General features: G+C 65.5%; 47 protein-coding genes, 1 tRNA gene and 2 riboswitches. Of the genes, 12 read left to right on the forward strand and 36 right to left on the reverse strand.

Translation table 11 applies throughout. The annotated features are described in order from the left end of the window. Window positions 1–53 precede the first annotated feature (53 nt). A complete protein-coding gene (locus AC3FKG_RS10570; protein WP_488743022.1) occupies window positions 54–287 on the reverse strand; it encodes a hypothetical protein in 234 nt (77 codons plus the stop codon). A gap of 430 nt (window positions 288–717) precedes the next feature. Further along, window positions 718–793: transfer RNA gene (locus AC3FKG_RS10575), tRNA-Arg, on the reverse strand. A gap of 348 nt (window positions 794–1141) precedes the next feature. Between AC3FKG_RS10575 and AC3FKG_RS10580 the strand changes: the two genes are divergently transcribed. Next, window positions 1142–2032, forward strand: a complete 891-nt coding sequence (locus tag AC3FKG_RS10580; protein WP_483709805.1) for a c-type cytochrome — start codon at window positions 1142–1144, stop codon at window positions 2030–2032. Window positions 2033–2120: 88 nt separating this feature from the next. On the opposite strand, the gene hemN is transcribed toward AC3FKG_RS10580, so the two are convergent. Then, the gene (gene hemN / locus AC3FKG_RS10585) at window positions 2121–3590 is read right to left on the reverse strand and encodes an oxygen-independent coproporphyrinogen III oxidase (RefSeq protein ID WP_488743023.1); all 1470 of its coding nucleotides are present in this window, start codon (window positions 3588–3590) and stop codon (window positions 2121–2123) included. Between the two features lie 209 nt (window positions 3591–3799). Here hemN and AC3FKG_RS10590 point away from each other — a divergent pair, with 209 nt between their 5' ends. After that, a complete protein-coding gene (locus AC3FKG_RS10590) occupies window positions 3800–4942 on the forward strand; it encodes an ABC transporter substrate-binding protein (protein WP_488743024.1) in 1143 nt (380 codons plus the stop codon). A 68-nt stretch (window positions 4943–5010) separates the two neighbouring features. Here AC3FKG_RS10590 and AC3FKG_RS10595 read toward each other — a convergent pair whose 3' ends face one another. Then, window positions 5011–7107 carry a UvrD-helicase domain-containing protein gene (locus AC3FKG_RS10595; RefSeq protein WP_488743025.1) on the reverse strand — a complete coding sequence of 699 codons (2097 nt, stop codon included), beginning with the start codon at window positions 7105–7107 and terminating at the stop codon, window positions 5011–5013. A gap of 277 nt (window positions 7108–7384) precedes the next feature. On the opposite strand from AC3FKG_RS10595, the gene AC3FKG_RS10600 reads away from it, so the two are divergent. The 8 genes from AC3FKG_RS10600 to AC3FKG_RS10635 all read left to right on the forward strand — a co-directional run bounded on the left by AC3FKG_RS10600 (window position 7385) and on the right by AC3FKG_RS10635 (window position 16225). Then, complete coding sequence (locus AC3FKG_RS10600; RefSeq protein ID WP_488743026.1) at window positions 7385–7621, forward strand: YMGG-like glycine zipper-containing protein; 237 nt, start codon at window positions 7385–7387, stop codon at window positions 7619–7621. 80 nt (window positions 7622–7701) lie between these two features. Further along, window positions 7702–7789: riboswitch (glycine riboswitch) on the forward strand. A gap of 21 nt (window positions 7790–7810) precedes the next feature. Beyond that, window positions 7811–7939, forward strand: a riboswitch (glycine riboswitch). Window positions 7940–8035: 96 nt separating this feature from the next. After that, window positions 8036–9163 (forward strand): glycine cleavage system aminomethyltransferase GcvT, encoded by a 1128-nt coding sequence (gene gcvT / locus AC3FKG_RS10605; protein ID WP_483709810.1) that lies wholly within the window; start codon window positions 8036–8038, stop codon window positions 9161–9163. 104 nt (window positions 9164–9267) lie between these two features. Further along, window positions 9268–9648, forward strand: coding sequence for a glycine cleavage system protein GcvH (gene gcvH / locus AC3FKG_RS10610; RefSeq protein WP_483709811.1), 381 nt, complete (start codon window positions 9268–9270; stop codon window positions 9646–9648). A gap of 95 nt (window positions 9649–9743) precedes the next feature. Next, window positions 9744–12674 carry an aminomethyl-transferring glycine dehydrogenase gene (gene gcvP, locus AC3FKG_RS10615; protein WP_488743027.1) on the forward strand — a complete coding sequence of 977 codons (2931 nt, stop codon included), beginning with the start codon at window positions 9744–9746 and terminating at the stop codon, window positions 12672–12674. Between the two features lie 115 nt (window positions 12675–12789). Next, window positions 12790–13326, forward strand: coding sequence for a DUF421 domain-containing protein (locus tag AC3FKG_RS10620; RefSeq protein WP_488743028.1), 537 nt, complete (start codon window positions 12790–12792; stop codon window positions 13324–13326). A gap of 81 nt (window positions 13327–13407) precedes the next feature. After that, window positions 13408–14784 carry an L-serine ammonia-lyase gene (locus AC3FKG_RS10625; protein ID WP_483709815.1) on the forward strand — a complete coding sequence of 459 codons (1377 nt, stop codon included), beginning with the start codon at window positions 13408–13410 and terminating at the stop codon, window positions 14782–14784. 85 nt (window positions 14785–14869) lie between these two features. Next, complete coding sequence (locus tag AC3FKG_RS10630; protein ID WP_483709816.1) at window positions 14870–15607, forward strand: MBL fold metallo-hydrolase; 738 nt, start codon at window positions 14870–14872, stop codon at window positions 15605–15607. A gap of 153 nt (window positions 15608–15760) precedes the next feature. Beyond that, entirely contained in the window at window positions 15761–16225 is a 465-nt protein-coding gene (locus AC3FKG_RS10635) for a hypothetical protein (RefSeq protein ID WP_483709817.1), read from the forward strand. 15 nt (window positions 16226–16240) lie between these two features. Here the strand turns inward: AC3FKG_RS10635 and AC3FKG_RS10640 are convergent, their stop codons facing one another. From AC3FKG_RS10640 to AC3FKG_RS10650, 3 genes are all read right to left on the reverse strand, one after another. Continuing rightward, on the reverse strand, window positions 16241–17356 hold the full coding sequence (locus AC3FKG_RS10640; RefSeq protein ID WP_488743029.1) for a YbdK family carboxylate-amine ligase: 1116 nt from the start codon (window positions 17354–17356) through the stop codon (window positions 16241–16243). Next, window positions 17356–18591 carry a cation:proton antiporter gene (locus AC3FKG_RS10645; protein WP_488743030.1) on the reverse strand — a complete coding sequence of 412 codons (1236 nt, stop codon included), beginning with the start codon at window positions 18589–18591 and terminating at the stop codon, window positions 17356–17358. The genes AC3FKG_RS10640 and AC3FKG_RS10645 overlap by 1 nt, the downstream gene beginning before the upstream one ends. Before the next feature lie 153 nt (window positions 18592–18744). Further along, window positions 18745–20712 carry a tetratricopeptide repeat protein gene (locus tag AC3FKG_RS10650; RefSeq protein ID WP_488743031.1) on the reverse strand — a complete coding sequence of 656 codons (1968 nt, stop codon included), beginning with the start codon at window positions 20710–20712 and terminating at the stop codon, window positions 18745–18747. Window positions 20713–21020: 308 nt separating this feature from the next. Between AC3FKG_RS10650 and AC3FKG_RS10655 the strand changes: the two genes are divergently transcribed. Continuing rightward, window positions 21021–21221 (forward strand): hypothetical protein, encoded by a 201-nt coding sequence (locus tag AC3FKG_RS10655; protein ID WP_488743032.1) that lies wholly within the window; start codon window positions 21021–21023, stop codon window positions 21219–21221. 264 nt (window positions 21222–21485) lie between these two features. Here AC3FKG_RS10655 and AC3FKG_RS10660 read toward each other — a convergent pair whose 3' ends face one another. The 21 genes from AC3FKG_RS10660 to AC3FKG_RS10760 all read right to left on the reverse strand — a co-directional run bounded on the left by AC3FKG_RS10660 (window position 21486) and on the right by AC3FKG_RS10760 (window position 47458). Beyond that, window positions 21486–22637: a branched-chain amino acid ABC transporter substrate-binding protein gene (locus tag AC3FKG_RS10660; protein WP_488743033.1), complete on the reverse strand. Its 1152-nt coding sequence runs from the start codon at window positions 22635–22637 to the stop codon at window positions 21486–21488. Window positions 22638–22782: 145 nt separating this feature from the next. After that, on the reverse strand, window positions 22783–26751 hold the full coding sequence (gene putA / locus AC3FKG_RS10665) for a trifunctional transcriptional regulator/proline dehydrogenase/L-glutamate gamma-semialdehyde dehydrogenase (protein WP_488743034.1): 3969 nt from the start codon (window positions 26749–26751) through the stop codon (window positions 22783–22785). 197 nt (window positions 26752–26948) lie between these two features. Next, complete coding sequence (locus tag AC3FKG_RS10670; RefSeq protein ID WP_488743035.1) at window positions 26949–29237, reverse strand: primosomal protein N'; 2289 nt, start codon at window positions 29235–29237, stop codon at window positions 26949–26951. Between the two features lie 531 nt (window positions 29238–29768). After that, on the reverse strand, window positions 29769–30866 hold the full coding sequence (gene hemE / locus AC3FKG_RS10675) for a uroporphyrinogen decarboxylase (RefSeq protein WP_488743036.1): 1098 nt from the start codon (window positions 30864–30866) through the stop codon (window positions 29769–29771). A gap of 75 nt (window positions 30867–30941) precedes the next feature. Continuing rightward, complete coding sequence (locus AC3FKG_RS10680; RefSeq protein WP_483709829.1) at window positions 30942–31898, reverse strand: alpha/beta hydrolase; 957 nt, start codon at window positions 31896–31898, stop codon at window positions 30942–30944. A gap of 37 nt (window positions 31899–31935) precedes the next feature. After that, a complete protein-coding gene (locus AC3FKG_RS10685; RefSeq protein ID WP_488743037.1) occupies window positions 31936–32376 on the reverse strand; it encodes a CoA-binding protein in 441 nt (146 codons plus the stop codon). Between the two features lie 673 nt (window positions 32377–33049). Further along, window positions 33050–33466, reverse strand: a complete 417-nt coding sequence (locus AC3FKG_RS10690; RefSeq protein WP_483709831.1) for a F0F1 ATP synthase subunit epsilon — start codon at window positions 33464–33466, stop codon at window positions 33050–33052. A gap of 99 nt (window positions 33467–33565) precedes the next feature. After that, the gene (atpD, locus tag AC3FKG_RS10695; RefSeq protein ID WP_483709832.1) at window positions 33566–34969 is read right to left on the reverse strand and encodes a F0F1 ATP synthase subunit beta; all 1404 of its coding nucleotides are present in this window, start codon (window positions 34967–34969) and stop codon (window positions 33566–33568) included. 33 nt (window positions 34970–35002) lie between these two features. After that, entirely contained in the window at window positions 35003–35878 is an 876-nt protein-coding gene (atpG, locus tag AC3FKG_RS10700; protein WP_483709834.1) for a F0F1 ATP synthase subunit gamma, read from the reverse strand. 74 nt (window positions 35879–35952) lie between these two features. Further along, the gene (gene atpA, locus AC3FKG_RS10705; RefSeq protein ID WP_483709835.1) at window positions 35953–37494 is read right to left on the reverse strand and encodes a F0F1 ATP synthase subunit alpha; all 1542 of its coding nucleotides are present in this window, start codon (window positions 37492–37494) and stop codon (window positions 35953–35955) included. A 38-nt stretch (window positions 37495–37532) separates the two neighbouring features. Next, window positions 37533–38072, reverse strand: a complete 540-nt coding sequence (locus tag AC3FKG_RS10710; RefSeq protein ID WP_483730728.1) for a F0F1 ATP synthase subunit delta — start codon at window positions 38070–38072, stop codon at window positions 37533–37535. A gap of 2 nt (window positions 38073–38074) precedes the next feature. Continuing rightward, window positions 38075–38545 (reverse strand): F0F1 ATP synthase subunit B, encoded by a 471-nt coding sequence (locus AC3FKG_RS10715; RefSeq protein ID WP_483709837.1) that lies wholly within the window; start codon window positions 38543–38545, stop codon window positions 38075–38077. Between the two features lie 100 nt (window positions 38546–38645). Next, on the reverse strand, window positions 38646–38912 hold the full coding sequence (gene atpE, locus AC3FKG_RS10720; protein WP_011299478.1) for a F0F1 ATP synthase subunit C: 267 nt from the start codon (window positions 38910–38912) through the stop codon (window positions 38646–38648). 71 nt (window positions 38913–38983) lie between these two features. Then, window positions 38984–39850, reverse strand: a complete 867-nt coding sequence (atpB, locus tag AC3FKG_RS10725) for a F0F1 ATP synthase subunit A (protein ID WP_483709838.1) — start codon at window positions 39848–39850, stop codon at window positions 38984–38986. Window positions 39851–40087: 237 nt separating this feature from the next. Next, the gene (locus AC3FKG_RS10730; RefSeq protein WP_483709839.1) at window positions 40088–40591 is read right to left on the reverse strand and encodes an ATP synthase subunit I; all 504 of its coding nucleotides are present in this window, start codon (window positions 40589–40591) and stop codon (window positions 40088–40090) included. A 321-nt stretch (window positions 40592–40912) separates the two neighbouring features. Continuing rightward, a complete protein-coding gene (locus AC3FKG_RS10735; RefSeq protein WP_488743038.1) occupies window positions 40913–41815 on the reverse strand; it encodes a ParB/RepB/Spo0J family partition protein in 903 nt (300 codons plus the stop codon). 2 nt (window positions 41816–41817) lie between these two features. Beyond that, complete coding sequence (locus AC3FKG_RS10740) at window positions 41818–42624, reverse strand: ParA family protein (protein WP_483709843.1); 807 nt, start codon at window positions 42622–42624, stop codon at window positions 41818–41820. A gap of 84 nt (window positions 42625–42708) precedes the next feature. Continuing rightward, window positions 42709–43395, reverse strand: coding sequence for a 16S rRNA (guanine(527)-N(7))-methyltransferase RsmG (gene rsmG / locus AC3FKG_RS10745; protein WP_483709844.1), 687 nt, complete (start codon window positions 43393–43395; stop codon window positions 42709–42711). Window positions 43396–43416: 21 nt separating this feature from the next. Further along, window positions 43417–45357 (reverse strand): tRNA uridine-5-carboxymethylaminomethyl(34) synthesis enzyme MnmG, encoded by a 1941-nt coding sequence (gene mnmG / locus AC3FKG_RS10750; RefSeq protein WP_488743039.1) that lies wholly within the window; start codon window positions 45355–45357, stop codon window positions 43417–43419. A gap of 232 nt (window positions 45358–45589) precedes the next feature. Next, the gene (locus AC3FKG_RS10755) at window positions 45590–46459 is read right to left on the reverse strand and encodes an N-formylglutamate amidohydrolase (RefSeq protein WP_488743040.1); all 870 of its coding nucleotides are present in this window, start codon (window positions 46457–46459) and stop codon (window positions 45590–45592) included. Window positions 46460–46462: 3 nt separating this feature from the next. Next, on the reverse strand, window positions 46463–47458 hold the full coding sequence (locus AC3FKG_RS10760; RefSeq protein WP_483709850.1) for a Bug family tripartite tricarboxylate transporter substrate binding protein: 996 nt from the start codon (window positions 47456–47458) through the stop codon (window positions 46463–46465). Between the two features lie 121 nt (window positions 47459–47579). Here AC3FKG_RS10760 and AC3FKG_RS10765 point away from each other — a divergent pair, with 121 nt between their 5' ends. Continuing rightward, entirely contained in the window at window positions 47580–48521 is a 942-nt protein-coding gene (locus tag AC3FKG_RS10765; RefSeq protein ID WP_483711568.1) for a LysR substrate-binding domain-containing protein, read from the forward strand. Window positions 48522–48747: 226 nt separating this feature from the next. Here the strand turns inward: AC3FKG_RS10765 and AC3FKG_RS10770 are convergent, their stop codons facing one another. The 8 genes from AC3FKG_RS10770 to AC3FKG_RS10805 form a co-directional block, all read right to left on the reverse strand. Then, on the reverse strand, window positions 48748–49491 hold the full coding sequence (locus tag AC3FKG_RS10770) for an ABC transporter ATP-binding protein (RefSeq protein ID WP_488743101.1): 744 nt from the start codon (window positions 49489–49491) through the stop codon (window positions 48748–48750). 33 nt (window positions 49492–49524) lie between these two features. After that, window positions 49525–51366, reverse strand: a complete 1842-nt coding sequence (locus AC3FKG_RS10775; protein ID WP_483709854.1) for a branched-chain amino acid ABC transporter ATP-binding protein/permease — start codon at window positions 51364–51366, stop codon at window positions 49525–49527. Window positions 51367–51369: 3 nt separating this feature from the next. Further along, window positions 51370–52422, reverse strand: coding sequence for a branched-chain amino acid ABC transporter permease (locus AC3FKG_RS10780; RefSeq protein WP_488743041.1), 1053 nt, complete (start codon window positions 52420–52422; stop codon window positions 51370–51372). 223 nt (window positions 52423–52645) lie between these two features. Beyond that, complete coding sequence (locus AC3FKG_RS10785) at window positions 52646–53797, reverse strand: ABC transporter substrate-binding protein (RefSeq protein ID WP_488743042.1); 1152 nt, start codon at window positions 53795–53797, stop codon at window positions 52646–52648. Window positions 53798–54098: 301 nt separating this feature from the next. Beyond that, a complete protein-coding gene (locus AC3FKG_RS10790; RefSeq protein ID WP_483709858.1) occupies window positions 54099–54857 on the reverse strand; it encodes a sulfite exporter TauE/SafE family protein in 759 nt (252 codons plus the stop codon). Window positions 54858–54922: 65 nt separating this feature from the next. Continuing rightward, window positions 54923–55414, reverse strand: coding sequence for a hypothetical protein (locus tag AC3FKG_RS10795; protein ID WP_483709859.1), 492 nt, complete (start codon window positions 55412–55414; stop codon window positions 54923–54925). Window positions 55415–55722: 308 nt separating this feature from the next. Continuing rightward, window positions 55723–56751, reverse strand: a complete 1029-nt coding sequence (locus AC3FKG_RS10800; RefSeq protein ID WP_483709860.1) for a branched-chain amino acid ABC transporter permease — start codon at window positions 56749–56751, stop codon at window positions 55723–55725. Then, complete coding sequence (locus AC3FKG_RS10805; RefSeq protein ID WP_483709862.1) at window positions 56751–57635, reverse strand: branched-chain amino acid ABC transporter permease; 885 nt, start codon at window positions 57633–57635, stop codon at window positions 56751–56753. Before AC3FKG_RS10805 ends, AC3FKG_RS10800 begins: the two co-directional genes overlap by 1 nt. Window positions 57636–57671: the final 36 nt, after the last annotated feature.

The following is a 57671-nucleotide window of genomic DNA, read 5'->3' on the forward strand; positions in this document are numbered from 1 at the left end:
GCTGCGGCGATTCTTCCTGTCCGCGCGCGGCGCGTCGGGCCCCTTGTCGCTGCTCAGCGGTAACCGATCCGTGCCAGCAGCCGGATGCTCTCGGTCACCAACTGCTCGCTGCGCTCGACCACGCGGCGGTTGGAGGCGCACATCCACTGCATCCGCTCCAGCAGATCGTCGTTCTCGATCCACGCCGTCCTGCCTTGCGGCTCGGCCGGCCCTTGATCGTCACCGGCTTCCGAACCGGCCGGCATCCGCTCGTGCGCGGCAACGACGGGGGAAATCTTGCTCGCCATGGTGGTCTCCGCCCCTGGGACAACTGGAAGTCTTGGCGCATTGACGGCCGCCTGGGTATCCGGCGCCGTCCTACACGCAAGCCCGCATCGAGCCAGCCACGAGAATCGCCGCGCCGCACGCCAACCGGCATATTCCTGCACAGGGGGCGGCGGCGACACCCCTCCGCAGAGGCAAGAGACAAAAAAGAAGCGCGGACATGCCGCGCTTTCCAAATGTCCTGTCAGAAACGGGGAGCGTTCTGCAGGGAGAGGCCTCAGTGGCACTCTAAGTCCGCCCCCTTGTGAAGACAATTGAAACATCCTTAGGACGGAATTAAGCACCTTGCGGAAAGTGTCATAAACGGGAGCGCTTCGATTCGGTGCTTGCCAAGGCGCTGTCGGCCTGGAGGCGGAATGCCAGCCGGAACGCAGCGAGTCATTTCGGGAAATTTGGCGCGCCCGGCTGGGATCGAACCAGCAACCCCTGCCTTCGGAGGGCAGTACTCTATCCATTGAGCTACGGGCGCGCGGAAAGTGGTCTGGCACTGGCGGCAGGGTCTGCCACGGGTGCAACCGGTGCGGCGGGCGAATGCCGCCGCTGGGAAGTCGCATAGGATACCGCGTTTGCGCTGAGGCGTCCATGCGCGCGAATCCGGGGACATCGCCCAACGTCTCGGAACCGTCTCTTTCGGCCCAGCCATGAGGCCTTTGGGGCTATAATCGCGAGCTATTTCCGTCAAGACGCAGCGGCACCGCGTTGGCAAACGGGGGACAGTACTGAACCACGCAATCAGAAGGACCCAGACGTTCAAGGGCCCGATAAATCAAGCCGAGCGTGAGCGGCTGAAGGTTTCCTGCAAAACTGAGAGTTCTGTATGAGCGACGTCCAACACCAACACGACGAACACGAGTCTCCCATCAAGACGCCGAAGCAGCTGATCGCAGTGGTGATCGCTGCGTTCCTGGTCCCGATCATCGTGATCATCCTGCTGGTCAATTTTGTCGGCCACGGCTCCAAGGAAGGTGCCGGTTCGGTCACCACGGCGGAAGCCATCAATGACCGCATCAAGCCGGTCGCTTCGCTCGAGATCAAGGACGCCAACGCACCGCGCGTCTTCAAGACCGGCGAGCAGGTCTACAAGGAAGTCTGCGCAGCGTGCCACGCCACGGGCGCTGCGGGCGCGCCGAAGTACAGCAACGCGGGCGACTGGGCCAGCCGCATCGGCCAGGGCTTCGATGGCCTGCTGAGCTCGGTGCTGCACGGCAAGGGTGCCATGCAGCCGCGCGCCGGCACCACGCCGGACGACTACTCCGACTACGAACTGGGCCGCGCCGTGGTCTACATGGCTGACGCCGGTGGCGCCAAGTTCCCCGAGCCTCCGGCCCCTGCCGCCGCTGCTCCGGCCACCGCCGCGGCATCGGATGCCGGTGCCGCTCCGGCTGCCGCCGCCGCTCCGGCTCCTGCAGCGGCGCCCGCGCCCGCTGCCGCTGCGCCGGCTCCGGCCGCAGCACCTGCCGCGGCTTCCGCCGAAGTGGGCAAGAAGGTCTATGACCAGGTTTGCGCCGCTTGCCACGCCGCCGGCGTTGCCGGGGCTCCCAAGTTCGGCGACAAGGCCGCCTGGGCGCCGCGCCTGAAGGAAGGCATGGACGCCGTCCACAACTACGCGCTGAAGGGCAAGGGCGTGATGCCGCCGAAGGGCGGCTATGCCGGCCCCGACGCCGATGTGCTCGCCGCCGCCGACTACATGGCCAGCGCCGCCAAGTAACACCGGCCGCACAGACATAAAAAGCCCGCGACTGGATCGCGGGCTTTTTTTCGCCTGTTGGTTGCGCGCCGGGACCGGCGCCTCCGGATCAGACCACGCGGGAATATCGCGGCACGAACCGCACCGGCTGGGCGCCGTCATTGGCTGACGGCGGGGCAACGGGCGGCCTGGCAGCGTCTTCGCGCAGGTAACGGTCGAACACCATGGCAACGCGGCGCACGAGCAGGCGGCCCAGCATGGTGACCTCGATGCGGCCCGGCTCGCGACGAACCAGGCCGTCGGCGCCGAGCCGGTCGAGATCGGCAAGTTCGGCGGCAAACCTGCCTGCGAAATCGATGCCATGGCGTGCCTCGATCTGCGCGATGTCGAGCACGCCATTGCACATCAGCGCCCCGATGATCTCGCGGCGCAGGTGATCGTCGTCTTCCATCGTGAAGCCCCGCATGACCGGCAGCCGGCCGGCGTCGATTGCGGCGTAGTAATCGTCGAGCGTGCGCGCGCTCTGCACGTAGCGCCCCGCCACGGCACCGATCGCGGAAATGCCGAAGCCGAGCTGGTCATAGCCGGCATGTGTCGAATAGCCCTGGAAATTGCGCTGCAGCCGGCCCTCGCGCTGGGCCACGGCGAGGTCGTCGTCGGGCAGCGCGAAGTGGTCCATGCCGATGTAGACGTAGCCGGCGGCAGTCAGGCGTTCGATCGTGGAGACCAGGATATCGAGCTTCTCGCCCGCGCTCGGCAATGCGTTTTCGTCGATGCGCCGCTGTGGCTTGAAGACATGCGGCAGGTGCGCGTAGCTATAGACGGAGAGCCGGTCTGGCCGCAGTGTCAACACCCGCTCCACGGTAGCGTTGAAGCGCGCCGTGGTCTGGTGCGGCAGCCCGTAGATCAGGTCCAGGCTGACCGACCGGAACCCCAGTTTGCGCGAGGCGTCGACCACCGCGCGGGTTTCCTCGAACGGCTGGATGCGGTGGATGGCCTGCTGGACTTCCGGGTCGAAATCCTGCACCCCCAGGCTGACGCGGTTGAAGCCGAGTTCGGCGAGCAACGCCATGCGTTCGTAGTCGACACGGCGCGGATCGATCTCGATCGAGTGCTCGCCGTCGGCCGGCAGGTCGAAATGCTCGTGCAGCGATGCCATCACGCGTCGCATCTCGGCCGGGTTCAGGAAGGTCGGCGTGCCGCCACCCCAGTGCGATTGGAGCACCTGCCTGCGGCCGCCCAGGTGCGCAGCCGTCAGCGCCATTTCCCGGCCAAGGTAGCTCACGTACTTGGCGCTTCGCCCGTGATCGCGCGTGATGACCTTGTTGCAGCCGCAGTAGTAGCAGATGTTCTCGCAGAACGGGATGTGCAGATACAGCGACAATGGTGCCGGCGCGGCGGCGCGGCAGTCCGCCAGCGCGGCGTGGTAGGCCGATTCATCAAGGCCGCCATGGAAGCGGTCGGCCGTCGGGTAGGACGTGTAGCGCGGGCCGTTGCCGTCGATGCGGCCGGCCAGCGCGCGGAAATCGGAGAGGGCGCGGCGATCGATGGCCGCGGATGGCGTGGTGAGCGTGTGCATGGGGGCGGACTGACCGGCGAGTTTGACGACTCATGCTAGTTCCCCGACGCCGGTAAGGAATTGACGCGCGTCAAGCTCGACGGTCGCATGGCACGGCCCGCCCCCCTCGTCGGCGGGGGTATTTCGTCACAGTTCTGTCACACGTGCCGGATACGCTGCGCCCCGCATCTCCGGCAGCCACCGCCCGGACAGCCAGCCATCCCCTTTCCATGCCCTCGATCCTGCCTTGTTTGTCGTACCCATCGCTGCGCGGCGAAACGCCGCCCCCCTCCCCGCGCCGCCGCCAGCTGATGACCGCACTTGGCGGACTGGCCGCCGCGCCGCTGGCCCTGGCCCAGGCGCCGACGCGGCGCACCGTCGTGGTCGGCCATCTGCTCGACCGAAGCGGCGCCCAGGCCGACCTGGCGCGTGACTACCTGGCCGGCGCCAAGGTCATGTTCAACGCGGCCAACGCCGCCGGTGGTCCGGTGCGGATTGCGCATGTCGTGCGCGACGCAGATGCCGATCCGCGCGCGGCGCTCACGCAGGCACTATTGCTTGCCGATAGCGAGCATGCCGAACTGCTGTTCGGCCCCGGCGACCGGCTGTTGCCGGCCCTTGCGGCCTCGCCCGAACTGCACCGGCGCGGCGTGCAGATCGTGGCGCCGCTCTCGGGCCTGGCCCTGAACGCGGACAACGTCTGGTTCACGCGCGCCGACTACCAGGCCGAACTCGACACCGCCGTGAAGCAACTGCGCGACTACGGGCTGACACGGGTGGCGCTGGCGGTCTCGGCGGAGTTCGCCGCCTCCGCTACCGGCAACGGCGCCGCGTGGCTGGGGGCGCTCGAATCCACGATGGGCACCCGCGCGGTGCCGCTGGGCGGCAACGCGGACGCCGCCGCGCGCACCATCGCGGCGCAACGGCCCGGTGCCGTGATCGTGGCGGGTGACACGCTGGCCTATGCGAGCCTGGGCCGGGCCCTGGCCGCTCAAGGCTGGTACGGATTCCTGGTCGGCTTGTCCGCGGTCAGCCCAACTGTGGCGCGCGAAGTGCTCGGCGCGGGCTATCCGGGCGGCATGGTGCTGACGCAGGTTGCGCCCGGACCGCAGGCCGCCACGCTGCGCGTGGTCAAGGAGCACGTGGCCCGCATGAAGCAATACCTTGACGAGCCGCCCTCGCCCGCGACCATTGCCGGCTATATCGGCGCCGCCTGGCTGGTGCGCGCACTGGGTGCGTGGCGCGGCAATGGCGCTGTGGAATTGCGGCGCGCGCTGCAAGCTCGCGTCGATGTGGGCGACTTCACGCTCGATTTCACGCAGGGGCAGCGCGGCTCGCGCTACGTGCAGCTTGCTGCTTCAGGCACGCGGTAGGTCCAGGCGCGCGCGCAGGCCGCCGGCTTCACGCCGCGGCGTGCATCGTCCACGGCCTCACGCAGCACTCAACCGGGCGCCGTCTTGCCGCCATTGCCAAGCAAGGCCTTCAGCGCGCCAAGCCGGTCCTTGGGACTCATCGCCGGCATCTCGTCCTTCGGCGGGGGCGCTTCTTCCAGCTTCATCTCGCCGATAAAGCGCGACGGTTCGCAGGAATAGGTCTCCCGCGCGCGCTTGCGCTTCTTGCACCAGCTGATATGCAGGCTGCGCTGGGCGCGCGTGATGCCCACGTACATCAGGCGGCGCTCCTCTTCGATTTTCTCGTCGGCCATGTCCTCGTCTTCGCGGCAGTGGGGCAGGATGCCCTCTTCCACGCCGACCAGGAACACGTGCGGATACTCCAGGCCTTTCGAGGCATGCAGCGTCGAAAGCCGCACTGCGTCGGGGTCTTCCTCGCGCCCCTCCAGCATGCTCATCAGCGCCACGGTCTGCGTCAGTTCAAGCAGGTTCTTGCCTTCACTGCCGAAGCCATCCGCATTGTCGAAGCCGGTGGCTTTGCCCTCGCCCTCCGGCTCGGGCCGCGTGCCCTTGCGCTTGAGCCATTCGAGGAACTCGAGCGTATTGGTCCAGCGCGACTGGGCCTGGCGCTCATCGAACGAGTCATACAGGTAGGCCTCGTAGTGGATGCCTTCCATCATGTCGTCCAGCACCACGCTGGCCGGATCCTTGGTCGCGCGATCGGCCAGGCGCACCATCGATTCGCAGAACACGCGCAGCGGCTCGAGTTGGCGCGGCTGCAGCCTGGCTTCGATGCCCCCCATCATGGCGGCCTCGAACAGCGACACCTTGGCCTGCCCCGCGAACGTGCCCAGCACTTCCAGCGTGGTGTTGCCGATGCCGCGGCGCGGCGTGGTGATGGCGCGGATGAAGGCGGGATCATCGTCGGGGTTGGCGATCAGCCGCAGGTACGCGCAGATGTCCTTGATCTCGGCCTTGTCGAAGAAGCTCTGGCCGCCGGACAGCACATACGGAATGCGCTCGCGCCGCAGGATCTGCTCGAAGAGCCGCGCCTGGTGGTTGCCGCGGTACAGGATGGCGTAGTCGCGGAACTGCGCGCGGCGCTCGAACTTGTGGGCGGACAGGCGGAACACGACGGACTCGGCCTCGTGCTCCTCGTCGTTCATCGGATGGATGGCGATCGGGTCGCCCATGCCGTGCTCGCTCCACAGCTTCTTGTCGAACAGCTTCGGGTTGTTGGCGATGACCGCGTTGGCCGCCTCCAGGATGCGCACCGTGGAGCGGTAGTTTTGCTCCAGCTTGACGACCTTGAGGTCAGGGAAATCGGTCTGCAACAGGCGCAGGTTGTCCAGCGTGGCGCCGCGCCACCCGTAGATGGCCTGGTCGTCGTCGCCCACCGCCGTGAACGCCGGCGCGCGCAGGTGCGAGCCACCCGCGAGCAGCTTGAGCAGCTGGTACTGGCACGCGTTGGTGTCCTGGTATTCGTCGACCAGGAAATAGCGCAGGCGGTTCTGCCACTTGAGCTGCACCGTTTCATTGCGCGCGAAGAGTTCGGCGGGCAGGCGGATCAGGTCGTCGAAATCCACGGCCTGGTAAGCATGCAGGGTGGCCACGTAGTTGCGATAGACCAGCGCCGCCTGGTGTTCGTCGGCGTTGGCGGCCTGCGCGATGGCGGCTTCCGGGTCGACCATGCCGTTCTTCCACAGCGAGATGGTGCCCTGCACGCTGCGGATCAGCTTCTTGTCGGTGGTGCCGAGCTGCTCCTGGATCAGGCCGAAGCAATCGTCCGAATCCATGATCGAGAACTGCGGCTTCAGGCCCACATGCTCGGCTTCCAGGCGCAGGATCTGCACGCCTAGCGAGTGGAACGTGCACACCGTGAGCTGCTTGAGCGGCAGGCGCTTGCCCTCGCGCGAGGTCTTGCCCTCCATCAGCTTGCCGATGCGCTCCTGCATCTCCTTGGCCGCCTTGTTCGTAAACGTGACGGCGGCGATATGGCGCGGCTCGAAGCCCTTGTCTTCGATCAGGTGCGCGATCTTCTGCGTGATCACGCGGGTCTTGCCCGAACCCGCGCCGGCAAGGACGAGGCAGGGCCCGTCCAGGTAGCGGACGGCTTCGGATTGGGCAGCGTTCAGGCCGTGGGTCATGCGTGGGATGTCTGGCGTGGAAGGTGCGTCGGAGGGCGGCGGAGGCGCCTGGTACGCAACATGCCGCAGCATGCCGGCGGCCGGCGCGAAGCCGGCCATGTTAACACGCCCGGCAGGGCCGTTCTGTCAGCGGAAATCGCTATTTTCTTGCTGCGGATATTACTGAAGTAACACTTGGTAAGAGCCAAAACCTGCGGCATATCGCGGCTTCTAATCGGTATGGCGGGGTGGATTCCGATCTGCCCCGGGCCCATTGAAGTCACTTCCGGAGCCAATCATGAGAACTCTACGAGCCCTTGGCAAGGCGACACTGGTAGGCGTTGCGGTAGCTGCCCTGGTGGGCGGCTGTTCCGATATGACGCCCAAGCAACGCAATACCGCAATCGGCGCCGCGGCCGGTGGCGTCGGCGGTGCCGTGCTCACCAACGGTAGTGCGGTCGGTACGCTCGGCGGCGCCGCGCTTGGCGGCGTGGTCGGTAACGTCGTGACGGACGATAATCACCACCACCGCTGATCGGCGCTGAGGCAATCGCTTACGGCAATAACGGGCGGGCCTGCCGCGTTGACAAAGGCAGGACCCTCCCGTACATTGCGCGCATCCGACCGGGAGAGCGCGCACCCGTTGCGCCGCCGAAGGGGTATCACCCGAAAACTCTCAGGCACCATGGACCGTTCGGATCGGCATGCAACATGCACACGATGCATGCCGCACTCTGGAGAGCGGCACCCGCCAGCCATGGCGAGCGTGCCCACCGAAGGGGCGCGCGAGGATCGGACCTGCTAGGCGGGGCGACCTCGTAATCTCTCAGGTATCGAGGACAGAGGGGTCATCCGCGGCAGCGGATTGCGACGCTATTCGAGCGAAGCAAGCGCTGCGGCGGATGACCCTTTTTCGTTTTCGAAACCGAGATTGCCCCCGAGGATTCCCATGACGCTCCAGGCCACGCCCCTCAACGCTATCCACCGCGCCCTCGGCGCCCGCATGGTCGATTTCGGCGGCTGGGACATGCCGGTCAACTATGGCTCCCAGATCGAGGAACACCACGCCGTGCGCACCGACGCGGGCATGTTCGACGTGTCGCATATGTGCGTCGTCGACCTCGCCGGTCCGAACACCCGCACCTTCCTGCGCGGCCTGCTGGCCAACAACGTCGACAAGCTGCAGACGCCCGGCAAGGCGCTGTACTCCTGCATGCTCGACGAGAAAGGTGGCGTGATCGATGACCTGATCGTCTATTTCTTCGCCGAGGACCGCTTCCGCCTGGTGGTCAACGCCAGTACCGCGCTGGGCGATATCGAATGGATCCGCGCGCGCAATGACGCCACCGGCAGCGGCGTGACGATCACCCCGCGCCGTGACGACGTAGCGCCAGCCGGCACGCTGCCGCTCGCCATCGTCGCCGTGCAGGGCCCGAACGCCCGCACCAAGGTATGGAGCGCCTTCCCGTCCACCCAGCCATCCGACGCCCTCAAGCCCTTCAACGCCATCGTGGTCCAGGATCCTGCCATCGGCGAGATCATGGTCGCGCGCACCGGCTACACCGGTGAGGACGGCTTCGAACTCGTGGTGCCGGCCGAGAACGTTGCCGCGGTGTGGGAGAAGCTCGACGCCGCAGGCGTGCGCCCCGCCGGTCTCGGCGCACGCGACACGCTGCGCCTGGAAGCCGGCATGAACCTGTACGGCCAGGACATGGATATCAATACCTCGCCGCTGGACGCGGGCCTGGCCTGGACCGTGGACCTGCTGAGCGAGCGCGATTTCACCGGCAAGGCGGCGCTCGCCGCCGCCGGCCAGCGCCAGCAGTTCGCCGGCCTGATCCTGCGCGACAAAGGCGGCGTGCTGCGCGCGCACCAGAAGGTCCTCACCGCTGCCGGTGATGGCGAAATCACCAGCGGCACCTTCAGCCCGTCCCTGTCGCAGTCGATCGCTTTCGCGCGCCTGCCGATGGGCGTGGCGGTGGGCGACACCGTGCAGGTGGAGATCCGCGACCGCAAACTCGCGGCGACTGTGGTTAAACTGCCGTTTGTGCGTAATGGCAAGGCACTCGTGAGCTGAGGCGGTAACGCCCCGGCCCACCTCAACGGTCGCCCATCGCGCCTGGCCCATCGACCGATGGCAGGCGCCTGAACCAAGAACAAATCTGAATCCGGAGAACCCTCATGAATTTCCCCGCTGACCTGAAATACACCGAGTCGCACGAGTGGGTGCGCGTCGAAGCCGACGGCACCCTGACCATCGGCATCACCGACCACGCGCAGGACGCGCTGGGCGATATCGTCTTCCTGGAACTGCCCGAAGTGGGCAAGTCGGTCGGCGCCGGCGACGCGCTCGCCGTGGTGGAATCGGTGAAGGCCGCTTCCGACATCTACGCCCCGGTGGCCGGCGAAATCATCGCCGTCAACGAGGCCGCCACGGCCGCGCCGGAAAGCGTGAACGCCAACGCCTTCGACGCGTGGCTGTTCAAGATCAAGCCGGCCAACAGCGACGACGTCAACGGCCTGATGTCGGCCGACGCCTACAAGGCCAGCGTCGGCGCCTGACGCCAGCCAGCCGGCCCCGCGCGGGCCGGCCACTGTATTGATGCGCGGCGGCATGGCTGACCACCTGCCACCGCGCCCCCAACGAGGTTCTTGCCATGAACGCCCCGCTTCCCATGACCGCCGCCCAAGGTAACCGGCCCACGCTGGCCGCACTGGAGGCGCGCGACGCCTTCGCCTCCCGCCATATCGGCCCCGATACGCCCGAACAGCAGCACATGCTCAAGGTGCTCGGCTACAACAGCCGCGCCGCGCTGATCGACGCCGTGATTCCCGAAGCCATCCGCCGCCGCGACGGCATGCCGATGGGCGAATTCACCGAGCCGCTGGCCGAGGAAGCCGCGCTGGCGAAGCTGCGCAAGCTGGCAGGCAAGAACAAGGTCCTGAAGAGCTTTATCGGCCAGGGCTACTACAACACGCTGACCCCGGCCGTGGTCCTGCGCAATATCTTCGAGAACCCGGCCTGGTACACCGCGTATACGCCCTACCAGCCCGAGATCTCGCAAGGCCGCCTGGAAGCCATGCTGAACTTCCAGCAGATGGTCACGGACCTGACCGGCCTGGACATCGCCAACGCGTCGATGCTGGACGAAGGCACCGCCGCGGCCGAAGCCATGACGCTGCTGCAGCGCGTGAACAAGCACGCGTCGAACACCTTCTACGTGGCCGACGACGTCCTGCCGCAGACGCTGGAAGTGGTACGCACGCGCGCCAAGCCGCTGGGCATCGAAGTAAAGGTCGGCCCGGCTGCCGACGCCGCTTCGGCCCACGCGTTCGGCGTGCTGCTGCAGTACCCGGGCGTCAACGGTGACGTGACCGACTACCGCGCCATTGCTGACGCCGTGCACGCCGCGGGCGGCCTGGTGGTGGCTGCCGCCGACCTGCTGGCGCTGACGCTAATTGCCGCGCCTGGCGAATGGGGCGCCGACGTGGCCGTGGGCAACTCGCAGCGCTTTGGCGTGCCGCTCGGCTTCGGCGGCCCGCACGCCGGCTACATGGCGGTGAAGGAGGCGTTCAAGCGCTCGATGCCGGGCCGCCTGGTCGGCGTGACCATCGACGCGCAGGGCAACAAGGCCTACCGCCTGGCCCTGCAGACGCGCGAGCAGCATATCCGCCGCGAGAAGGCGACCTCCAATATCTGCACCGCGCAGGTGCTGCTGGCCGTGATGGCGTCGATGTACGCCGTGTACCACGGTCCGCAAGGCCTCAAGCGCATCGCGCAGCGCGTGCATCGCCTGACGGCCACGCTGGCCGCCGGCCTGCAGACGCTCGGATTTACGCGCACCAACGCGACGTTCTTCGACACGCTGACGTTCGAAACCGGCTTCAACACTGAGGCGATCCACGCCGCCGCGACCGCGCGCGGCATCAACCTGCGCCATGCCGGCGCGACGCGCATCGGCGTGTCGCTCGACGAGACCGCCACGCGCGACGACGTCGTGGCGCTGTGGGAGATCTTCTCGTTCGGCAAGCCGCTGCCGGCATCGCTGACGTTCGACGCGATCGAAGCCGCGGCCGACGACGCTTTCCCGGCCGGCCTTGCGCGCACCAGCGAATACCTGACACACCCGGTGTTCAACACGCACCACGCCGAGCATGAGATGCTGCGCTACCTGCGCATGCTGGCCGACAAGGACCTGGCGCTGGACCGCACCATGATCCCGCTGGGCTCGTGCACGATGAAGCTGAACGCCACCAGCGAGATGATTCCGGTGACCTGGCCCGAATTCAGCCAGATCCACCCGTTCGCGCCGCTGGACCAGACGGTCGGCTACCGCGAGATGATCGACCAGCTCGAGGCCATGCTGTGCGCGGCCACCGGCTACGCCGCCGTGAGCCTGCAGCCGAACGCCGGCTCGCAAGGCGAATACGCGGGCCTGCTGATCATCCACGCCTACCACGCCAGCCGCGGCGAAAGCCATCGCGACATCTGCCTGATCCCGTCGTCGGCGCATGGCACCAACCCGGCGTCGGCGCAGATGGCCGGCATGAAGGTGGTGGTAGTGGCCTGTGACGAGAACGGCAACGTCGACCTGGGGGACCTGGCGAAGAAGGCCGAGCAGCACAGCAAGAACCTGGCGGCCATCATGATCACCTACCCGTCCACGCACGGCGTGTTCGAGCAGGGCGTGCAGCAGATCTGCGAGATCGTGCACCAGCACGGCGGCCAGGTCTATGTCGACGGCGCCAACATGAACGCGATGGTCGGCACCGCCGCGCCGGGCCAGTTCGGCGGCGACGTTTCGCACCTGAACCTGCACAAGACCTTCTGCATCCCGCACGGCGGCGGCGGCCCCGGCGTGGGCCCCGTGGCGGTCGGCGCGCACCTGGCCGACTTCCTGCCGAACCAGGACAGCGTGGGCTATCGCCGCGACGACAACGGCATCGGCGGCGTATCGGCCGCGCCGTTCGGCTCGGCCAGCATCCTGCCGATCTCGTGGATGTACATCGCCATGATGGGCTCGGCCGGCCTCACCGCCGCCACCGAGAACGCCATCCTGACCGCCAACTATGTCGCCAAGCGGCTGTCGCCGTACTACCCGGTGCTGTACACGGGCCAGCACGACCTGGTGGCGCACGAATGCATCCTGGACCTGCGCCCGCTGCAGAAGGACACCGGCATCAGCAACGAAGACGTGGCCAAGCGCCTTATGGACTACGGCTTCCACGCCCCGACCATGAGCTTCCCGGTGCCGGGCACGCTGATGATCGAGCCGACCGAGAGCGAGGCCCTGCACGAGCTGGACCGCTTTATCGACGCGATGATCGCCATCCGCCAGGAAATCGGCCGCGTCGCCGACGGCACCTTCGACCGCGACGACAACCCGCTCAAGCACGCCCCGCACACCGCGGCGGTGGTCACGGCCAACGAGTGGACGCACCAGTACACGCGCGAAGAGGCGGCCTATCCGGTGGCATCGCTGCGCACGCAGAAGTACTGGCCGCCCGTCGGCCGCGCCGACAACGTCTACGGCGACCGCAACTTGTTCTGCAGCTGCGTGCCGATGAGCGAGTACGCCGAGGACTGAGCCGTGGATTGAGGCCGTCCAGCGCCTGGCGCCCGGTTCCGGTCGGCCGGCAGGCGCGCTATGCTGAACTTGGAGGCGCCGCGCGTCGGGGCGCCATCAGCACAGCGGAGGCTTCATGTGGAATCTCAGTGCGCCCTGGTGGGAGTTCGTACTGCGCGGGTTGATCGTGTATGGCTCGGTGCTGGCTTTGCTGCGGATGTCCGGCAAGCGCCAGATCGGCCAGCTCACGCCATTCGACCTGGTGTTGCTGCTGGTGCTGTCCAACGCCGTGCAGAACGCCATGAACGCCGGGGACAACTCGGTGACCGCCGGGCTGATCCTGGCCGTCACGCTTGTGGGCGCCAATGCCGGGCTCGCCTATCTGACCTGGCGCAGCCGCAAGCTTGAGAACCTCGTGGAAGGCCGCCCGCAGTTCCTGATCCATGACGGCAAACTGCTGCAAGACGTGATGCGCAACCAGCGCATCAGCGTGGACGACCTCAACAAGGTGTTGCGCCACGCCGGCAGCACCAGCATGGCCGACGTGCATTTCGCCATCCTGGAAACGGACGGCACGGTTTCGGTCAAGCTGCGCCAGCAGCCGGCCGACGGCCCGCCGCCCAGGACGGCGGCGTCGGTCTGGAGCCAGGTCGGCAAGGACGACGACGTTTGAACCCGTCGTTTGATCCCCGTCGTTTGATCCCATAACGGCCGCTTGCCATGCGCAGGCGGCAAGTGACTTCAGGAGTGCTCTGTGGCAGTCAGCGTCTTCGATCTGTTCAAGGTGGGTATCGGCCCGTCGAGTTCGCACACCGTGGGCCCGATGCGCGCCGCCCTGATGTTCGCGCAGGGCCTGGAGCGTGACGGCGTGCTGCCGCAGGTCGCCAGCGTGCGCGTGGAGCTGTATGGCTCGCTCGGCGCGACCGGCAAGGGCCACGGCACCGACAAGGGCGTGATGCTGGGCCTGATGGGCGAGGCGCCCGATACCATCGATCCCGACACCATCGACAGCCGGCTCAAAGCGCTGCGCGCGAGCCGCACGCTGTCGCTGCTGGGCCGCCACCCGATCCCGTTCGTCGAGAAGGAACACATCGCGTTCTACCGCCGCGAGGCCATGGCCGAGCACCCGAACGGCATGAAATTCCACGCCCTGGACGCGCAGGGCGAGTCGCTGCGCGAGGCACGTTACCTGTCGGTGGGCGGCGGCTTCGTCGTTACCGCAGGCGCGCCCAATACACAGGTGCTCAACGCTGCGCAGCAGCTGCCGCATCCGTTCCGCAGCGGCAAGGACATGCTCGAAATGGCGAGCAATAGCGGCAAGAGCATCGCGCGCCTGATGATGGAGAACGAACTTACCTGGCGCAGCGAGGAAGACGTCACCGCCGGGCTGCTTCATATCTGGGACGTGATGCAGGCCTGCGTCGCACGCGGCTGCCGCACCGACGGCGAGCTGCCCGGCCCGTTCAAGGTCCGCCGCCGTGCGCCGGAGCTGTTCCGCAGCCTGACCGAGCGCGCCGAACGCACGCTGTCCGACCCGCTCTCCGTGATGGACTGGGTCAACCTCTACGCCATGGCCGTCAACGAGGAAAACGCCGCTGGCGGCCGCGTGGTGACGGCGCCGACCAACGGCGCGGCCGGCATCATCCCGGCCGTGCTGCATTACTACGACCGCTTCGTTCCCGGCGCCAACGCGCAGGGCGTGGTGGATTTCCTGCTCACCGCCGGCGCGATCGGCCTGCTCTACAAGCTCAACGCGTCGATCTCGGGCGCCGAAGTCGGCTGCCAGGGCGAAGTCGGCGTGGCCTGCTCGATGGCGGCCGGCGCGCTCGCGGCGGTGCTGGGCGGCACGCCCGAGCAGGTCGAGAACGCCGCCGAGATCGGCATGGAGCACAACCTGGGCCTCACATGCGATCCGGTCGGCGGGCTGGTGCAGATCCCGTGCATCGAGCGCAATGCCATGGCCTCCGTCAAGGCGGTGAACGCCGCGCGCATGGCCTTGCGGGGGGACGGCACGCACTACGTATCGCTCGACTCGGTGATCAAGACCATGCGCGAAACCGGCGCCGACATGAAGACCAAATACAAGGAAACGGCGCGCGGCGGACTAGCGGTGAATATCGTGGAATGCTGAGGCCGCCGCGGCGTATCATGGCGCCAGTCTCCCCATGGCGCCACCGCAGGCGCCTGCCAGAACCAGAGCAAAAAGCGAGGCGGCCATGCAAACCTTCTTCCAGTTGTTCGACGAAACCTCGTCGACCTTCACCTACCTGCTGATCGACGCCGCCACGCGCGACGCCGTGCTGATCGATCCGGTCGACCACCAGCTCGACCGCGACATGGCAGTGCTGCGCGAGGCCGGCGCCAGCCTGGCATGGGTGGTTGAAACGCATGCCCATGCCGACCACATCACCTCGGCCGGCCACGTCGCCATGCAGACCGGTGCGCATACCGCCGCGCCATCCGGATGCGACATCCGTTCCGCGCAGAAGCAGCTGATCGACGGCGATACCCTCGCCTTCGGCACGCAAATGCTGCGCGCCATCCACACGCCGGGCCATACCGCCGGCAGCATGAGCTACCTGTGGGAAGAGCCCACGCCGAACGGCCCGGTGCGCCGCGTCTTCACCGGCGACGCGCTGCTAATCGATGGCTGCGGGCGCACCGATTTCCAGTCGGGCGATGCCGGCACGCTGTACGACAGCCTGACGCGCAAGCTGTTCGCGCTGCCCGACGACACGCTGGTCTACCCCGCGCATGACTACAAGGGCCGCACCTCGTCGACGATCGCGCAGGAGCGCGCGAACAACAGCCGCGTGGCCGGACGCACGCGCGACGAGTTCATCGAGATGATGCGCAACCTTAACCTGCCGCGTCCCAAGCTGATCGACGTGGCGGTGCCGGCCAACAAGCGGCTCGGGCTGCGCGATGGCGAAAGCGTGCCCCACGGCGCCTGACGCATGAACCGGTCTGCGCGGCCCGCCAAAAACTCTGAATTGACTTCTCGCCACCCGCTGCAATACTGAGTTCTCCACCGCTATCGGCGCCCGGCGCGCTGCGGTGCGGTGCGGCACATGTAGCGCGCCGGCCGACTCACAGGGGATTTCGCCATGAAGCCTGACAAGAATGCACGTCGTGGATGGGGAGTGCTGGCGGCGATGCTGTCTGCGCTGGCCATAGCACCGGTCCAGGCGCAGCAAAAGCCGATGGCGTATCCCGCCAAGGGACAGAGCCAGCAGCAGCAATCCAGCGACGATGGCGCTTGTTACAGCTGGGCCAAGCAGCAGACCGGCGTCGACCCGGCGCAGGCCGCTGCCGCGCCACCGCCGGCTCAGGCGCAAAGTGGCCAGCGCGTGCGCGGTGCTGCGGCAGGCGCCGCAGTGGGAGCGATCGCCGGCGATGCCGGCAAGGGTGCGGCGGTTGGCACGGTGGCGGGCGGCGTCGCCCATCGGCAATCGCGCCGGCAGGCGAATGCCGCCAACGAGCAGGCGGCAGCCAATACCGGCCAGGCTATGTCGAGCTACTACCAGGCCTGGGGCGCGTGCATGCAAGGGCGCGGCTACTCAGTGAAATAGGCGCCTCGGGCGGCGTCAGGCCGCCCAGCGTTCGCAGGCCTGGCGCACGGTTTCGCGCTGGCTGCGGGCGTCGGCGTCGACCTGGCGCAGCCATTCGGCGTCTCCGTCGCGGCGCTCGGCCAGCGCACGGATATTGGCCAGCGCCTGCAGCGAACCCAAGGCCTCGGCATGGGGCACCAGCGCGTCGCAGATCGACAGGATATGCTCGGCGATCGGCTGGCGCGTCAGTTCGTTGGGATGCACGTATTCGCCCTCCAGGCCGAAGCGGCAGGCCTGGAAGCGGTTGAAGGTGTAGACCAGGTAGTCGTCTTCCTGTGGCATGAACGGGCGCGACAGCAGCAGGTAGCGCGCCAGCATCTGGATATACGCGGCGATATCGCAGGCACGCCCCACGGTCAGCGGCGTATCCATGACGCGCACTTCGATCGTGCCGAATTCCGGCTTCGGACGGATATCCCAGTAGAAATCCTTCATGCTCTCGATCACGCCCGTATTGCGCATCTTCTCGAAATAGGCGGTGAAGGCGTCCCACGTGAGCAGGAACGGCGCGCGCCCGCTCATCGGGAAGGCCGCGACCGAGTTCAGGCGCGCCGAAGCAAAGCCGGTATCAACGCCCTGCACATAGGGGGACGATGCAGCGAGCGCGACAAAGTGCGGCACGTAGCGGCCGATAGCGTGCAGCAGGAACAGCGATTCATCGGCAGTCGGGCAGCCGATATGGACATGCTGGCCGAATACCGTGAACTGCTTGGCCAGGTAGCCATACAGTTCCGAGATGTACTGGTAGCGCGGCGAATCGGAAATGATGCGGTCGGCCCACTGCTGGAACGGGTGCGTGCCGCCGCCGCTGATGCCGATGTTGAGCGCACGCGAGGCCGCCGACATCAGGTCTCGCATGGTGGTCAGTTCTTCCACCGCCTGGTCATACGTGTGGCAGATGCCCGTGCTGATCTCGATCATCGACGGGCTGATCTCCGGCTTGATGTCGCCGGCATGCTGGGCACCCTTCAACGCACGCAGCAGGTCGGGCGCGAACGGCGCCAGGTCGTAGTCGTGCCGGTTGACGAGCTGCAGCTCCAGCTCGACGCCGAAGGTCAGCGCCTCGGAATGCTTGAAAGGTTCGAGCGACATCAGCGCCCTCCTCCATTGCTGCGCAGGTCGGCACGGACTTCGCCGGCAAACCGCAGTGCCCAGGCCGCCAGCACCGGGCCCAGCAGTTGCTCGATGGCCAGCGCGCACAGGATGATGGCGGCCAACGGTTCACCGGTACCCGGATACAGGCGCGCGACATCGTTCATCAACAGGTATGCCAGGCCCGACATGGGCGCCAGCGCGAGCCCGAGCGCCACGCATTGGCGCAGGCTCAGGCCAGAGAACGATCCCAGCGACACCACTCCCGCCAACTTGGCAAGGTGGCGGAGCAACACCAGCACTACAGCATAGACGCCGCCGACCACCCAGTCATGCCCCGTGAGCGGCAGGCCCAGCGACACCACCATGACGATGATCAGCAGGCTGCCGGCACTGCCGAAATGCGTCGGCCACACGTGCGGCTGGCTGTCCTCGTGCTTGAACACCACGCCGGCCAGCAACAGCGTGATCGGCATCGACAATTTTAGTACCCGGGTCAGCGCCAGCGTGAACAGCACCAGGCCCACCAGCACCAGGAAGCTGTAGTGATCGTCCACCGACATCCGGCCATAGATGGCGTGGCCAACCTTGCCCACCACCCAGGCCAGCAGGCAGGAACCGATCAGCAAGTAGAGCGGATGCAGCAGCGCCGCGCCCAGGTTGCCGTACTCCGAATGCAGCCAGCCGGTGGCCACCTGCACGATCACGGCGGCATAGATGCTGTTGAGCGCGGCCATGGCAAGCAGACGCTCGGTCACCTGGCCCTCGGCGCGCAATTCGTTCTTGAGCTGCAGCACGATCGTCGGCGAAGTGCTGACCGCGATGCCCCCTGCCAGGATCGCAATGCCCGGCGAGGCCCCCATCCATTGCAGCACGGCGGCGACAAGGCCCCAGGTCAGCACGCTTTCGAACGCGCTCGTCAGCAGCAGCCAACGGTTGGCGCGCAGCCAGGTTAACGACAGACGGTGTCCAAGTTCGAACAGGGCCAGTGCCAGCGCCATATCGATCAGGATACGGGTCTGAGCGATCATGTTGTCGTCGACGATGCTGCGCCCGAGCATGCCGGCGCACAGGCCCGCGGCGGCATAGCCGACAATGCGCGGGCAGCGCAGCCAGCGGCGGCTTACCTCGCCGGCCAGGCCCGCGCCGATCAGCGCCAGGCCCACCCAGAACAGGCCGCCAGGCGCGAGCGGAAGTGACGGGAAAAGTTGGCTCAGTCCATTCATGCGTGACATGGTAATGGAAGCACATGACATTCCTTGTCGGTGATTGTCTGACACCGCACTGAATGCGCCAACTTCTGACTCTAACTTTCAAGAAAAAACGCCATCTTGTTCTATGGCGTTTCTCGATGCGGGATTTTCCGCAATTTGGGGAGGTCTGTCGGGTCAGACGCCCCAGAGCTTCCACTTGGGGCGCGTGGTCCGCAGGGCCGCCTCGACCTTCGCGTTCAGGCCGCGTGTGCGACCTTCGCCGGCCCCGGCGGCACGGGCCTTGTCGAAATAGCCCAGCGCGGTCTCGCGCTGCCCGAGGCCGACCGCCGATTCCACGGCATGCAGCCAGGTTTCGGCATCCCAGTCGTCACGGACCGCAAACGCGGCGACGAAGTCCACCAGCGCGGCGTCGTGGCGTGCGGCGGCGTTGTGGATCAACGCGCGCTGGACCCGCGGCGCGGCCTGGTCCCAGGCATCGCCCTCGGTCATTTCGATGGCCTGTTCGAACAGTGGCAGCGCGCGCTCGTGGTCGCCCACGTCGCGCCAGATCAAGCCAAAGCGGTTGAAAAGCCACGCATCCTCCACGAGCAGCGCACGGCGCTGCAGGGCGTCGATCTCGGCGATTGCGTCGGTGCGGTCGTGCTGGTCCATGCCATCCATGCGGGCTTGCACCAGAGCGGCGTAGTGGGCACGAGCATGCGCCATCGGGTGCGCGGCTTCGCTGCGCGCCTCGACCGGCAGCGCGTCGAGCCGGGCGTCCATATGCGACATGGCCGCGCCGGCCGCCTCGCCTGCCTCGGCGCCGCCAATGGCCTTCCAGGCGGCGATCAGGCGGCTGAACGCCCAGGTCACGTCGGCAGGATTGCGCTCCAGCGGATAGCGGTTCAGTACCTCGCCCGCCAGTTCCACCACCTTCTGGTGCTGGTTCGCGCCGGCGTGGCAGTCGAGCAGGTCGATCCAGTGGTCGATGAACTCGCTCGCCGCCATGCCCTTGTGGTGCAGGGCAATGCGCGTCTCCAGGTTGCCCGCTTCAGCCGGCAGGCTGCGCGCAAGCAGGCGGCACAGCAGCGAATACACGTGCGGATCGGCATTGCCGCCGTGGCCGTCGGCGTCGCCTTCCCCGGTCGCAAAGTATGCTTCGAAGCGCGCCACGCCAAGCTGGCAGGCCTCCACCAGGCGCGGGCGCAGCGCGGCTTCGGACTGCGGCACCTGGTCGATGAACTCGCCCAGCGCGGTGGCGGCGCGGTAGTAGCCGGCGCCGTCGTCGGATTGCGTGGTCAGGCTGAATTTGAGCCAGGGCTGGGCATCGGCTCCTTGCGTAGCGGAGTGCGGGGCCCGCGCGGCCTGGTGGCGCCACGCCATGGCGCGTACCTGGGTCTGCGGATCCGGGCACTGGCGCAGGTACACGGCCAAGTCATCCTGGGCGCCTTCCGTGTCGCCCGTGCCGAAGCGCAACGGTGCGCGCAGGCGGCGAGCCTGCGGATGTTCGGGCGCCTGCGCCAGCACCATGCCGGCCTGCTCGGCCGCAAGCGCGTCGGCGGCGTCCGGCTCGAGCTCCAGCAAGTCGGGGTTGTCGAGCGCGATGCGGCCAAGGCAGACACGCATCATGGGCTCGACCGGCTGGCCGGCGGCTTCGGCCCGTGCGATCGCGTCGTGTACGAGCGCAAGAATGTCTTCGGCGCCGAGGTCCGGGGCCCGGTACAGCAGGTCATGCCAGAAACGGCCAGCGCCAGCCAGGTCGCCAAGCCGGTAGCACGCCAGTCCCGCGTGGAAATGGGCCGCCCATTCGCCTGACAGCAGGCCGTTGCGCCGCGCGGCCTCATGCAGCCACGGCAACGCCTCGCCGTCGCGGCCCAGGCTCATCAGCATGGCGCCGTAGCGATGCGCGATCACCCCGCGCGAGGCCCAGCGGTGCGGCGCCGCCAGCCCCAGAGAGTCCAGCCGCGCCAGGGCGTCGTCGAGCACGGCGAAGGCCGCTTGCGCGTCGCCTTTGTCGAAGTGCAGCCGTGCGCGCAGCGTAATGAAATCGACCACTTCGGGCCGGGCCTCCGACAACTGGCCGGCGATGTCCAGCGCCTCGTCGAACCGGCCGACACCGGCCAGTTCGATTGCGCGGTCGTAGCTGACTTCCTGCACGGACACGTACTGCTCCTTCTGGAATGGATAGGCGAGAGATGCGAAAGCGGGATTATGCGCCAATGACGGGGTTCCTACCCGGCAAGGAAGCGCACATCGCCCACTTCCTTGCGCGGCTCGCCAGCGCGCCAGAACTCCGTTAACGGGTCCACACGCTGAATCTTCACTCGCACGTGCGGAATTTCCTGCCACGACGTGCGGATATCGCCGCCACTCCGGGGCCTTTCCCGCGGCTATTGTCGAAGTGCTCGTTTGCGGTCTCGCCCCGTTCCAACGCACCGCAAATCTTGTGAGAACGCCAATGAAAGCTGCGCATGTCTCGCCTGGAAGCCGCGCCACCGCAATTCTCCAAAAACCTCGGCAGTCTCGATGTACTGGCGCAGGTGCACTACAACATCTGGGCCGAGGCCCACAGCATGATTACAAGCTTGCTCGACGGCAAACCGGTACCCGGATTGCTGGTAGACCTTGCGATGGCGCCTGACGCGGATCCCCACGCCGGGTTGCGGTCGTGACCTCGTCAAGGTCGGAGGCCGTCCTCGATATCCTGGCCGAACGCGGGCTCGCCGATGATGTCCGATCAAAACTCGAAAAGTTTCGGCTCGCCCATCCGAACCACGCCGAAGCCAGTGGCGTGGCGTCGGGGATCCAGGCTCTTCTGGCGCAGCGGGCCCATGCAAATACTCGCCGGACACGTGGCAACTGAACTGCGCGGCCCGCAAACAAAAACGCCATCCGAAGCGGATGGCGTTCTTCAGTCAGGCAAACGGCATGGCCGATTACTTCCCGCCAACCGTCTCCAGCACCGTCCACTTGCCTCCCACCACCTTGTAGACGGTAATGCCGCCGTCCTTCAGGTCGCCGCGGGCGTCGTACGCCAGCGTCTTGGTGGTGACGCCCTGCATATTGGTGGCAGCCAGCACCGGCAGGTAACGCGCCGGATCGGCCGAGCCGGCCTTGATCATGGCGGTCATCATCGCGGTGGCGCCGTCATAGGCGTACGGCGAGTAAGTCTGCACCTTGCTGCCGAAGCGCTTCTCGTACTTCTTCTCGTACGCGGCGCCGCCCGGCATCTGGTCCAGCGGCAGGCCGGCCAGCGACACCACGGTGCCGTCGGCAGCCGGGCCGGCCAGCTTCAGGAAGTTGTCGGTCTTGGACATTTCGCCCGACACCAGCGGGGCCTTCATGCCCAGTTCCTTGACCTGCTTGGCCATAGGGGCCGACTGGGTCTCGGCGCCGCCGTAGAAGATCACGTCCGGGTTGCTGCGCTTGATGTTGGTCAGCACGGCCTTGAAGTCCACCGCCTTGTCGTTGGTGAACTCGCGGCGCACGATCTTGCCGCCGGCTGCCTTGGCAGCCTTCTCGAACTCGTCGGCCAGGCCCTGGCCGTAGGCGGTGCGGTCATCGACGATGGCGATGTTCTTCGCGCCCAGCTTCTTCACCACGAAGGCGCCGATCACCGAACCCTGCTGGGTGTCGGAAGTCATCATGCGGAAGGTGGTCTTGAAGCCCTGGCGCGTGTATTCCGGCGCGGTCGCCATGGCGATCTGCGGGATGCCGGCGCGGTTGTAGACCATCGACGCCGGGATGCTGGTGCCCGAGTTGAAGTGGCCGAGCATGCCCTGGATGCCGTTGTCCACCAGCTTTTGCGCCACCACGGAGCCGGTCTTCGGGTCGGCCTGGTCGTCTTCCGACACCAGCACGAACTTGACGTCCTTGCCGCCGATCTTCGGCTTGGTGGCGTTCATGTCCTCGATGGCGAGGACCACGCCATTCTGCATGTCCTTGCCGTACTGGGCCTGGCCGCCGGTCATCGGCGCGGCGAAGCCCAGCTTGATTTCCTGCGCCTGCGCGAAAGCTGCCGTGGCACCGGTCAGGCCGGCGAAGGTCAGGGCAACGGTCAGGGCCGTCTTGTGGAATGTCGAGGTCATCAGTTCTCCTTGGTGGCTGGTTCAGCCTGTGTGCTGCGTTTTTTCTACGCTTCGGGAACGCCGGCTGGGCGTCCCTCCCCTATGGCTGCGTATGGCGGCAGGATCGCCGCCGCGCATACGCACGTCAAACTCTGTCCGCGCCGGTTCAGCCAATCGTCATCAGGCTGGCATTGCCGCCGGCGGCCGCGGTATTGACCGACAGCGAGCGCTCGATCAGCAAACGCTCCAGCGCGATATTCGGTTCACCCTGCGCCAGGCCCTGCACGCCGATGATCGCGCCCGGCCGCGCCGCGACCTGTTCGCACACGGTACGCAACTGGTCCGAATCGCCGTGGTGGATCACCGCGTCGAACGCAACGTCGGGCGACATCCAGTCGGCCACAAGGCGGACGCGCGATTGTACGCCCTTAGGCAAGCGCGAAAACAGCCCGCGCGCGACAGGGTTTTCCGCCATAACGGCCTGGCTGCCGACGGCCAGGACGGCCGCCAGCTGCATCGCCAGGTCCGATTCCTGCGCTGCCAGGCACAGCACGTGGTGGCGCGGCAGCAGCGAGTAGGTATTGCGCTCGCCGGTCGGCCCGGGCAGCGTCACCGACATGCCGGCAGCCGAAGCTTCGGCAAAGCGGTCGCACGCGGCAGCCACCGCGGGCATCTCGGCCTTGGCCCAGTCTTTCAGGGCCTGCGCTGCAACCGGGCGGTCCAGCGTGGCCGGCGTGGCGCCCGAGGCTTCCGCGTGGCGCACGCTGCGTACCACCGCGTCCTGCGGGCAGACCGACAGCAGGCGATGCAGGTACAGCGGGCCGCCAGCCTTCGGGCCGGTGCCGGACAGGGCCTCGCCACCGAACGGCTGCACGCCCACCACCGCGCCGACGATATTGCGGTTCACGTACAGGTTGCCGACCTCGGCGTGCTGCACGATCTGCGCAATGGTTTCGTCGATGCGAGTGTGGATGCCCATCGTCAGGCCATAACCGGTGCCGTTGATCTGGCCGATCAGGGTGTCGAGCGCAACGCGCGGGTAGCGCACCACGTGCAGCACGGGGCCGAACACTTCGCGCTTGAGTTCATCCACGCTGTCGAGTTCGATCAGCGTCGGCGGCACGAAGGTGCCGTGGCGGCAACTCGCGCCCTGCGCGGCGTTCGGGTCGGCCTGGTGCACGCGGCGGCCCTTGGCGCGCATGGCGTCGATGTGGCGCACGATATTGCCGCGCGCCTCGTCATCGATAACCGGGCCCACGTCGGTCGACAGCCGGTCCGGGTTGGCCATGGTCAGCTCGTTCATGGCGCCCTTGAGCATGTCGAGCACGCGGTCGGCCACGTCCTCCTGCAGGCACAGCAGGCGCAGCGCCGAGCAGCGCTGGCCGGCCGAGTCGAACGCGGAATTCACCACGTCGCCCACCACCTGTTCGGCCAGTGCCGAGGAGTCGACGATCATCGCGTTCTGGCCACCGGTTTCGGCAATCAGCGGAATCGGTCGGCCGGCTGCATCCAAGCGGCCGGCGACATTGCGCTGCAGGATGCGCGCCACTTCGGTCGAGCCCGTGAACATCACGCCCTTGACGCGGGCATCGCCCACCAGCGCCGCACCCACTGTCTCGCCGCGGCCGGGCAGCAGCTGCACCGCGCCGGCCGGCACGCCGGCCTCGCGCAGCAGGCGCACGGCGGCGGCGGCGATCAGCGGGGTCTGCTCGGCGGGCTTGGCCAGCACGGTATTGCCGGCGGCCAGCGCCGCGGCAACCTGGCCGGTGAAGATGGCCAGCGGGAAATTCCACGGGCTGATGCAGACCACCGGGCCGAGCGGGCGGTGCGTCTCGTTGTCGAAGCTGCGGCGGACTTCGGCGGCGTAGTAGCGCAGGAAGTCGACCGCCTCGCGCACTTCGGCAATCGCGTTGGAGAAGGTCTTGCCGGCCTCGCGCATGATGATGCCCATCAGCTGCTGCATCTGCGCTTCCATCAGGTCGGCGGCGCGGTCCAGCGCGGCGGCACGCACGTCTGGCGGCGTGGACTGCCAGATCGGCGCGGTATTGGCGGCAGCCTGCAGCGCGGCGTCGACCTCGGCCTGGCTGGCTTCGGCCACATGGCCCACCACGTCGCGGTGGTCTGCCGGGTTCAGCACCGGCGCGGAGACGGCATCGGCCGGACGCGCTACGTCGGCGCCCAGCATCGGCTCGGCCACCACGCGGTCGCTGGTGCCAGCCAGCAGCGCCGACGACAGCGACGCGAGGCGATGTTCATTGGCCAGGTCGATACCGGCCGAATTCGGGCGCGACTTGCCATAGAGGCCGCGCGGCGACGGGATCTTCGGATGCGGCAGGCCCAGCGTGCCCTCGTCGCGATGCATGGTCTCGACCACGGCGACCGGATCGGCCACGAGTTCATCGAGCGAAATGGTGTCGTCGGCGATGCGGTTGACGAACGAGGTATTAGCGCCGTTTTCGAGCAGGCGGCGCACCAGGTAGGCCAGCAGCGTTTCATGCGTGCCGACCGGCGCGTAGATGCGGCACGGTCGGTTGAACTTGCCGTCGGCGATCGGGCCGACGACCTGGTCGTACAGCGGCTCGCCCATGCCGTGCAGGCACTGGAACTCGTACTGGCCCGGATAGTAGCTGTGGCCAGCGATCTGGTAGATGGCCGACAGCGTGTGCGCGTTGTGCGTGGCGAACTGTGGATAAATCGCGTCCGGCACCGACAGCAGCTTGCGCGCGCAGGCCACGTAGGACACGTCGGTGTAGACCTTGCGCGTGTAGACCGGATAGCCCTCCAGGCCTTCGACCTGGGCGCGCTTGATCTCGCTGTCCCAGTAGGCGCCCTTGACCAGGCGGATCATCAGGCGGTGGCGGCTGCGGCGGGCCAGGTCGATCAGGAAGTCGATCACGAACGGGCAGCGCTTCTGGTAGCCCTGCACCACGAAGCCGATGCCGTTCCAGCCGGCCAGCTCGGGCTCGAAGCACAGGCGTTCTAGCAGGTCGAGCGAGATTTCGAGCCGGTCAGCCTCTTCGGCGTCGATATTGATGCCAATGTCGTACTGGCGCGCCAGCAGGGTCAGCGACTTCAGGCGCTCGTACAGTTCGGTGACAACGCGCTCGTGCTGGGCACGGCTGTAGCGCGGGTGCAGCGCCGACAGCTTGATCGAGATGCCCGGGCCTTCATAGATGCCACGGCCCCGCGAGGCCTGGCCGATCGCGTTGATGGCCTGCTCGTACGACGCCAGGTAGCGCTGGGCGTCTTCCTCCGTCATCGCGGCTTCGCCGAGCATGTCGTAGGAATAGCGGAAGCCCTGCGCCTCGTACTTGCGCGCGTTGGCCAGCGCCTCGGAAATGGTTTCGCCGGTGACGAACTGCTCGCCCATCAGGCGCATGGCCATGTCCACGCCCTTGCGGATCAGCGGCTCGCCGCCCTTGCCGATGATGCGCGTGAGCGCCTTGCTCAGGCCCGACTCGGTATGCGTGGCCACCAGCTTGCCGGTCAGCAGCAGGCCCCAGGTGGCGGCATTGACGAACAGCGACGGGCTCTGGCCGAGGTGCGACTGCCAGTTGGCGCCGCTGATCTTGTCGCGGATCAGCGCGTCGCGCGTGGGCTTGTCCGGGATGCGCAGCAGCGCTTCGGCCAGGCACATCAGCGCCACGCCTTCCTGCGACGACAGCGAGAACTCCTGGATCAGGCCCTGCACCAGGCCTTCGCGGCCGGTGCCGACCTTCTGCTCGCGCAGGTTGGTGGCCAGCTTCTTGGCCATCTTGATGGCGGACTCGGCCTGCTGCTGCGGCAGTCGGGCCTGCTCCAGCAGCACCGGCACGCAATCGGTCTCCGGGCGGCGATAGGCCGAGGTAATCGCTGCGCGCAGCACGGACTGAGGCTGGATGCTTTGGGCGAATTCCAGGAAAGGCTGTGGCGCGCCATCGGCATGGCCCAGATCGCCCGCATCGGTGCCGTCGGCATCGGTCGCACCGCTGGCCGTCGCCTCGTGCGGGAAGTGGCCGCGCTCGATCTGCTCCAGGTAGGTGAAGATTGCCTGCTTGATCAGCCAGTGCGGGGTGCGGTCGATGGATTGGGCGACACGCTTGAGGCGGTCGCGCGAGGCGTCGTCGAGCTTGACGCCGAGGGTGGTGGTGGCCATGCGAGCTGTTCTCCGAAAGACACAAGGCTGCGGGGGCCGATGCCGCCAAGACCCGCTTGGCCGGCATAGGGGCCCGACCCGCGCAACCTCTGGGCTGGCGCGATCTTACTCCCGAAAAACGCAAAGGTGCAACCTAGTGCAACCACTACCTCGAAAGCCGCTTGCGGCGGTTGCACCAACGGCACACGCAACAACCTTCAGATCCTCAGCGGGTCGATCTCCAACTGCCAGCGCACACCGCGCGCCGCCTCCGGGCCCACTTCGGAGAAAGTCTGCACCCACTCGCTAACAAACCGTTGCAGGACGGGTCGGGCGGTGGCCTCTACCAGCATCTGCGCCCGCTCCCGCCCGGCGATGCGGACCATCGACATCGGCACCGGGTCATGCAGTTGCACCTCTGGCGCCAGGGCATTGCCCTCAGCCAGGCGGCGGACTGCCTGCAGGAATTGCAAGGCCCGCTCCAACTCGCCATGCTCGGCGGTCAGCAACACCTGGTAGCAGAACGGGGGCAACCCGGCCTGGCGCCGCTCGCGCAACTGTCCGGCGGCGAATCCATCATAGTCATGGCGCTGCAGGGCCTGCAATGCCGCTGCGTCCGGATAGCGGGTCTGGATGATGACCTCGCCCGGCAGCCCGGCCCGCCCTGCCCGGCCGGCGACCTGCATCAGCGAGGCAAAAAGATGCTCGGCGGCGCGGAAATCGTGGCTGAACATGGCGGCGTCGGGATGGACCACGCCGACCAGCGTGACGCGCTGGAAGTCGTGCCCCTTGGCCACCATCTGGGTGCCGACCAGGATATCGACCTCGCCGGCATGGACGTCATCGAACATCGCCTGGGCGCTGCCCTTGCGACGCGTGGAGTCGGCGTCGATGCGGGCGATGCGCGCCTGGGGAAAACGCGCTGCCAGCGCTTCCTCGATGCGCTGGGTGCCCCGGCCTAGCGGAGCGATATCCATGTTGCCGCAATCGGGGCAATGGTGCGGGATCGGGGCTTCCAGGCCGCAGTGGTGGCAGCGCAGCCGCCGCTCGGGCCGGTGCAGCACCAGGTACGCCGAACAGCGCGGACAGCCGGAGAGCCAGCCGCAGCTGTCGCAAGCCAGGACCGGCGCATAGCCACGGCGGTTCAGGAACAGCAGGCTCTGCTCGCCACGCGCCAGGCGCGCCTCGATGGCTTCCAGCAGCGGCACCGACAGGCCCTCGAACAGCGCGCGCTGGCGCTGCCGTTCATGGTTGAGGTCGACCAGCCGCACGGTGGGCAGCGCGGCCTCGGCCTGCGCGCGTTCGCGCAGGACCAGCTTGCGGTAAGCACCCTGCTCGGCGCGCCACCAGGTCTCCATCGACGGCGTGGCCGATCCGAGCACCACGGGAATCTCGAGCCGCTTGGCGCGCCACACCGCCAGGTCGCGCGCGGAATAGCGCAGGCCCTCCTGCTGCTTGTAGGACGTGTCGTGTTCTTCGTCCACGACAATCATCGCGAGGTGCGGCATGGACGCCAGGATCGCCATCCGTGTGCCGAGCACGATGCGCGCCTCGCCACGATGGGCTGCCAGCCACTGAAGGCTGCGCTCCTGATCGGCCAGGCCGCTATGCAGCACGGCCAGCGGCAGGTGCGGGAACCGGGCGGCGATGCGCGACTGCAGCTGCGGCGTCAGGTTGATTTCCGGCACCAGCATCAGCACCTGCGCGTGCGGATCGCGTACCAACACCTGCGCCATGGCGTGCAGATAGACCTCGGTCTTGCCGCTGCCGGTCACACCGTGAAGCAGGAACGGCGTGAACGAGGTGGCCGCGCCTATGGCCTCGACCGCCGCGAGTTGCTCCTCGTGCAGCGGCGGCGCCACCGATGGCGCCTGAGACGGCGCCGTGGCCAGCAAGGTGCGCTCGGCGGTCAGGACCTCGACCCATCCTGCGGCGACCCATTCCGCCAGCCTGGCCGGCGCCGCGGCGCACAGCTCGCGGGCCTCGGACAGGCTCATCGGCGCCTGTGCCGTCGGGCCGCCCCCGCGATCGGCAAGCGCCTGCGCAAGCGCGCGGACCGATCTTGCGCGCACGGGCACGGCTTGCAGCATCATGGGAATGTGCGCCGGCACCGCGCGATACGCCTCGGTGCGGGCACGCAGCGCAAGGCGCGGCCAACCTTCGGGCTCGCGCAACGACGGCGGTAGCGCCGGCAGCATCACTTCACCGAGACAACGCTGGTAATAGCGCGCGGCGAATGCCGCCAGGTCGCGCCACTCCTCCGCCAGAGACGTCAACCAATCCAGCCGCGCCGATACCGGCTTGAGGCGCTCCGCCGGTACGGCGGATTCGTCAGCGCGCGCCACGGCCACCCCCACCAGGTTGCGGCGCCCGAATGGCACCACGACGAGGTCACCCGGCGACACGTCGGGACCGGCAAGATAGTCGAAGCAGTCGTCCGCGGGCGTATCGAGCGCGACGCGGACAATGCCGGCCTGGCGCGGTTCGGTGTCGGCTGACAGCATCATCGGAGGCGGTTGTGGTGCAAGGCGCGTGCACAAATACTGTGCGGAATGCGACGCAAAGTTGGCGGAGCCGGGCGCTGTGTGCGGCGCAACATCAACTTAAAGTAAAACTTCAAATGTGGCCCTAAGTCGATGATAGATGACTGCTTTTCCACTAATTCCACCGACCCTGTGGATAACTTTGTTGAAAAGTCGCACCAAGATGCCGCCAAAGCCCGAAAAACAAGGGAATCACTGGCCTGCGCAGCGGCGTTGAAAAACTTCCAATGCCTTAAAAATCAATACCTTGCAAACATCCCCCAGATGAGTTAAGGAGTAACCCGTTCTTGCACTGCGGCAAACCAATCGGTGTGCATAAGTCAAGCCTCCACAATCAACCCGTCGCATCTTTTTGGCGAATCTGGATGAAATTGTTTACTTGACAGCAGCAGCGGCGCGCCTTTCGCGACACCGACGATCCATCGCACTGAAATCGCTGCACCGCGAGGAAAGCAGGGCCGGCAGGCCAGGCGCCGACCTGTAGGGCAATGGTGGTCAGCCGCGCGCCGCGCGCAGCTGCTTGCTGTAGCGATGCACTTCATCGACCAGCACGGTCACGCTTTCCGGCGGCGTGAACTGCGAAATGCCGTGGCCCAGGTTGAATACGTGCCCATCGCTGCCGCCCGCGGCGGCGTAACTGTCCAGCACGCCACGCACCTGCTCGCGGATGGCGGCCTCCGGCGCGAACAGCACCGTGGGATCGATGTTGCCCTGCAGCGCCACGCGGCCGCCGGTGCGGCGACGGGCGTCGGCCAGGTTGACGGTCCAGTCCAGGCCGATGGCATCGGCGCCGGTCTCGGCAAGGCTTTCCAGCCACAAGCCACCACCCTTGGTGAACACGATGGCCGGAATCTGCTGCCCGTCATGCTCGCGCTTCAGGCCGGCCAGCACCTTGCGCATATAGGCCAGCGAGAACGCCTGGTACATGCCATCGGCCAGTGCGCCGCCCCAGGTGTCGAAGATCATCACGGCCTGGGCACCGGCCTCGATCTGCGCGTTCAGGTACTGGCTGACCGCCTGGGCGTTGATTTCCAGGATGCGGTGCATCAGGTCCGGGCGGCCGTACATCATGGCCTTGACCGTGCGGAAGTCGTCCGAGCCACCGCCTTCGACCATGTAGCAGGCGAGCGTCCAGGGGCTGCCCGAGAAACCGATCAGCGGCACGCGCTGGCGGCCCTCCTGGACCAATGCGCGGCGAATTTCGGCCACGGCGTCGAACACGTACTGCAGCGACGACATATCGGGCACCGCCAGTTTCTGGACATCGGCTTCCGTGCGCAGCGGCCGGGCAAAGCGCGGGCCCTCGCCCTGGGCGAACGACAGGCCAAGGCCCATCGCATCGGGGACGGTGAGGATGTCGGAGAATAGGATGGCAGCGTCCAGCGGATAACGGTCCAGCGGCTGCAGCGTCACCTCGGTGGCGTAGGCGGGATTCTTGGCCAGCCCCAGGAAACTGCCGGCCCGCGCCCGCGTGGCGTTGTACTCGGGCAGGTAGCGGCCCGCCTGGCGCATCAGCCACAGCGGCGTGTATTCAGTCGGCTGCCGGCGCAATGCGCGCAGGAAAGTGTCGTTCTGCAGTGCGGTCATGGTCATCCTCGTAAGACCGCCATTCTAAGGGATGGCCACGGCGCAACGGCACTTTGCGACCGGTGCCGGAGCACCGCGGCGCTATGCCTCGTCGAACAGGCTGGCAAAGGCTTGCGCGGCGCGCTGCATCCATTCGCGGGCACGCGGCGCTTCAGACTGCAGGCGCCCGAAACCATGCGTCATGCCGCTGGCTTCGATAGTGACCACCGCGGCGTCGTGGCGGACGAGGAAATCGGCATAAGCCAGGCCGCCATCGCGCAACACGTCGTTGGCCGCCACGATGAGGGCCGTGGCCGGCGGCTGGACCGCCGGCGCCTGCGCCATCAGATGGATGCGCGGATCGGGATGCTGCGCGCCCTGCGCGAGCGCGCCGGCACCGATGAACTGAGTCCAGTACCAGGCCATTTCGTCGCGCGTCAGGCCGGGGCCATTGGCAAAGGCGCGGTAGCTTTCGGTGCTGAGCACGGGCGCGGTGACCGGGTAGATCAGCAATTGCGCCGCCACGACCTGCCGTCCGGCTTCGGCATTGACCTGCTGCGCCGCGAGCGCCGCCAGATGCCCGCCCGCGCTGTCTCCCGCGACGGCCAGGAAGCCAGTGTCGAAGCCCAGTGATGCCCGTTGTGCGGCAAACCACTGCACCGCCTGCACCGCGTCATCGCATGGTGCCGGGAACGGGTGCTCGGGCGCGAGCCGGTAGTCCACGCTGGCGACCGCACAGCCAGTATCGGCGGCAAGCATCGCGGCAATGGTGCGGTGCGTCTGGTGTGAGCCGATCACCCAGCCTCCGCCGTGGAAATAGACGATCAGCCGAGCGGCACCGGTGCCCGCCGGCCTGAACAAGCACGCCGTGAGTGTGCGGCCGTCCAACGGCAGCTCGAGGTCCGTCGAGGTGACGCCGTCGGGATCCGGCACCATCGACGAAGCCGCCACTTCGTCGAAGCGCAAGCGCCGCGCGGGCGCATCAACGGGTACGGGCAGGCCCGTGTACTGTTCGGTCTGGCGGCGGTAATAGGCGAGGAGTTGCGGATCGATGGCCATCGGCGAAACGGAAAGGGTTCGGGCAAAAGTGCGCCGCTCAGGATAGTTCGAGCTGGCGCGTCAGTTCTATCTTGCTGCAGCAGTCCTGCACGGCAAGCAGCCCCGCGGCGTGGGCTTTGGCAATGGCGTCATCGTTGACGATGCCGAGCTGCAGCCAGACTCCGCTCGCACCCATGGCAACGGCTTCAGCGATTACCGGCGGAGTATCCTCGGCTCGGCGGAAAACATCGACCCACTCGATGCGGCCGCCATGCGCATGGATCGCGGCAGCGGCGGCCTCTAGCGACGCGTGGCAAGGCTCGCCCAGAATGCGCTCGCCCGCGTGGCGCGGGTTCACCGGGACGATGCGGAAACCATGCTGCTGCAGGAACTCGGCGACTTCATGGCTCGGGCGGTCGGCACGGTCAGACAAGCCGACAATGGCAACGGTTTTCATGCCAAGCATCTTCCGAATCGCGTCCTGCATACGTGACATCATGGGCTCCGTGGTATTGCCGCGGCGAACACCGGGCTCAAAACAAGAGCAATCGTAACCGCGAACGACAGGGGACGCCGGAGACGTCGTTTGGTTCGCTATCGCACATGGAGACCGGAGCAATAAGAATACAGACAGGCACTTGGCTCACGAAAAAGTGAGGCAAAAGCTTGTCAATGTGTCCATTGCGCGTCATTTATGCCGCCCAGGCTTTCAACTTCTTGCAAAAGGATACATTTTGTTACTGCCATTGCAGGGACTTTCCCCCACAATGCATTGACACACCGACGTTTGGTGGCGTCCCGCCAAGAATCGAGAAGTCAGAACATGGGACGCTGAAGAAAGCCTTTGGCAGTGATCCCCGATTTTCCGAGCCAGCAGGCGATGCCTGCTGGCTCGGATACCAGGAAGACCCGATGGCGCGTGGCCTTGTTGGCCGATTTTGCGAACGTGATTCGCTGCGCCTTAGCTTGGTAGTTCTGGACAGAACCCGTTCCTTCGAATTGACCCCTCGAAGGGATTTTCCCGTCCGCGCGGAGCCTCCCCGGCCCGCGCGCTTTTTTTTGTCCAGAACGGATCAAGCATATCTCCAGCCCATAAAAAAGGCAGCCGCGTGGCTGCCTTTTTTTGGCTGTCGCACCGAAAAAACAACAGTGCGCCAGGTACTGCTTGTTGCTTACTTCTTACGACGCAGACGGGCGATGGCAGCCAGCTGCGCTGCGGCCATGGCGAGTTCGCTCTGAGCGCGTGCAATGTCCAGATCGCTGCTCTGGTTCTGCATCAGCTCTTCGGCGGCACGCTTGGCTTCCTGCGCCTTGGCTTCGTCCAGGTCGGTACCGCGGATGGCGGTATCGGCCAGCACGGTGACATGCTTCGGCTGCACTTCGAGAATGCCGCCGGCCACGAACACGAACTCTTCGCTGCCGTCTTCCTTCTCGATGCGCACGGCGCCCGGCTGGATGCGCGTAATCAGCGGCGTGTGGCCCGGCAGAATGCCCAGCTCACCCGACTCGCCCGGCAGCGCCACGAACTTCGCCTGGCCGGAGAAGATCGACGCTTCCGCGCTGACGACGTCTACAAGAATGGTTGCCATATGAATTCCTTTGTCCGTTCGCTTCACTTCTGACGGCAGGCCGCGCGAGGCAGCATGCCGTCACTCCCGCACCGGAGCGCGGGAGCGTCAAAGCGAGGCTTACTGGAGCTTCTTGGCCTTCTCGAAGGCTTCGTCGATCGAGCCGACCATGTAGAACGCCTGCTCGGGCAGGTGATCGCACTCGCCATCCACCAGCATCTTGAAACCACGGATGGTTTCCTTCAGCGGCACGTACTTGCCCGGCGAACCCGTGAACACTTCGGCCACGTGGAACGGCTGCGACAGGAAACGCTGGATTTTACGTGCGCGGTTCACGGCCATCTTGTCTTCCGGCGACAGTTCGTCCATGCCCAGAATCGCGATGATGTCGCGCAGTTCCTTGTAGCGCTGCAGCGTCTGCTGCACGGCACGCGCGACGTTGTAGTGCTCCTGCCCAACCACTTGCGGGTCCATCTGGCGCGAGGTCGAGTCCAGCGGGTCCACTGCGGGGTAGATACCGAGCGCGGCGATGTCACGCGACAGCACCAGGGTCGAGTCCAGGTGCAGGAAGGTGGTAGCCGGCGACGGGTCGGTCAAGTCATCCGCAGGGACGTACACGGCCTGAATCGACGTGATCGAGCCGGTCTTGGTCGACGTGATCCGCTCCTGCAGCTTGCCCATTTCTTCAGCCAGCGTCGGCTGGTAGCCCACGGCGGAAGGCATACGGCCCAGCAGTGCCGACACTTCGGTACCGGCCAGCGTGTAGCGGTAGATGTTGTCGACGAAGAACAGGATGTCACGGCCTTCGTCACGGAACTTCTCGGCCATGGTCAGGCCGGAAAGTGCCACGCGCAGACGGTTGCCCGGCGGCTCGTTCATCTGGCCGAACACCATGGCGACCTTGTCGAGCACGTTCGAGTCGCTCATTTCGTGGTAGAAGTCGTTCCCTTCACGGGTACGCTCGCCCACGCCGGCAAACACCGACAGACCGCTGTGCTGCTTGGCGATGTTGTTGATGAGCTCCATCATGTTGACGGTCTTGCCCACGCCAGCACCACCGAACAGGCCAACCTTGCCGCCCTTTGCGAACGGGCAGATCAGGTCGATCACCTTGATGCCGGTTTCCAGCAGGTCGGTCGAAGGCGACAGTTCGTCGAACTTCGGTGCCTTCTGGTGAATGGCGCGGCGCTCGTCCGAAGCGATCGGGCCTGCTTCGTCGATGGGGCGACCCAGCACGTCCATGATGCGGCCCAGGGTGCCCTGACCCACCGGCACCGAGATCGGCGCGCCGGTGTTCTTCACCGGCATGCCGCGGCGCAGGCCGTCCGACGAACCGAGAGCAATGGTACGCACCACGCCGTCACCCAACTGCTGCTGGACTTCGAACGTCAGGCCCTTCTCGGCGAACGACGTTTCGCCGCTGTCTTCCAGCACCAGCGCGTCGTACACCTTCGGCATTGCGTCGCGCGGGAACTCGATGTCCACCACGGCGCCAATGCACTGCACAATATTTCCGATACTCATTTCGTATCTCCGATAGCTTGAATTCTTGACGCCTCAGACCGCTGCTGCACCGCTGACGATCTCTGACAATTCCTTGGTGATCGCTGCTTGCCGGGTCTTGTTGTAGTCCAGCTGCAGTTCGCCGATCACGTTCTTGGCATTGTCGGATGCCGCCTTCATGGCCACCATGCGCGCCGATTGCTCGGACGCCATGTTCTCGGCCACGGCCTGGTACACCAGCGCCTCGACGTAGCGGACCAACAGCTCTTCCACCACGGTCTGCGCGTCAGGTTCGTAGATGTAGTCCCACGAGTAGGCGCGCTTCTCTTCTTCGGTCTGCGACAGCTTGTCGGCGGCGAGCGGCAGCAACTGCTCAACCATCGGTTCCTGCTTCATCGTGTTGACGAACTTGGTGTACGCCAGGTACACCGCGTCGACTTCACCATTGGTGAATGCGTCGAGCTGGACCTTGACCGCGCCGATCAGCTTTTCCAGGTGCGGGGTGTCGCCGAGCTGCACCACATTCGAGGCCACCTTGGCGCCGATGCGGCTCAGGAACTGCATGCCCTTGCTGCCGATGGCAGTGGCTTGCACATCCACGCCGCGGCCTTGCAGGCTCTTCAGCTCGTTGGTCACCGCACGCAGCACGTTCGTGTTCAGACCGCCGCACAGCCCCTTGTCGGTCGTGACCACGATCATGCCGACGCGCTTGACTTCGCGCTCCTGCATGAACGGATGCTTGAACTCGGGGTTGGCCGAAGCCAGGTGCGCCGCGATGTTACGCACTTTCTCGGCATAGGGACGGGCATTGCGCATCCGTTCCTGCGCCTTGCGCATCTTGGATGCGGCGACCATCTCCATCGCCTTGGTGATCTTGCGCGTGTTTTGCACGCTCTTGATCTTGGTTCGAATTTCTTTCGTTCCGGCCATATCTTCCTCTCCGTCCGAACCACCGCCGCGCCGGCGTTAGCCAGGCGCGGCGGCGGCATCGGGGAATTGCGCGGTTAGAACGCGGCGGACTTCTTGAAATCCTCGATCGCGGCACGCAGGGCGGGCTCATCTTCCTTCGAGAGGACCTTGGTCTCTTCGATACGGTTGATGAGGTCGGCGTACTTGGTCTTCAGATGGTCGTGCAGGCCCTTCTCGAACGGCAGAATGTCCTTCACTTCCACGTTGTCGAGGAAGCCGTTGTTGGCTGCGAACAGCGACGCGGCCAGCTGCCACACTTGCTGCGGCTGGTATTGCGCCTGCTTGAGCAGTTCGGTCACGCGGCGGCCGCGCTCCAGCTGCTTGCGGGTGGCGTCGTCCAGGTCCGAAGCGAACTGCGCGAACGCAGCCAGTTCACGGTACTGGGCCAGGTCGGTACGGATACCGCCGGACAGGTTCTTCACCACCTTGGTCTGTGCAGCACCACCCACGCGCGACACCGAGATACCGGCGTTGATGGCGGGACGGACACCGGCATTGAACAGGTCGGTTTCCAGGAAGATCTGGCCGTCGGTAATCGAGATCACGTTGGTCGGCACGAACGCGGACACGTCGCCGGCCTGCGTTTCGATGATCGGCAGTGCGGTCAGCGAACCGGTCTTGCCCTTCACGGCGCCGTTGGTGAACTTCTCGACGTAGACCTCGTTCACGCGTGCGGCACGCTCCAGCAGGCGCGAGTGCAGGTAGAACACGTCGCCCGGGTAGGCTTCGCGGCCCGGCGGGCGGCGCAGCAGCAGCGACACCTGGCGGTAGGCCCAGGCTTGCTTGGTCAGGTCGTCATAGACGATCAGCGCGTCTTCGCCGCGATCGCGGAAGTACTCGCCCATCGTGCAGCCGGCGTAGGCGGCCAGGTACTGCATGGCGGCCGAATCCGAGGCGGCGGCGGCCACGACGACGGTGTATTCCATCGCGCCGTGCTCTTCCAGCTTGCGCACCACGTTGGCGATCGTCGAAGCCTTCTGGCCGATTGCCACGTACACGCAGAAGACGCCCTTGCCCTTCTGGTTGATGATGGCGTCGACAGCCACGGCGGTCTTGCCGGTCTGGCGGTCGCCAATGATCAGCTCGCGCTGGCCACGGCCGATCGGCACCATCGCGTCGATCGACTTCAGGCCGGTCTGCACCGGCTGGCTCACCGACTGACGCGCGATCACGCCCGGCGCGACCTTTTCGATCACGTCGGTTTCCTTCGCGTTGATCGGGCCCTTGCCGTCGATCGGCTGACCCAGCGTGTTGACCACGCGGCCCAGCAGTTCCTTGCCAACGGGCACTTCCAGAATGCGGCCGGTGCACTTGACCGTATCGCCTTCCGAAATGTGTTCGTAGTCACCCAGCACCACGGCGCCGACCGAGTCGCGCTCGAGGTTCAGCGCGAGGCCGAAGGTGTTGCCCGGGAATTCCAGCATCTCGCCCTGCATCACGCCAGACAGGCCGTGCACGCGGCAGATACCATCGGTCACGGAAATTACCGTGCCGGTGTTGCGCACTTCAGCGTCAGCGCCAAGACCCGAGATGCGGGACTTGATCAGCTCGCTGATTTCTGAGGGGTTCAGTTGCATCACAATGCTCCTAATTCTTCAATCCGACGGACGGCCGATCAGACGGCGGTCAGCGCGGTTTGCATGGCAGCCAGGCGCGCACGCACGGAGGTGTCGAGCACTTCGTCGCCGACCTTGACGCTCACGCCGCCGATCAGGGACGGGTCTACCGCCACCTTTGCGTGCAGCTTGCGGCCGAACTTGCGTTCGAGCGCAGCGATCAGGTCGTTCAGTGGTTGACCATCCAGCGGGAATGCACTGGTGATCTCGACGTCCGACGAGCCTTCGCGGGCGTTCTTGAGCGCATGGAACTGCTCGGCGATTTCCGGCATCACCGTCAGGCGGTTGTTGTCCACCAGCAGCGTGACGAAGCGTCGTGCCTCGTCATTCACCGGGGACTTCACCACCGACAGGAACAGTTCGGCCAGCTTGTTGCCGGGAACGTTCGGATCGTCGGCGAGCGCCTTCATGTCGGGGTTGGCGGCGATATGCCCCATCTCCGACACCAGCTCGGACCATGCACCCAGATTGCCGGCTTCGCTGGCGACGCGGAACAGCGCCTCAGCGTAGGGACGGGCAATGGTTGCGGTTTCGGCCATGATTAGAGCTCAGCTTTGAGTTGATTGAGCAGGTCGGTGTGGACCTGCGCGTTCACTTCGCGCTTGAGGATCTGCTCGGCACCCTTGACTGCCAGCACGGCGACCTGGTCGCGCAGGTCTTCACGTGCGCGGGTCACTTGCTGCTCTGCCTCGGCCTTGGCCTGGGCGATGATGCGTGCGGCTTCCGCCTGGGCGTTTTGCTTGATCTCGTCCGCCGTCAGCTGGGCGCGCTTCTCGGCGTCAGCGACGCGTTGAGCACCCTCGGTGCGGGCTTCGGCCATAGCCTGGTCCACACGCTTGTTGGCGAGTTCAAGCTCGGCCTTGCCCTTCTCGGCAGCGGCGAGGCCATCGGCGATCTTCTTTGCGCGTTCGTCGAGCGCCTTCACCAGCGGCGGCCAAATAAATTTGGCAACAACCCACCACAGGATGAAGAACACGACCATCTGCGCAAAAAACGTTGCGTTCAGATTCATGGTGTGTTCCTTTCGGTAATCAAACTACAGATAAATGCACAAAAGGCGGCGAGGCTGATGGCCTGCGCCGCCCGTCAGCATCATGCAGACCGAAAAGAAATTACTGAATGACAGCCAGCAGCGGGTTGGCGAAGGCGAACAGCATTGCAACACCCACGCCGATCAGGAATGCCGCGTCGATCAGGCCAGCCAGCAGGAACATCTTGGTTTGCAGCGGGTTCATCAGTTCAGGCTGACGTGCGCACGCTTCGATGTACTTGCCACCCATCAGGGCGATACCCAGGCAGGCGCCGATAGCGCCCAGACCGATGATGATGCCGATACCGATGGCGGTCAGACCCTGGATGTTGGCGAGAAATGCTTGCATGATGACTCCTTTAATTTAGAGAGACTTAGAACCAAAAAACCAAAAAACCAAAAACCTAAAATCTTTGCCGATCAGTGATGATCGTGAGCCTGGCCGATGTACACCAGCGTCAGCATCATGAAAATGAATGCCTGGAGCAGGACGATCAGGATGTGGAAGATCGCCCAGACCGTGCCGGCAACGACGTGGCCGACGAAGCCCAGCGCCGACAGGTCGGCACCGAACGTCCAGATGGAACCCAGCAGCGCGATCAGCAGGAACACCAGTTCGCCGGCGTACATGTTGCCGAACAACCGCATGCCCAGCGACACGGCCTTGGCCAGGAATTCGATGATGTTCAGGATCAGGTTGAACGGAGCCAGGTACCACTTGGCGCCGAACGGGGCCGAGAACAGTTCGTGCATGAAGCCGCCCGTGCCCTTGATCTTGAAGCTGTAATAGATCATCAGCACCAGCACCGAGCACGACATGCCCAGCGTACCGTTCAGGTCAGCCGTGGCCACTGCGCGGTGGTGCGGAAGGTGGATGTGGAAAATGCCCAGGAAGTTGTTCAGGCCGGTGACCCAGTCGACCGGAATCAGGTCGATCGCGTTCATCATGGTGATCCAGCAGAACACCATCAGCGCCAGCGGAGCAATCCACGAACGATCGCCGTGAATGATGCCCTTGGCCTGGTCATCGACCATCTCGACGATCATCTCGACGAAGGCCTGGAAGCGGCCCGGCACGCCAGCGTGAACGCGACGCGCGGCGATCAGCAGGAAGATCACGGCGATGGCGCCGCACAGCACGGACCAGAACACCGTGTCATAGTTGAGCACGGAGAAATCGACCACCGACGCCTGCTTGCCGCCGACCGAATTCAAGTTCTGCAAGTGTTCGGCGATATAGCCGGAGGGTGTCAGCGCGTGTTCGGCGCCTTGGATAGCTTCTGACATGTCGAAACGAACGGTATATTGCGAAATCGTTGAGCCGGCACCCTCGCATTGGCGGGCAGCCGGTACGCGTCTTGCATTGCCTTCGGCCATCGTGGCCGGTCACCGCCATGCAAGCGGGTCATACTTTCTTGGCCCACGGTTTCACCGCTGTGAAACCCTGCACCGGACATCTTGATATTCCGTTTTGGTGCCCCAACTCTGCGTGAAGCACACACTTCGTGCGGCTGGCCGGCAGTATTACCGAAGCGCCATGGCCACCACCCAATACGTCTTGAGCGCAAGCAGGAACGTGACAAGCATCGGCACCCAGCGCAGATCGCGGTACAGCACCACCACCAGCACGAACAGCGCGACGGTGGCGAACACCTTGATCGCCTCGCCCATCACCAGCCCGCCGACCGAGGCCCGCTCGCGCGACATCCACAGCCGCAACGCAAAGAACCCGCTCGGGATGAAACACACGGCGCCACCGAACAACGCAGACCAGCCATACGGCCCTGCCTGCTTGCCGAACAGCGCCCAGCACAATGCCGACAGCAGGGTCACAATCACCTGCGCCAGCACGATCTTGCCGGGTGTCATGCGCGAGGGGCGCAACGCGCGTTCGCCGAACAGCGTTACCGCGTCGTCGTGTGACAGCGGATCGACAGCTTCTTCTTCCCGTTCTGCGTCAAAATCCCAATCATCACTGCGGGGGTTTACCTGACGCGAATCGTTTTGCTGCTGTCGGTCTCTTACCACTACCTGCCTGCCTCATCCGGGCCGGAACTTTTCGGCCCGACCAGAATTCAAACCGCGCAATTTTAAGGGGAAATACTGAGTCGCGTCAATGTGCTTACAGTTCGCTTGCAGTGGCAAACTGCACAACGGTTGCTATCACGATTGCATGATGGCTTCGTTGAAATTGCGCAGCAACGACGCTTGACGTAATTGGATTGCGCAACTGGCGTGACGCATGATGGAGGATTCACGACTGTCCGGCGCATTAACCGAACATCGGATAGTTAACTGCTGCGTGAATGCAACAGTGAGTCTTTGAGTGGCCGTTTATCGCGCAGCTTTTCAGGCTACGCGTTTGCTTTCGTCTTCATCACGCAGGCGCGCGAGCACGCCATCCAGCGCTTCGTTGTTGGTGAAGTGAATGGTGAGCTGGCCCTTGCCCCGCACGCCGAGCTTGATCTGCACTGCCAGTCCCAGCGCATCGGACAATTCTTCTTCAAGCCGCGCCACATCGCGCGTGCCGTTGCCGGTCTTGTGCTTGAGCGACTTCAGTTCGAACGGCTTGAGCGTGGACGCGACCAGCTTCTCGGTCTCACGCACCGACAGCCGCTTGTTGATGACCTGGTTGGCCAGCGTGATCTGGTTGGCCCCATCGACGGCCAGCAGCGCGCGTGCGTGTCCCATGTCAAGATCGCCCGCCATCAGCATGGTCTGTACCGGTGCGGCCAGGTTCAGCAGGCGCAGCAGGTTGGATACCGCGCTGCGCGAGCGCCCTACCGACTCCGCTGCCTGTTCATGCGTAAAGCGGAATTCGCGGATCAGGCGCATGATGCCTTGCGCTTCTTCCAGCGGATTCAAATCTTCGCGCTGGATGTTCTCGATCAGCGCCATCGCCGCGGCGGCTTCGTCGGCGACGTCCTTCACCAGCACCGGCACCTTGTCGAGTCCCGCGATGCGCGATGCCCGGAAGCGGCGCTCGCCCGCAATGATCTCGTAGCGATCCGGCTCGGCCACGCGCCGCACCAGGATCGGCTGCATCAGGCCTTGCGCGCGGATGCTGGCGGCCAACTCCTGCAATGCGCCCTCGTCCATGCGCGTACGCGGCTGGTACTTGCCCGGTTGAAGCTGGTCCAGTCGCAGCACGGAGGGCGCACCCTCCTGCTTCGCCGCCTCGACGATCTCGGCCGGACCTCCCAGCAGCGCTTCGAGGCCGCGGCCCAGTCCCTTCTTCTTCACGGTGCTCATGGTCACTGTCCTTGCATGGCGGTGGCAGCTTCCGGCGCCGACAGCTGCCTGACACGGGCGATCATCTCGGCGCCGAAGTCGAGATAAGCCTTGGCACCCTTCGACGACGGATCGAAGGCAACACCCGGCATGCCATAAGACGGCGCTTCGGCCAGGCGTACATTGCGCGGGATCAGGGTCTTGAAGACCTTGTCGCCAAAATGCGATTCGAGCTGTGCCGACACCTGCTGCTGCAGCGTCACGCGCGGATCGAACATGACGCGCAGCAGGCCGATCACCTTCAGCTCCCGGTTCAGGTTCGCATGCACCTGCTTGATGGTGTTGACCAGGTCGGACAAGCCTTCGAGCGCGAAGTACTCGCACTGCATCGGCACGATGACCCCATGCGCCGCGCACAGGCCGTTCAGCGTCAGCAGCGACAACGACGGCGGGCAGTCGATCAGCACGAAGTCATATTCATCGTCGACCTCGGCAATGGCCTGCTTGAGCCGGCGCTCGCGCTGGTCCAGCTCCACAAGTTCGACTTCCGCGCCGGCCAGCTCGCGATTGGCCGGCAGCACGTCGTACTTGCCGGTTTCCGAACGCTGGCGCGCCTGCGCTACGGAAGCCAGTCCGACCAGCACCTGGTACACGCTGTGTTCCAGCGACTGCTTGTCGATGCCCGAGCCCATCGAGGCATTGCCCTGCGGATCCAGGTCGACCAGCAGCACGCGCTGGCCCTGCGCAGCCAGTCCCGCGGCAAGGTTCACCGTCGTGGTGGTCTTGCCCACCCCGCCCTTCTGGTTCGCGATCACGAATACCTTGGCCATATGCTTCTGAGGTTCCCGATTGAATTCTTCATCCGGCCGCGGCCCGCTGGCCTCGTCCGGTTCGCGGCGCGAACGCCGTCAATATCATTTGCGCGACAACAGCACCAGGTGGCGCTCGGCATCCAGCCCGGGCACTGTCAGTCTTCGCACGTCCTCCAACTGCCACGTCGCCATCAGGCCAGCCGCTTCCATGCGGTCCAGTTCGGCCTGTGGATACACGCCCTTCATCGCGATCATCCGGCCTTCCGGCGCCAGCAGATGGCCGGACAGGGTGACAAAGTCCGTCAGCTCGGCGAATGCACGTGATGTAATTACCGCAAATTTATCCGCATCTTCCAGCTTCTCGACCGGGCCCCAGTGTGCCGCCGCATTCGGCAGGCTCAGCTGGGCACGGCATTGTGTCAGGAAGGCGGTTTTCTTCTGCACGATGTCGACCATCAGCACGGAGACATCCGGGCAGGAAATTGCCAGCGGCAGGCCAGGCATGCCGCCGCCCGAGCCCACGTCGAGCACCCTGCCCCGCGCCGCCCCTGCTACCGCCGGCGCGCGTGCGGCATGCGCGAGCGCCGGGATAGCCGCGAGCGAATCCAGAAGATGATGCGTCAGCATTTCATCGGGATGGCGGATCGCGGTGAGGTTGTAGACGCCGTTCCACTTGCGCAGCAGGGCGAGGTAGGCGAACAGCGTCTCGATGCGCTCCGGCGGCAAGTCCAGGCCGATCTCATTCAGGCCGGCCTCCAGGCGACGACGCTGGGCCGCGTCGTCGATCACGGTATGTCGTTGGCCCGCCACTCAGGCAGCCTCTTGCGAGTTGCTGGAACGGGTGCGCCCCAGCCCCTTCTTTTTCAGGTGTACCAACAGCAGCGAGATCGCCGCCGGGGTCACACCCGAAATACGCGAGGCCTGTCCCAGCGTTTCGGGCCGGTGCTGGTTCAGCTTCTGGCTGACCTCGAAGCCCAGTCCGCGCACTTCGGTGTAGTCCAGCCCTTCGGGCAAACGTGTCGACTCGTTGGCTTCGAGCTTGTCCACTTCCGCCGCCTGGCGGGTGATATAGCCGTGGTACTTGATGCCGATCTCGATCTGTTCGCGGATCTGGTCCACCAGCAGCGGGTCTGCATCAAGCGGCGCCTCGGGTGCGTGGCGACCACCCTGCAACGCCATCAGGCTGTCGTAGCGGACTTCCGGGCGGCGCAGCAGATCGGCGAGGCTGTACTCGCGCTCGATGGGCTTGCCCAGCAGTGGCACGGCATCTTCCGCCGGGAGGATGGTGGGATTGACCCACGTGCTCTTTAGTCGCTCTGTTTCACGTGAAACAGCATCGCGCTTGCGGTTGAACGCGTCCCAGCGGGCGTCATCGACCACGCCGATTTCGCGGCCGATCTCGGTCAGGCGCATATCGGCGTTGTCTTCGCGCAAGCTCAGGCGGAATTCGGCACGGCTGGTGAACATGCGGTACGGCTCGGTCACGCCGCGCGTGATCAGGTCATCGACCAGCACGCCCAGGTAGGCCTGGTCGCGGCGCGGCGTCCAGGCATCGCGCTCGCGCACATAGCAGCCAGCGTTGATGCCCGCGAGCAGGCCCTGCGCGGCGGCCTCTTCATAGCCGGTCGTCCCATTGATCTGTCCGGCAAAAAACAGCCCCCCGATCGCCTTGCTTTCCAGCGAAGCCTTGAGCGCACGCGGATCGAAGTAGTCGTATTCGATGGCGTAGCCGGGGCGCATGATGTGCGCGTTTTCCAGGCCACGGATCGAATGCACCAACTCAAGCTGCACGTCGAAAGGCAGGCTTGTGGAGATGCCGTTCGGGTAGAACTCGTTGGTGGTCAGGCCTTCCGGTTCCAGGAAGATCTGGTGGCTGTCCTTGCTGGCAAACCGATGGATCTTGTCCTCGATGCTCGGGCAGTAACGCGGCCCTACCCCTTCGATCACGCCGGTGTACATCGGCGAACGGTCGAGCCCACCACGGATGATGTCGTGGGTACGGCTATTAGTGTGGCTGATCCAGCACGGAAGCTGCGGCGGATGGTGCTCCGGGCGGCCCAGGAACGAGAACACCGGCACCGGGTCGAGGTCGCCCGGCTGTTCTTCCATCACCGAAAAATCGATAGTGCGGCCGTCGATACGCGGCGGCGTGCCGGTCTTCAGGCGGCCCTGCGGCAGCTTCAGCTCCTTGAGCCGGGCCGACAACGATACCGATGCGGGATCGCCTGCACGACCACCCGTATAGTTATCCAGCCCCACGTGGATCTTGCCGTCCAGGAAGGTGCCGGCCGTCAGCACTACCGCGCGGGCGCGGAAAGCGATGCCAACTTGCGTCACCGCACCGACAACCCGATCCCCTTCCACCAGCAGGTCGTCCACGGCCTGCTGGAACAGCATCAGGTTCGGCTGGTTTTCCAGCCGGGTGCGGATGGCCTTGCGGTACAGCACGCGGTCTGCCTGGGCACGCGTCGCCCGTACAGCCGGGCCCTTGCTGGAATTGAGAATGCGGAACTGGATCCCCGACTCGTCCGTTGCAGCGGCCATGGCGCCACCCATCGCGTCCACTTCCTTGACCAGATGACCTTTGCCAATGCCGCCGATCGACGGATTGCAGCTCATCTGCCCCAGCGTTTCGATGTTATGGGTCAGCAGGAGTGTCTGGCAGCCCATCCGGGCAGCGGCCAGGGCAGCTTCCGTGCCGGCGTGACCACCACCGACGACGATGACATCGAATTCTTTTGGGTAAAGCATGGGACACCTCCTCCGGGAGGCTGACGGGAACAATCGGGATGTCGAATTATAGCGGCAATCGCCTCACGGCTTTTTGAGGGTTACAGTGTTTCACGTGAAACATGGCGTGGAGATTACACGGCTGTTTCACGTGGAACACAGTGGGCGAAGGCTTATGGGCGCCCAACCCTGCCGCCAAACAAAAAGGCCGAACCCAAAAAGGTCCGGCCCACGTGTTCCACGTGAAACAAACTCAGATCTGCTGCCTCACGTAAGCAGCAACCCGCTGCGTCAGCGAAGCGAGATCCCGCTGCAGCGTACCAAATCCCTCGTTCCGCTCCCGGGTCCGCTCATCCATATAAAGCGGACGCCGGATCTCGATCTGGAGGCTATTACGCCGTTCAGCGGGGCGCCCGATCTGCGCGATCAGCTGCACGCCCTTGTACGGGTCATTGCGCGCGACGGTGTACCCCATCTCCCGCAATTCCCCCTCCACCAGATCCACCAGCCCCGGCTCGCACGTGCTGCCGTCCCGATCCCCGAGCACGAAATCCGCTAGCGGGTGCGCGCTCTGGATCCGGAGCCGCTCATAGGCGTTGTTCGGCATGGAGTGCAGGTTCAGGTGCCAGACCCCACCGAAGCGCCGGTAGGCGCCCTCCACTGCCGCAGACAGGGCAGCATGGTACGGCCGGTAATAGCCGTCGATACGCGCCTGCACTTCGGCCACGGACAGCTTGCGGTCATAGATCGGCGTGGCGGCATCCATGTTTCGCCAGATCAGCCCGAATCCCAGCCGGGTCTTCTCCCCCGGTGCCAGCGGCGTAGGCCAGGGGCCATCCAGCAGTTCCGGATCGATGTCGTCCAGCATCCGGTTCGGGTCAATGTAGACGCGGGGAAAGGTCGCTGCGAGCAGCGTGCCGCCGACGGCAGGCACGCTGTCCCATAGTGCATCGATGTGTGTATCCTCGCCGCCGCGCAAGCGCCCGGCCGGTACCGCGGCGCCGAAGTCCGTCGGATACACCGTGCCGCTATGCGGCGAATCGCACACCAGCGGCAAGGCATCCACTTCGGGCAGCGCCAGCGTGAACGGCGCCCCGGCCATGGCTTTGACAGCTTCGCTCATACGTCAATCCAGCTTGATGTTTGCCGTCTTGGCCACGCGCGCATACCGGGCCATGGCCTGCTGGATCTGCACCTTGAACTGGTCAGGCGTGGTCGGCACCAGCGTGCCGCCCGACTCTTCCACCTTGCGCCGGAACTCGGGGTTCTGCATGGCCTTGTGGATGGCCTGGTTCAGGCGCATGACCACCGTCGACGGCGTACCCGCAGGGGCGACGATGCCAAACCAGCCGCCCTCCCCCATGTCCTTGTAGCCCAGCTCCGCATAGGTGGGTACGCCCGGCAGTTGCGGCGAGCGGCTCGCCCCAAGCACGGCCAGCGCACGCAGCCGGCCTGATTTCACGTGAGGCAGCGTGGACGACAGGTTGTCGGTAATGGCATTCACCTGTCCGGCCACGGCATCGTTGAGCGCCAGGCCGGCGCCCTTGTACGGCACATGGAGCAGCTCGATGTGGGCCAGCATCATGAAGTTCTCGATATTCACATGACCCAGCGAGCCTGCGCCCGGCGAGGCGAAGGTGTACTTGCCGGGGTTGGCCTTGGCCAGCGCGATGAACTCCTGCATGGTCTTGGCCGGCACGCTCGGGTGCACCGCGAAGACGCTGGGAATCGCCACCACGTTCGTGACGGGCGCAAAGTCCTTGATCGGGTCGTACTTCAGCTTCGGATAGACCGCCGGGTTGGAACCGTGCGTGCTGACCGTCGCCATGCCGATGGTGTAGCCATCCGGGTCTGACTTGGCGACCTGCTCCATGCCGACCGAGCCCCCTGCCCCGCCCTTGTTTTCGACTACGATGGGCTGGCCCAGCTCCCGCCCGGCGAACTCGGCAACCAGGCGCGCCGACAGGTCGGTTGAGCCGCCGGCCGCAAAAGGCACGACCAGGCGGATGGGCCGGTTGGGATAGGCGGCCTGCGCGAACGCGCCGCCGGTAAAGGTCAGCGCGGCGGCAGCCGCAGTGCCTGACAGCAACAGCTGGCGGCGCGATAGCCTGGCTCGGGTCATTGGGCTTTCTCCTGTTCTTTTGTGATGAATAGTCGCCGAGTGTCAGGCGTTTACCGACCCCAGGCAAACGACTATATTGCACCTTCGCATTACCAAAGATCATTCTCCACTGGCCTGGCCCATGCGGTTGCATTCCCCTTCGATGTCCGAGTTGCACGCCTTCGTCGCCGCCGCGCGCCTGGGCAGCTTCACGCGCGCCGCCGAGACGCTGTGCGTGACACAAGGGGCGGTGAGCCGGGCCATTGCCCGGCTTGAGGAACACTTCGGCCAGCCGCTAGTCCAGCGCAACGCACATCGGCTCACGCTGACCGGCGCCGGGCAACGGTTGCTGGAGGCAGTGGCCGATCCGCTCGCCGCCATCGAAAGCGCCAGTGCGGCGCTGCGTGCTGGCGATCGCAGCCACCACCTCACCCTGTCGGCGGTTCCGACGCTTGCAAGTGTCTGGCTGGTACCCCGCCTGCCCGATTTCCACAAGCGGCATCCGGACATACGGCTCGATTTCGTACCGTATCGCCGCGACGAGGATTTCTCGGGTTCCGCGCCCGATGCAGCGCTGCTCGCCGGCGAGCCCGGGAAATGGCCCGGCTTGCAGGTGGACTATGTAGTTGGGCGCGAAATGGTGCCGATCTGTCACCCCGACCGCGAGCGCCAGCGGCGCACGGCCGGGCGGTGGCGCGAGCCGGCCGAACTCATGGAAGAGCCCCTGCTCTACCACACGACTGCTCCCGCCAACTGGGTGAACTGGCTCGAGGCGGCGGGCGTACCCGGTGCTGCGCCAAAGCTGTCGTCGGGGTTCGACCAGGTCTCGATTCTTATCCAGGCGGTGCGCGCCGACATGGGCATCGCCGTGCTGCAGCGCTGCCTGCTGCACGATGAACTGGCCGCCGGCCGGGTGGTAGCGCCCTTCGATCTTCCGATCCGGCTACAGCGTGGCTATTTCCTTTGCACGCCAAGGGAGCGACGCGATCATCCGGCCCTCCGGTGCTTTCGTGAATGGCTGCTCGAAACTGCCGCGCAGGGTGCTGCCGAGTACGCGCCGGATGATCATTCGCAAAATAAATGATTGTAGTTTGTTCCGATGGCCAACAATTCATAGCAAGAATTGGATTAATCTACACCACGGCAAACTATTAGCACGAAGAATTTATGTTCGCTTGAATTGAAATACGCCATCCGTTCGACGCATATTTATTGCAAAGGAGGCTTTTGAACGGCCTCTATATCCATGCAACAAATGAAAAGACCCGCCAAAGCGGGCCTTCTATTCATCGCTCCACTAATTCCGCACTTCACGCTGCCTTTTTTGCCAGCCCCAGATAGGTTTCGATCACCTTCGGATTGCTGGCCAGCTCCGCCGCCGGCCCCTCCATCGCCATATCGCCCGTCTCGATGACATAGCCGTAGTCCGCGACCTGCAGGGCCGCTCGCGCATTCTGCTCGATCAGCAGCGTCGCCACGCCGGTCTGGCGCAGGTTGCTGATGATGTGGAAGATCTCCTTCACGATCAGCGGTGCCAACCCGAGGCTGGGTTCATCGAGCATCAGCAGCTGCGGCTTGGCCATGAGTGCGCGGCCCACGGCCAGCATCTGGCGCTCGCCGCCTGACAGCGTGCCGGCGTCCTGTCGCGCGCGCTCGCGCAGGCGTGGAAACAGGTCGTAGACCACGCCCATCTGGTCGAGGTAGTTCTTCTCGCCGGCACGCTTGCGGCGGAAGGCGCCGAGCTGCAGGTTGTCCTCCACCGTCATCGACGCGAACAGCTCGCGCTTCTCCGGCACCAGGCACATGCCGCGTGCCACGCGACCTTCCACCGGGATGCCGGCCATGTCATGTCCGAGATAGCTGACCGTGCCGCTGGCCGAGCCACTGACTGGCAGCGCGCCCATGATCGCGTTCAGCGTCGTCGACTTGCCGGCGCCATTGGGGCCGATCACGGTCACGATCTTGCCGGCCTCTACCTTCAGGCTCACGCCGTGCACCGCTTCCACCTTGCCGTAGCGGACGTGGAGGTCCTTCACTTCGAGGATCGGGCTCATCTTGCGTTCCTTGTCCACACCATCACTCACCCATCACTCCACGCCACCGAGATAGGCCTCGAGCACGGCCGGGTTCCTCTGCACATCCTCGGGCACGCCCTCGGCAATGCGCGTGCCGAATTCCATCACGACCAGGCGGTCGGTCAGGTTCATGACGAAGTCCATGTCGTGCTCCACCAGCAGCACGCTCATGCCTTCCGCCCTGAGCTTGCGCAGCAATTCGGCCAGCGCCTGCTTCTCCTTGTAGCGCAGGCCGGCGGCGGGCTCGTCGAGGAGCAGCAGGGCCGGATCGCAGCACAATGCGCGCGCAATCTCCAGGATGCGCTGCTGCCCCAGCGCGAGACTGCCCGCCTCCATGTACATGCAGTCGGCCAGGCCCACGCGCTCGAGCTGGCGCCGGGCCTCGAACAGCAGCTTGTCTTCCTCGGCGTGGTTCATGCGCAGCATCGCCGCGGATACACCGCCCTGCGCGTGAAAGTCGCCGCGCAGGTGCGCGCCGATCGCCACGTTCTCAAGCACGGTCATGGCCGGCAGCAAGTGCACATGCTGGAACGTGCGGCCGATGCCGCGCTTCACGATCTCGCGCGAAGGCAGGCCCGATATCACTTCACCGCGATAGCGGACTTCGCCGCGCGTCACGGGCAGCACGCCCGTCACCAGGTTGAACGTGGTCGACTTGCCGGCACCATTCGGGCCGATCAGTCCGACGATCTCTCCGGCCCGCACCTGGAAGCTCACGTCGTTCACCGCCACCAGTCCGCCGAACTGCTTGCGCGCGGCACGCACGTCGAGGATCAGTTCGCCGGCCTCGGGCTTCTGCCGGACCGGCAGCGCATCGGCGGCTTCGGGTGCCTGCACCGGCGGCCCCGACGGAAACAGCCGGCGCAAGAACGGCCACAGGCCATCGCGCGCATGTTGCAGCAGCAGCACGAGCAGCACGCCGAACACGATGATCTCGAAGTTGCCATTCGCGCCGAGCAGCTTCGGCAGCAAGCCCTGCAACGTGTCCTTCAGGATCGTAAGCAGGCCCGCGCCAAGCACCGCGCCCCACACGTGGCCCACGCCACCGACCACCGCCATGAACAGGTACTCGATACCGTAGTTCAGGCCGAATGGCGTCGGGTTCACCGCGCGCTGCAGGTGCGCATAGAGGAAGCCCGAGATGCACGCCAGCACCGCCGCCACCACGAACACCACGACCTTCATCCACGCGGTGTTGACGCCCATCGCCTCGGCCATCACGCCACCGCCCTTGAGCGCGCGCATCGCGCGGCCCGGCCGCGAGTTCAGCAGGTTCTGCACGGCCAGCACGGCGAGCAGCACCACGCTCCAGATCAGGTAGAACATCGCACGGCCCGACTGCAGTTCGACGCCGAACAACGACAGCACCGGGATGCCGTTGAGCCCGTCGTACTTGCCCAGGAACTCCAGGTTGCCGAACAGGAAAAACAGCGACAGGCACCACGCAATGGTGGCGAGCGGCAGGTAGTGTCCGGACATGCGCATCGTGATCAGGCCGATCACGTAGGCGCACGCGATGGTGATCACCAGGCCCACCAGCAGCCCGAACCACGGCGACAGCCCGAACTGCGTGGTCAGGTACGCGGTGCTGTAGGCCCCCAGCCCGACGAACGCCGCCTGCCCGAACGAGGTCATGCCGCCTACGCCCGTCAGCAGCACGAGCCCGATCGCCACGATGCTGTACAGCCCGATGTAATTGCCCAGCGTGATCCAGAACTCCGGCGTCGGCAGCACCGGCAGCAAGGCCAGCGCCGCGATGAACAGCAGTGTCAGCACGCGGTTGCGCTGCAGCCCGGCACGGTTGCCGCTGCGTTCGCCGCCCACGGCGGCTTGCTTGTCAGTCAGCATCGTCATGGCTTACTCCTCTTCTTCGACGTGCTTGCTCGTCAGCGAGCGCCACAGCAACACCGGAATGATCAGCGTAAAGACAATGACCTCCTTGAACGCGCTGGCCCAGAAGGACGAATACGATTCCAGCAGCCCGACCAGCAGCGCACCCAGTGCTGCGATCGGGTAGCTCACCAGGCCGCCGACGATCGCGCCGACAAAGCCCTTCAGGCCCACCAGGAAGCCCGACTCGTAGTACACGGTGGTCAGGGGCGCGATCAGGATGCCGCACAGCGCGCCCATGGCCGCGGCCAGTGTGAACGACAGCCGCCCCGCCTGCGTCGTGCCGATGCCGACCAGCCGCGCGCCGAGCCGGTTCACCGCCGTCGCGCGCAGCGCCTTGCCTTGCAACGTGCGCTCGAAATAGAAATACAGCGCGCCGATCAGCAGCGCCGACATGCCCACGACCCACAAGCTTTGCCCCGAGACCGTGAGGCTGCCCACCTCGAAGCGCGCATCGGAGAAGGCCTCGGTGCGCGAACCCTCGGCACCGAACATCACCAGCCCAAGGCCCACCAGCGCAAAATGCACGCCGACCGAGACGATCAGCAGCACCAGCGTGCTGGCCTCGGCCAGCGGCTGGTAGGCCAGGCGATACAGCATCGGCCCCATCGGAATGATCACCAGCAGCGTCAGCGCAATCTGCGCCAGCATCGGCAACGGCTGCGCACCGTATTGCTGCACCAGCAGGTGCACGGCCAAAGGAAACACAAGATACTTTCCGGCCAGCACGCCGAGCCTGCGCCCAAACGTGCGACGCAGTTCCGCGCTGCGCAGCACGGTCACGGTTTCATACACGAAGGTCAGCACGCCCATGGCCAGCAGCAGCCAGCTCGTCTGCGGCGCGTGCCCGCCCTGCATGGCCGCCAGCGTCAGCGCGCCATAGGCCACGAATTCCCCTTGCGGGATAAAGATGACGCGGGTCACCGAAAACACCAGCACCAGTGCCAGCGCCAGCAGCGCGTAGATCGCGCCTGAGGTGATGCCGTCCTGCGCCAGGATGGCGGCAATCGAAAGGTCCATTGTCTCCCCGTGTTGTGAAATGACCTGCCTGCAAGCCAAGGGGCGGACAGGGCGCGAACAGTCGCTGGATTGCACTGTGTGCGCTGGGATTACGGAATAGTAAACGGGTTGCTTATTGCGGAAATACAGGGCAACCCTAAGACGATGGCGAGCACGAAAAAAGAAAGCGCATGGGGGTCACCATGCGCCTTCCGGTTCTACGCGTCCAGCCACTGCCAGCGGCTTACTTCGTCAGCAGCTTCCACTTGCCGTCGACGATCTGCACCATCACGCGCGAGCGCTGGTCGAAGCCGAGGTGGTCGGTCGGGGTCATGTTCATGATGCCGTGCGATACCGGCAGGTTCCTGGTCTGCTCCATGGCATCGCGCAGCGCCTTGCGGAATTCCTTCGTGCCCGGCTGGCCCTTCTTCAGCGCCTCGGGAATCGCATGCTGCAGGATCAGGCCCGCATCCCACGCATGGCCGCCGAAGGTCGACACCTGGCCGCCAAAGGCCTTTTCGTAGGCGGTCTTGTAGGTCATGGCCGGCTTCTTGACGGGGTTGCTGTCAGGCAGCTGGTCGGCCACCAGCAGCGGGCCCGCGGGCAGGAAGGTGCCTTCGCAGTCCTTGCCGCATACGCGCAGGAAGTCGGGGTTGGCCACGCCGTGGGTCTGGTAGATCTTGCCCTTGTAGCCGCGCTCCTTGAGCGCCTTTTGCGGCAACGCCGCGGGCGTACCCGAACCAGCGATCAGCACGGCATCGGGATTGCTGCCCAGCATCTTGAGGACCTGGCCGGTCACCGAGGTATCGGTGCGCGCGAAGCGCTCGTTGGCGACCACCTTGAGCTTGCGCATGTCGGCCACCTTGGCGAACTCCTGCGCCCAGCTGTCCCCATAGGCATCCGCGAAGCCGATGAAAGCCACCGTCTTCACGTTGTTGTTGGTCATGTGCTCGGCAATGGCCGTGGCCATGTGCGAGTCATTCTGCGGCGTCTTGAAGACCCAGGCGCGCTTGGCATCCATGGGTTCGATGATGCGGGCCGAGGCAGCCATGGTGATCATCGGCGTCTCGTTCTCGGCCACGATGTCAACCATCGCCAGCGAGTTCGGCGTGACGGTGGAACCCACCACCACGTCGACCTTGTCCTCGCTGATCAGCTTGCGCGTGTTCTTGACGGCCGTGGTGGTGTCGGAGGCGTCGTCCAGGACGATGTATTCGATCTTCTTGCCCGCGATTTCCTTGGGCATCAGCGTGAAGGTGTTCTTTTCCGGGATGCCCAGCGACGCCGCCGGACCCGTCGCCGACACCGTGACCCCGACCTTGACCTGTGCGCTGGCCGTGCCGGCAACCAGGGCCGCGGCAGCGATGGCCAGCAGGCTGGCGCGCTTGAAGTTCATCTTGTCTCCTTCGGTTCCTGAAAACGGAAAGGCATCCGAACGGCTCCCGGCCGCCGGATGCCTCCAGTTCTTTTTCGACCGCTCGGGTCGCCACAGGCACATCGCTGGCACCTGCGTACTGCCAGGAAGGAGATGACTCCTTCCGTTCTTTCCCGTCCGCACCACTTCCCCGGAAATGCCACGGCCATTTCGCAACCATTCCGCAACCATTCCCCGACCGTGCGGTCGGGAATGCGTATCGAGTCTAACACAGCGATTTTTCGCGGCCAGCCGGATTAACCCGCATCACATGAAGGCGGCGTCAGCGGAAAAACGCGTCCCAGGCCGTCTTCAGGATCAGCGCGCTGACCACCACGATGAACACCTTGCGCACGAAGCCGCTGCCGTGGCGCAGCGCCAGCCGGCTGCCCACCTGACTGCCGGCGACATTCGCAACGGCCATGACCAGGCCGAGCTGCCACCAGATATGGCCCTTGCTGGCCAGCAGCAGCAGCGCCGCCAGGTTGGTGGCCATGTTCACGACCTTGGTCGACGCCGAGGCGTGCAGGAAGTCGTAGCCGAACACGCGCACGAACACGATCATCAGGAAGCTGCCCGTGCCCGGCCCGAACACGCCGTCATAGAAGCCAATCACCGCACCCGCCAGCAGCGCCGCCACGCGTTCGCGCGTGCCGCTGAGCGAAGGCGCGTGCTCGGTGCCCAGATCCTTCTTCGCTACGGTATAGACGAGCAGCGACACCAGCACGAACGGCAGCGCCTTGCGCAACGGCTCGGCGGGAATCATGGTCAGCGCCCAGGCGCCGGCCATCGAGAACAGGAATGCCGCCACCACGGCCGGCGCCGTTGCGGCCCAGTAGATGCGCACGCTGCGCCCGTAGCGGATCGCCGCATTGGCCGTGCCGGCGACCGAAGCCACCTTGTTGGTGCCCAGCAGCGTGGCCGGCGCCATCCCGGGAAAGGCCGAAAACAGCGCCGGAATCTGGACCAGGCCACCGCCACCGGCCACCGCGTCGATCAGGCCGGCGAGAAAGGCGGCAAGCGCCAGTAATGCGAACTCCATGATTGCAGGAAAAAGGGAACAAGAAAGAAGAGAGGATTTGAGAAGGCGAGCAGCGCGCCCGGCGCTCAGCCGAGCGTCTTGGGCGCCGGCACTACCATGCGGTGCCAGAGCCCGCTGTGGTGCCGCGCGAATCCCGTTGGCACATCTGCGGCCAGACCGGGAGCCAGCAGGAGATGCCGGATGCCATGAGCGCGGCACCAGTCGGCCAGCGTGGCCAGACAGGCCGCGAGGCAGCCAGAACCGGATGACGCCGCCTCCGATGGCCACCACTCCGTCGCGCACGCCACCAGGCCGCCGAACTCGAGGCTGGGAATCAGCGCTACGGGCAGACAGGCAGCGATGTCGTATTCATGCATTGCCAGCAGGCATGCACCCTGCCCGGACTGTGCGAGCAGCCCTTCCAGCGCCAGCCGCCGCGCGCGGGCGGCCGGCACCGGCAACGGCAAGGCGGCCTGCAGCCAGGCGTCGAGCGCCGGCGCGTCGGCACTGACGCCAAGGCGTACCTGGTGCTGCGGGGAAGATTCGGTACTGGGAAGATGGACGGGCTGGGACGGCATGGCGGCTCTGAAGCAAGCCCGCATTGTCGCATGTGACCGGAGCGCAGTTATGCCAAGGCGGCATCAATGCCCGGAAACGGTGCAGGAGAAGCGAAAGTCACCCTGGAATGAAAAAAGCGTTGCCGAGGATCACCCGGCAACGCCCTTTATTTATAACGCTGCTACCCGACACCGGGTGCGCGCCTGTCGTCTCCTCGCTTCCGCCTCCATCTAACCTGCGAAAACCGTGTGTGAAATGTAACGAAGCGGTGCAGATGGAACAAGCTAGAACAAACCCTAGCCCCAATTCCGGGCATGTCGACCGTTCATCACTCGTGCTTGCGGCTGAACAGCGCGTTGAGCTCGCCCATGATGCCGCGGCGGAAGGTCAGGACGCAGATGACGAAGATCGCGCCGATCACCATGGTCACCGACTCGCCCAGCGAGTTGAACCAGTCAATGCCCGTGACCGAGGCCAGGAAGGCGCCGATGTCGCCGAGCTTGTTCTCCAGCGCCACCACCACGAAGGCGCCGACAATGGGGCCCGACAAGGTGCCCAGGCCGCCAACCAGCGTCATCAGGATCACCGAACCCGACATCGACCAGTGCACGTCGGTCAGAGTCTCGAAGCCGAGCACCAGCGCCTTGATCGAACCGGCCAGTCCGGACAGTGCCGCCGACAGCACAAAGGCCGTCAGCTTGAAGCGGTCGACGTCATAGCCAAGCGAGATCGCGCGCGGCTCGTTCTCCTTGATCGCCTTCAGGATCTGTCCGAACGGCGAGTGCACGGTACGCACGATCAGCGCAAAGGCCGCAACGATGATCACCAGCGCCACGTAGTACAACGTCAGGTCGTCCGCCAGCGACAACACGCCGAACAGCTTGCCGCGCGGGATGCCCTGCAGGCCGTCCTCGCCGCCCGTGAACGGCGCCTGCAGGCAGATAAAGAACAGCATCTGCGCGAGCGCCAGCGTGATCATCGAGAAGTAGATGCCCTGGCGGCGGATGGCCAGCGAACCGACCACGTAGCCGATCAGTGCGCCGCCGGCGGTGCCCAGGATCAGTCCGATCTCGGGCGTCACGCCCCACAGCTTCATGGCCTCGCCCGAGATATAGCCGGCGCCGCCGAAGAACGCTGCATGGCCGAACGACAGCAGCCCGGTATAGCCGATCAGCAGGTTGAACGCGCACGCGAACAGGGCAAAGCACAGCACCTTAAGCACGAACACCGGATAGGCGCCGGCCATCGGCGCCGCCACCAGCGCCAACAGCAGCAATCCATACAGCACTTTCTTCTGCACGCCCAGGCCCTCTCTGGCCTGTCCGGCCTTGATCGTCACGCTCGATTCTGCACGCATCACTTCTCCCTCCCGAACAGTCCGGCCGGACGCAGCAGCAGCACGATCACCATGATGAAGAACACCACGGTCGACGATGCTTCAGGATAGAACACCTTGGTCAGCCCTTCGATCACGCCCAGCCCCAGGCCGGTCAGGATCGAACCCATGATCGAACCCATGCCGCCGATCACCACCACGGCGAACACGATGATGATCAGGTTCTGCCCCATCAGCGGCGAGATCTGGATCACCGGCGCCGCCAGCACGCCCGCAAACGCGGCCAGCGCCACGCCGAAGCCGTAGGTCAGCGTCACCATCAGCGGCACGTTGACGCCGAAGGCCTCCACCATCTTGGGGTTTTCGGTGCCGGCGCGCAGGTAGGCGCCAAGCTTGGTCTTCTCGATCACGTACCAGGTGACGAAGCACACCGTCAGCGAAGCCAGCACCACCCAGGCCCGGTAATTGGGCAGGATCATGAAGCCGAGGTCCGTGGCACCCTGCAGGGCGTCGGGCGTCTGGTAAGGCAGGCCCGACACGCCGTAGATCGAGCGGAAGATGCCCTCGATCACCAGCGTGATGCCCAGTGTCAGCAGCAGGCCGTAGATATGGTCCAGCTTGTAGATCCAGCGCAGCATGGTCTTTTCGATGACCACGCCCAGCACCGCGACCACCAGCGGGGACAGGACCAGCATGACCCAGTAGTTGAGCCCGGCATACTCCATGCCCATCCAGGCCAGCACCGCGCCGAGCATGAACAGCGCGCCGTGCGCGAAGTTGATGACGTTGAGCAGGCCGAAAATCACCGCCAGGCCAAGGCTCAGCATCGCATAGAAGGCGCCATTGACCAGGCCCAGCAGGAGCTGGGACAGCATGGCGGGAAGGGGAATTCCGAAGATGTCCATAGGCATCCGTTGCTGGCTGTATCTCCCCTTCCGCCG

It is taken from the genome of Cupriavidus sp. 22TCCZM04-2 (assembly GCF_057798895.1).

Coding starts and splice junctions, on each gene's coding strand:
- AC3FKG_RS10570 (WP_488743022.1), bottom strand. CDS start 287: ATGGCGAGCAAGATTTCCCCCGTCGTTGCCGCGCACGAGCGGATGCCG.
- AC3FKG_RS10580 (WP_483709805.1), top strand. CDS start 1,142: ATGAGCGACGTCCAACACCAACACGACGAACACGAGTCTCCCATCAAG.
- hemN (WP_488743023.1), bottom strand. CDS start 3,590: ATGCACACGCTCACCACGCCATCCGCGGCCATCGATCGCCGCGCCCTC.
- AC3FKG_RS10590 (WP_488743024.1), top strand. CDS start 3,800: ATGCCCTCGATCCTGCCTTGTTTGTCGTACCCATCGCTGCGCGGCGAA.
- AC3FKG_RS10595 (WP_488743025.1), bottom strand. CDS start 7,107: ATGACCCACGGCCTGAACGCTGCCCAATCCGAAGCCGTCCGCTACCTG.
- AC3FKG_RS10600 (WP_488743026.1), top strand. CDS start 7,385: ATGAGAACTCTACGAGCCCTTGGCAAGGCGACACTGGTAGGCGTTGCG.
- gcvT (WP_483709810.1), top strand. CDS start 8,036: ATGACGCTCCAGGCCACGCCCCTCAACGCTATCCACCGCGCCCTCGGC.
- gcvH (WP_483709811.1), top strand. CDS start 9,268: ATGAATTTCCCCGCTGACCTGAAATACACCGAGTCGCACGAGTGGGTG.
- gcvP (WP_488743027.1), top strand. CDS start 9,744: ATGAACGCCCCGCTTCCCATGACCGCCGCCCAAGGTAACCGGCCCACG.
- AC3FKG_RS10620 (WP_488743028.1), top strand. CDS start 12,790: ATGTGGAATCTCAGTGCGCCCTGGTGGGAGTTCGTACTGCGCGGGTTG.
- AC3FKG_RS10630 (WP_483709816.1), top strand. CDS start 14,870: ATGCAAACCTTCTTCCAGTTGTTCGACGAAACCTCGTCGACCTTCACC.
- AC3FKG_RS10635 (WP_483709817.1), top strand. CDS start 15,761: ATGAAGCCTGACAAGAATGCACGTCGTGGATGGGGAGTGCTGGCGGCG.
- AC3FKG_RS10640 (WP_488743029.1), bottom strand. CDS start 17,356: ATGTCGCTCGAACCTTTCAAGCATTCCGAGGCGCTGACCTTCGGCGTC.
- AC3FKG_RS10645 (WP_488743030.1), bottom strand. CDS start 18,591: ATGTCACGCATGAATGGACTGAGCCAACTTTTCCCGTCACTTCCGCTC.
- AC3FKG_RS10655 (WP_488743032.1), top strand. CDS start 21,021: ATGTCTCGCCTGGAAGCCGCGCCACCGCAATTCTCCAAAAACCTCGGC.
- AC3FKG_RS10660 (WP_488743033.1), bottom strand. CDS start 22,637: ATGACCTCGACATTCCACAAGACGGCCCTGACCGTTGCCCTGACCTTC.
- putA (WP_488743034.1), bottom strand. CDS start 26,751: ATGGCCACCACCACCCTCGGCGTCAAGCTCGACGACGCCTCGCGCGAC.
- AC3FKG_RS10670 (WP_488743035.1), bottom strand. CDS start 29,237: ATGATGCTGTCAGCCGACACCGAACCGCGCCAGGCCGGCATTGTCCGC.
- hemE (WP_488743036.1), bottom strand. CDS start 30,866: ATGACCATGACCGCACTGCAGAACGACACTTTCCTGCGCGCATTGCGC.
- AC3FKG_RS10680 (WP_483709829.1), bottom strand. CDS start 31,898: ATGGCCATCGATCCGCAACTCCTCGCCTATTACCGCCGCCAGACCGAA.
- AC3FKG_RS10685 (WP_488743037.1), bottom strand. CDS start 32,376: ATGATGTCACGTATGCAGGACGCGATTCGGAAGATGCTTGGCATGAAA.
- AC3FKG_RS10690 (WP_483709831.1), bottom strand. CDS start 33,466: ATGGCAACCATTCTTGTAGACGTCGTCAGCGCGGAAGCGTCGATCTTC.
- atpD (WP_483709832.1), bottom strand. CDS start 34,969: ATGAGTATCGGAAATATTGTGCAGTGCATTGGCGCCGTGGTGGACATC.
- atpG (WP_483709834.1), bottom strand. CDS start 35,878: ATGGCCGGAACGAAAGAAATTCGAACCAAGATCAAGAGCGTGCAAAAC.
- atpA (WP_483709835.1), bottom strand. CDS start 37,494: ATGCAACTGAACCCCTCAGAAATCAGCGAGCTGATCAAGTCCCGCATC.
- AC3FKG_RS10710 (WP_483730728.1), bottom strand. CDS start 38,072: ATGGCCGAAACCGCAACCATTGCCCGTCCCTACGCTGAGGCGCTGTTC.
- AC3FKG_RS10715 (WP_483709837.1), bottom strand. CDS start 38,545: ATGAATCTGAACGCAACGTTTTTTGCGCAGATGGTCGTGTTCTTCATC.
- atpE (WP_011299478.1), bottom strand. CDS start 38,912: ATGCAAGCATTTCTCGCCAACATCCAGGGTCTGACCGCCATCGGTATC.
- atpB (WP_483709838.1), bottom strand. CDS start 39,850: ATGTCAGAAGCTATCCAAGGCGCCGAACACGCGCTGACACCCTCCGGC.
- AC3FKG_RS10735 (WP_488743038.1), bottom strand. CDS start 41,815: ATGAGCACCGTGAAGAAGAAGGGACTGGGCCGCGGCCTCGAAGCGCTG.
- AC3FKG_RS10740 (WP_483709843.1), bottom strand. CDS start 42,624: ATGGCCAAGGTATTCGTGATCGCGAACCAGAAGGGCGGGGTGGGCAAG.
- mnmG (WP_488743039.1), bottom strand. CDS start 45,357: ATGCTTTACCCAAAAGAATTCGATGTCATCGTCGTCGGTGGTGGTCAC.
- AC3FKG_RS10755 (WP_488743040.1), bottom strand. CDS start 46,459: ATGAGCGAAGCTGTCAAAGCCATGGCCGGGGCGCCGTTCACGCTGGCG.
- AC3FKG_RS10760 (WP_483709850.1), bottom strand. CDS start 47,458: ATGACCCGAGCCAGGCTATCGCGCCGCCAGCTGTTGCTGTCAGGCACT.
- AC3FKG_RS10765 (WP_483711568.1), top strand. CDS start 47,580: ATGCGGTTGCATTCCCCTTCGATGTCCGAGTTGCACGCCTTCGTCGCC.
- AC3FKG_RS10770 (WP_488743101.1), bottom strand. CDS start 49,491: ATGAGCCCGATCCTCGAAGTGAAGGACCTCCACGTCCGCTACGGCAAG.
- AC3FKG_RS10775 (WP_483709854.1), bottom strand. CDS start 51,366: ATGACGATGCTGACTGACAAGCAAGCCGCCGTGGGCGGCGAACGCAGC.
- AC3FKG_RS10780 (WP_488743041.1), bottom strand. CDS start 52,422: ATGGACCTTTCGATTGCCGCCATCCTGGCGCAGGACGGCATCACCTCA.
- AC3FKG_RS10785 (WP_488743042.1), bottom strand. CDS start 53,797: ATGAACTTCAAGCGCGCCAGCCTGCTGGCCATCGCTGCCGCGGCCCTG.
- AC3FKG_RS10790 (WP_483709858.1), bottom strand. CDS start 54,857: ATGGAGTTCGCATTACTGGCGCTTGCCGCCTTTCTCGCCGGCCTGATC.
- AC3FKG_RS10795 (WP_483709859.1), bottom strand. CDS start 55,414: ATGCCGTCCCAGCCCGTCCATCTTCCCAGTACCGAATCTTCCCCGCAG.
- AC3FKG_RS10800 (WP_483709860.1), bottom strand. CDS start 56,751: ATGCGTGCAGAATCGAGCGTGACGATCAAGGCCGGACAGGCCAGAGAG.
- AC3FKG_RS10805 (WP_483709862.1), bottom strand. CDS start 57,635: ATGGACATCTTCGGAATTCCCCTTCCCGCCATGCTGTCCCAGCTCCTG.